General features: G+C 60.7%; 53 protein-coding genes (1 of these 53 cut by a window edge). 23 read left to right on the top strand and 30 right to left on the bottom strand.

Features of this window, described 5'->3' with window-relative positions; all coding sequences use genetic code 11:
• Nucleotides 1-10: 10 nt before the first annotated feature.
• From HYN24_RS02515 to HYN24_RS02500, 4 genes are all read right to left on the bottom strand, one after another.
• Nucleotides 11-2239 (bottom strand): arginine/lysine/ornithine decarboxylase, encoded by a 2229-nt coding sequence (locus tag HYN24_RS02515; RefSeq protein WP_117607810.1) that lies wholly within the window; start codon nucleotides 2237-2239, stop codon nucleotides 11-13.
• Nucleotides 2240-2310: 71 nt separating this feature from the next.
• Nucleotides 2311-2877: a dCTP deaminase gene (gene dcd / locus HYN24_RS02510; protein ID WP_117607809.1), complete on the bottom strand. Its 567-nt coding sequence runs from the start codon at nucleotides 2875-2877 to the stop codon at nucleotides 2311-2313.
• Nucleotides 2878-2948: 71 nt separating this feature from the next.
• The gene (apbC, locus tag HYN24_RS02505) at nucleotides 2949-4040 is read right to left on the bottom strand and encodes an iron-sulfur cluster carrier protein ApbC (protein WP_117607808.1); all 1092 of its coding nucleotides are present in this window, start codon (nucleotides 4038-4040) and stop codon (nucleotides 2949-2951) included.
• A gap of 105 nt (nucleotides 4041-4145) precedes the next feature.
• Nucleotides 4146-4829 (bottom strand): response regulator transcription factor, encoded by a 684-nt coding sequence (locus HYN24_RS02500; protein WP_117607807.1) that lies wholly within the window; start codon nucleotides 4827-4829, stop codon nucleotides 4146-4148.
• 195 nt (nucleotides 4830-5024) lie between these two features.
• On the opposite strand from HYN24_RS02500, the gene metG reads away from it, so the two are divergent.
• Nucleotides 5025-7115, top strand: a complete 2091-nt coding sequence (gene metG, locus HYN24_RS02495; RefSeq protein ID WP_117607806.1) for a methionine--tRNA ligase — start codon at nucleotides 5025-5027, stop codon at nucleotides 7113-7115.
• Between the two features lie 415 nt (nucleotides 7116-7530).
• Nucleotides 7531-7863 (top strand): hypothetical protein, encoded by a 333-nt coding sequence (locus tag HYN24_RS02490; protein ID WP_117607805.1) that lies wholly within the window; start codon nucleotides 7531-7533, stop codon nucleotides 7861-7863.
• Here the strand turns inward: HYN24_RS02490 and HYN24_RS02485 are convergent.
• Nucleotides 7860-8054: a CopG family transcriptional regulator gene (locus tag HYN24_RS02485; protein ID WP_117607804.1), complete on the bottom strand. Its 195-nt coding sequence runs from the start codon at nucleotides 8052-8054 to the stop codon at nucleotides 7860-7862. The genes HYN24_RS02490 and HYN24_RS02485 overlap by 4 nt on opposite strands.
• Before the next feature lie 105 nt (nucleotides 8055-8159).
• Between HYN24_RS02485 and HYN24_RS02480 the strand changes: the two genes are divergently transcribed.
• Nucleotides 8160-9851 (top strand): SulP family inorganic anion transporter, encoded by a 1692-nt coding sequence (locus HYN24_RS02480; protein ID WP_117607803.1) that lies wholly within the window; start codon nucleotides 8160-8162, stop codon nucleotides 9849-9851.
• A 12-nt stretch (nucleotides 9852-9863) separates the two neighbouring features.
• The gene (locus HYN24_RS02475; protein WP_117607802.1) at nucleotides 9864-10202 is read left to right on the top strand and encodes a zinc ribbon domain-containing protein YjdM; all 339 of its coding nucleotides are present in this window, start codon (nucleotides 9864-9866) and stop codon (nucleotides 10200-10202) included.
• Between the two features lie 12 nt (nucleotides 10203-10214).
• On the opposite strand, the gene HYN24_RS02470 is transcribed toward HYN24_RS02475, so the two are convergent.
• From HYN24_RS02470 to HYN24_RS02450, 5 genes are read right to left on the bottom strand one after another with little or no spacing between them, the layout of a single operon-like run.
• The gene (locus HYN24_RS02470; protein WP_117607801.1) at nucleotides 10215-11669 is read right to left on the bottom strand and encodes a NuoM family protein; all 1455 of its coding nucleotides are present in this window, start codon (nucleotides 11667-11669) and stop codon (nucleotides 10215-10217) included.
• The gene (locus HYN24_RS02465) at nucleotides 11666-13165 is read right to left on the bottom strand and encodes a NuoM family protein (protein ID WP_240327710.1); all 1500 of its coding nucleotides are present in this window, start codon (nucleotides 13163-13165) and stop codon (nucleotides 11666-11668) included. The genes HYN24_RS02470 and HYN24_RS02465 overlap by 4 nt, the downstream gene beginning before the upstream one ends.
• 11 nt (nucleotides 13166-13176) lie before the next feature.
• The gene (locus tag HYN24_RS02460) at nucleotides 13177-14703 is read right to left on the bottom strand and encodes a proton-conducting transporter membrane subunit (protein ID WP_117607799.1); all 1527 of its coding nucleotides are present in this window, start codon (nucleotides 14701-14703) and stop codon (nucleotides 13177-13179) included.
• A complete protein-coding gene (locus HYN24_RS02455; RefSeq protein WP_205421427.1) occupies nucleotides 14700-17738 on the bottom strand; it encodes a DUF2309 domain-containing protein in 3039 nt (1012 codons plus the stop codon). The genes HYN24_RS02460 and HYN24_RS02455 overlap by 4 nt, the downstream gene beginning before the upstream one ends.
• Nucleotide 17739: 1 nt before the next feature.
• Nucleotides 17740-19185: a NuoM family protein gene (locus HYN24_RS02450; protein WP_117607798.1), complete on the bottom strand. Its 1446-nt coding sequence runs from the start codon at nucleotides 19183-19185 to the stop codon at nucleotides 17740-17742.
• Nucleotides 19186-19384: 199 nt separating this feature from the next.
• Here HYN24_RS02450 and HYN24_RS02445 point away from each other — a divergent pair, with 199 nt between their 5' ends.
• From HYN24_RS02445 to HYN24_RS02435, 3 genes are all read left to right on the top strand, one after another.
• On the top strand, nucleotides 19385-19984 hold the full coding sequence (locus HYN24_RS02445; RefSeq protein WP_117607797.1) for a peroxiredoxin: 600 nt from the start codon (nucleotides 19385-19387) through the stop codon (nucleotides 19982-19984).
• A gap of 136 nt (nucleotides 19985-20120) precedes the next feature.
• On the top strand, nucleotides 20121-20708 hold the full coding sequence (locus HYN24_RS02440; protein ID WP_117607796.1) for a response regulator: 588 nt from the start codon (nucleotides 20121-20123) through the stop codon (nucleotides 20706-20708).
• Between the two features lie 90 nt (nucleotides 20709-20798).
• Entirely contained in the window at nucleotides 20799-22316 is a 1518-nt protein-coding gene (locus tag HYN24_RS02435) for a methyl-accepting chemotaxis protein (RefSeq protein WP_117607795.1), read from the top strand.
• 56 nt (nucleotides 22317-22372) lie between these two features.
• Here the strand turns inward: HYN24_RS02435 and dnaE are convergent, their stop codons facing one another.
• Both dnaE and HYN24_RS02425 read right to left on the bottom strand, forming a co-directional pair.
• A complete protein-coding gene (gene dnaE, locus HYN24_RS02430) occupies nucleotides 22373-25840 on the bottom strand; it encodes a DNA polymerase III subunit alpha (protein WP_205421426.1) in 3468 nt (1155 codons plus the stop codon).
• Between the two features lie 55 nt (nucleotides 25841-25895).
• Nucleotides 25896-26624 carry an MgtC/SapB family protein gene (locus HYN24_RS02425; RefSeq protein ID WP_205421425.1) on the bottom strand — a complete coding sequence of 243 codons (729 nt, stop codon included), beginning with the start codon at nucleotides 26622-26624 and terminating at the stop codon, nucleotides 25896-25898.
• An 86-nt stretch (nucleotides 26625-26710) separates the two neighbouring features.
• On the opposite strand from HYN24_RS02425, the gene HYN24_RS02420 reads away from it, so the two are divergent.
• From HYN24_RS02420 to HYN24_RS02410, 3 genes are read left to right on the top strand one after another with little or no spacing between them, the layout of a single operon-like run.
• Nucleotides 26711-27499, top strand: coding sequence for an enoyl-CoA hydratase (locus HYN24_RS02420; RefSeq protein ID WP_117607792.1), 789 nt, complete (start codon nucleotides 26711-26713; stop codon nucleotides 27497-27499).
• A 31-nt stretch (nucleotides 27500-27530) separates the two neighbouring features.
• A complete protein-coding gene (locus tag HYN24_RS02415; protein WP_162888573.1) occupies nucleotides 27531-28622 on the top strand; it encodes an exo-alpha-sialidase in 1092 nt (363 codons plus the stop codon).
• Nucleotides 28619-29167 (top strand): hypothetical protein, encoded by a 549-nt coding sequence (locus HYN24_RS02410; RefSeq protein ID WP_117607790.1) that lies wholly within the window; start codon nucleotides 28619-28621, stop codon nucleotides 29165-29167. The genes HYN24_RS02415 and HYN24_RS02410 overlap by 4 nt, the downstream gene beginning before the upstream one ends.
• Here the strand turns inward: HYN24_RS02410 and HYN24_RS02405 are convergent.
• From HYN24_RS02405 to HYN24_RS02395, 3 genes are all read right to left on the bottom strand, one after another.
• Nucleotides 29145-29945 (bottom strand): response regulator, encoded by an 801-nt coding sequence (locus tag HYN24_RS02405; protein ID WP_117607789.1) that lies wholly within the window; start codon nucleotides 29943-29945, stop codon nucleotides 29145-29147. The two genes, HYN24_RS02410 and HYN24_RS02405, sit on opposite strands and share 23 nt — an antisense overlap.
• Before the next feature lie 76 nt (nucleotides 29946-30021).
• Nucleotides 30022-30576 carry a flavodoxin family protein gene (locus tag HYN24_RS02400; protein WP_117607788.1) on the bottom strand — a complete coding sequence of 185 codons (555 nt, stop codon included), beginning with the start codon at nucleotides 30574-30576 and terminating at the stop codon, nucleotides 30022-30024.
• Nucleotides 30577-30609: 33 nt separating this feature from the next.
• Entirely contained in the window at nucleotides 30610-31317 is a 708-nt protein-coding gene (locus tag HYN24_RS02395) for a pirin family protein (RefSeq protein ID WP_117607787.1), read from the bottom strand.
• Between the two features lie 105 nt (nucleotides 31318-31422).
• Between HYN24_RS02395 and HYN24_RS02390 the strand changes: the two genes are divergently transcribed.
• Nucleotides 31423-32334, top strand: a complete 912-nt coding sequence (locus HYN24_RS02390; protein WP_117607786.1) for a LysR family transcriptional regulator — start codon at nucleotides 31423-31425, stop codon at nucleotides 32332-32334.
• Nucleotides 32335-32630: 296 nt separating this feature from the next.
• On the opposite strand, the gene HYN24_RS02385 is transcribed toward HYN24_RS02390, so the two are convergent.
• From HYN24_RS02385 to HYN24_RS02350, 8 genes are all read right to left on the bottom strand, one after another.
• The gene (locus tag HYN24_RS02385) at nucleotides 32631-33770 is read right to left on the bottom strand and encodes a 5-(carboxyamino)imidazole ribonucleotide synthase (RefSeq protein ID WP_117607785.1); all 1140 of its coding nucleotides are present in this window, start codon (nucleotides 33768-33770) and stop codon (nucleotides 32631-32633) included.
• A complete protein-coding gene (gene purE / locus HYN24_RS02380) occupies nucleotides 33767-34282 on the bottom strand; it encodes a 5-(carboxyamino)imidazole ribonucleotide mutase (protein WP_117607784.1) in 516 nt (171 codons plus the stop codon). Before purE ends, HYN24_RS02385 begins: the two co-directional genes overlap by 4 nt.
• Before the next feature lie 35 nt (nucleotides 34283-34317).
• Complete coding sequence (locus tag HYN24_RS02375; RefSeq protein WP_117607783.1) at nucleotides 34318-34626, bottom strand: P-II family nitrogen regulator; 309 nt, start codon at nucleotides 34624-34626, stop codon at nucleotides 34318-34320.
• A complete protein-coding gene (locus HYN24_RS02370; RefSeq protein ID WP_117607782.1) occupies nucleotides 34626-35567 on the bottom strand; it encodes a sodium-dependent bicarbonate transport family permease in 942 nt (313 codons plus the stop codon). Before HYN24_RS02370 ends, HYN24_RS02375 begins: the two co-directional genes overlap by 1 nt.
• Nucleotides 35568-35660: 93 nt before the next feature.
• A complete protein-coding gene (locus HYN24_RS02365) occupies nucleotides 35661-36647 on the bottom strand; it encodes a TerC family protein (protein ID WP_117607781.1) in 987 nt (328 codons plus the stop codon).
• 226 nt (nucleotides 36648-36873) lie between these two features.
• Entirely contained in the window at nucleotides 36874-37335 is a 462-nt protein-coding gene (locus HYN24_RS02360; protein WP_162888572.1) for a hypothetical protein, read from the bottom strand.
• Nucleotides 37336-37485: 150 nt separating this feature from the next.
• Nucleotides 37486-37761, bottom strand: a complete 276-nt coding sequence (locus tag HYN24_RS02355) for a hypothetical protein (protein ID WP_162888571.1) — start codon at nucleotides 37759-37761, stop codon at nucleotides 37486-37488.
• Nucleotides 37745-38245 (bottom strand): TerB family tellurite resistance protein, encoded by a 501-nt coding sequence (locus HYN24_RS02350; RefSeq protein WP_117607778.1) that lies wholly within the window; start codon nucleotides 38243-38245, stop codon nucleotides 37745-37747. Before HYN24_RS02350 ends, HYN24_RS02355 begins: the two co-directional genes overlap by 17 nt.
• A 120-nt stretch (nucleotides 38246-38365) precedes the next feature.
• Here HYN24_RS02350 and HYN24_RS02345 point away from each other — a divergent pair, with 120 nt between their 5' ends.
• Nucleotides 38366-39268, top strand: a complete 903-nt coding sequence (locus tag HYN24_RS02345; RefSeq protein WP_117607777.1) for a LysR family transcriptional regulator — start codon at nucleotides 38366-38368, stop codon at nucleotides 39266-39268.
• 195 nt (nucleotides 39269-39463) lie between these two features.
• On the opposite strand, the gene HYN24_RS02340 is transcribed toward HYN24_RS02345, so the two are convergent.
• The 4 genes from HYN24_RS02340 to HYN24_RS02325 all read right to left on the bottom strand — a co-directional run bounded on the left by HYN24_RS02340 (nucleotide 39464) and on the right by HYN24_RS02325 (nucleotide 44650).
• Nucleotides 39464-40090 carry a ParA family protein gene (locus tag HYN24_RS02340; protein WP_117607776.1) on the bottom strand — a complete coding sequence of 209 codons (627 nt, stop codon included), beginning with the start codon at nucleotides 40088-40090 and terminating at the stop codon, nucleotides 39464-39466.
• The gene (locus HYN24_RS02335; RefSeq protein ID WP_117607775.1) at nucleotides 40087-41412 is read right to left on the bottom strand and encodes a TAXI family TRAP transporter solute-binding subunit; all 1326 of its coding nucleotides are present in this window, start codon (nucleotides 41410-41412) and stop codon (nucleotides 40087-40089) included. The genes HYN24_RS02340 and HYN24_RS02335 overlap by 4 nt, the downstream gene beginning before the upstream one ends.
• Nucleotides 41409-42383 (bottom strand): quinone oxidoreductase, encoded by a 975-nt coding sequence (locus HYN24_RS02330; RefSeq protein WP_117607774.1) that lies wholly within the window; start codon nucleotides 42381-42383, stop codon nucleotides 41409-41411. Before HYN24_RS02330 ends, HYN24_RS02335 begins: the two co-directional genes overlap by 4 nt.
• A 122-nt stretch (nucleotides 42384-42505) precedes the next feature.
• A complete protein-coding gene (locus tag HYN24_RS02325) occupies nucleotides 42506-44650 on the bottom strand; it encodes a UvrD-helicase domain-containing protein (protein WP_117607773.1) in 2145 nt (714 codons plus the stop codon).
• Nucleotides 44651-44866: 216 nt separating this feature from the next.
• Between HYN24_RS02325 and HYN24_RS02320 the strand changes: the two genes are divergently transcribed.
• The 4 genes from HYN24_RS02320 (at nucleotide 44867) to holA (ending at nucleotide 49730) form a co-directional block, all read left to right on the top strand.
• Nucleotides 44867-45217, top strand: a complete 351-nt coding sequence (locus HYN24_RS02320) for a hypothetical protein (protein WP_117607772.1) — start codon at nucleotides 44867-44869, stop codon at nucleotides 45215-45217.
• 357 nt (nucleotides 45218-45574) lie between these two features.
• Nucleotides 45575-48187 carry a leucine--tRNA ligase gene (leuS, locus tag HYN24_RS02315; protein ID WP_117610171.1) on the top strand — a complete coding sequence of 871 codons (2613 nt, stop codon included), beginning with the start codon at nucleotides 45575-45577 and terminating at the stop codon, nucleotides 48185-48187.
• Between the two features lie 11 nt (nucleotides 48188-48198).
• On the top strand, nucleotides 48199-48723 hold the full coding sequence (gene lptE, locus HYN24_RS02310) for an LPS assembly lipoprotein LptE (RefSeq protein ID WP_117607771.1): 525 nt from the start codon (nucleotides 48199-48201) through the stop codon (nucleotides 48721-48723).
• Entirely contained in the window at nucleotides 48723-49730 is a 1008-nt protein-coding gene (gene holA / locus HYN24_RS02305; RefSeq protein WP_117607770.1) for a DNA polymerase III subunit delta, read from the top strand. The genes lptE and holA overlap by 1 nt, the downstream gene beginning before the upstream one ends.
• On the opposite strand, the gene HYN24_RS02300 is transcribed toward holA, so the two are convergent.
• Nucleotides 49731-49970, bottom strand: a complete 240-nt coding sequence (locus tag HYN24_RS02300) for a hypothetical protein (RefSeq protein ID WP_117607769.1) — start codon at nucleotides 49968-49970, stop codon at nucleotides 49731-49733.
• A 113-nt stretch (nucleotides 49971-50083) separates the two neighbouring features.
• On the opposite strand from HYN24_RS02300, the gene HYN24_RS02295 reads away from it, so the two are divergent.
• From HYN24_RS02295 to ybaK, 5 genes are read left to right on the top strand one after another with little or no spacing between them, the layout of a single operon-like run.
• The gene (locus HYN24_RS02295) at nucleotides 50084-51340 is read left to right on the top strand and encodes a glutamate-5-semialdehyde dehydrogenase (RefSeq protein WP_117607768.1); all 1257 of its coding nucleotides are present in this window, start codon (nucleotides 50084-50086) and stop codon (nucleotides 51338-51340) included.
• Nucleotides 51333-52508: an acyl-CoA dehydrogenase gene (locus tag HYN24_RS02290; protein WP_371413223.1), complete on the top strand. Its 1176-nt coding sequence runs from the start codon at nucleotides 51333-51335 to the stop codon at nucleotides 52506-52508. Before HYN24_RS02295 ends, HYN24_RS02290 begins: the two co-directional genes overlap by 8 nt.
• Nucleotides 52509-52557: 49 nt before the next feature.
• Nucleotides 52558-53037, top strand: coding sequence for a methylated-DNA--[protein]-cysteine S-methyltransferase (locus HYN24_RS02285; RefSeq protein WP_117610170.1), 480 nt, complete (start codon nucleotides 52558-52560; stop codon nucleotides 53035-53037).
• Entirely contained in the window at nucleotides 53015-53923 is a 909-nt protein-coding gene (xerD, locus tag HYN24_RS02280; RefSeq protein ID WP_117607766.1) for a site-specific tyrosine recombinase XerD, read from the top strand. Before HYN24_RS02285 ends, xerD begins: the two co-directional genes overlap by 23 nt.
• Before the next feature lie 9 nt (nucleotides 53924-53932).
• Complete coding sequence (ybaK, locus tag HYN24_RS02275; protein ID WP_117607765.1) at nucleotides 53933-54424, top strand: Cys-tRNA(Pro) deacylase; 492 nt, start codon at nucleotides 53933-53935, stop codon at nucleotides 54422-54424.
• Here the strand turns inward: ybaK and HYN24_RS02270 are convergent.
• A complete protein-coding gene (locus HYN24_RS02270; protein ID WP_117607764.1) occupies nucleotides 54421-54771 on the bottom strand; it encodes a dihydroneopterin aldolase in 351 nt (116 codons plus the stop codon). The genes ybaK and HYN24_RS02270 overlap by 4 nt on opposite strands.
• A 75-nt stretch (nucleotides 54772-54846) precedes the next feature.
• Here HYN24_RS02270 and plsY point away from each other — a divergent pair, with 75 nt between their 5' ends.
• Nucleotides 54847-55443 carry a glycerol-3-phosphate 1-O-acyltransferase PlsY gene (gene plsY / locus HYN24_RS02265; protein ID WP_117607763.1) on the top strand — a complete coding sequence of 199 codons (597 nt, stop codon included), beginning with the start codon at nucleotides 54847-54849 and terminating at the stop codon, nucleotides 55441-55443.
• A gap of 102 nt (nucleotides 55444-55545) precedes the next feature.
• On the top strand, nucleotides 55546-56313 hold the full coding sequence (locus HYN24_RS02260; protein WP_117607762.1) for an MgtC/SapB family protein: 768 nt from the start codon (nucleotides 55546-55548) through the stop codon (nucleotides 56311-56313).
• A 3-nt stretch (nucleotides 56314-56316) separates the two neighbouring features.
• Here HYN24_RS02260 and tsaD read toward each other — a convergent pair whose 3' ends face one another.
• On the bottom strand, nucleotides 56317-56555 hold the 3' portion of the coding sequence (gene tsaD, locus HYN24_RS02255) for a tRNA (adenosine(37)-N6)-threonylcarbamoyltransferase complex transferase subunit TsaD (RefSeq protein ID WP_117607761.1). It continues 784 nt past the right edge of the window; 239 of the gene's 1023 nt are visible here — the last part of the coding sequence; its start codon lies beyond the right edge, outside the window; it ends in the stop codon at nucleotides 56317-56319.

Genomic DNA, 56555 nt, shown 5'->3' with positions numbered 1-56555 from the left:
CCGGTCGGGATCAGCGCACGCAATCGACGAAATAGCGACCGTCGGCACCCTTGACGAGGCCATGCACGTCGGTCTCGAAGCCAGGGAAGGTGGCATTGAATTCGCGGGCGAATTTCAGGTAGTTGCAGATCTTGGCATTGAAACGCTCACCCGGAATGAGGAGCGGAATACCCGGCGGGTACGGCGTCAGGAGCACTGCCGTGACGCGGCCTTCAAGTTCGTCCACCGGCACGCGCTCGATGTCCCGGTGCGCCATCTTGGCGAAGGCATCAGCCGGACGCATGGCCGGCACCATGTCCGAAAGGTACATTTCAGTGGTCAGGCGGGCCACGTCGTTCTGCTTGTAAACGCTGTGAATCTCGGTACACAGGTCGCGCAGGCCGACGCGCTCGTAGCGCGGGTTCTTCTGCACGAACTCGGGCAGCACCTTCCACAGCGGATGATTCTTGTCGTAATCGTCCTTGAACTGTTGCAGGGCAGTCACCAGGGTGTTCCAGCGGCCCTTGGTGATGCCGATGGTGAACATGATGAAGAAGCTGTAGAGTCCACACTTCTCGACGATGACGCCATGCTCGGCGAGGTACTTGGTGACGATAGCGGCCGGGATACCGAATTCGTCGGCAAAATCACCGTCGACATCGAGGCCCGGGGTGATGATGGTCGCCTTAATCGGGTCGAGCATGTTGAAGCCGTCGGCCAGATTGTTGAAGCCGTGCCAGCGTTCGCCCGGCTTGAGCATCCAGGCTTCGCGTTCCTCGATGCCTTCTTCCGACAGGTCGTCCGGCCCCCAGACCTTGAACCACCAGTCGGCGCCCCATTCCTCGTCCACCTTGCGCATGGCGCGACGGAAATCGAGCGCTTCGGTGATCGACTCTTCAACCAGCGCTGTACCAGCCGGCTCCTCCATCATCGCCGCTGCGACATCGCAGGAGGCGATGATCGAGTACTGGGGCGAAGTCGAGGTGTGCATCAGATAGGCTTCGTTGAAGATGTCGCGGTCGAGCTTCTGGTTCTCGGCATCCTGAACGAGAATCTGCGAGGCCTGGCTCAGACCGGCCAGCAGCTTGTGCGTCGATTGCGTCGAGAAGACCATCGACTCCTTGCAGCGCGGGCGGTCGGCGCCGATGGCGTGGTAGTCGCCATAAAAATCGTGGAAGGCGGCATGCGGCAGCCAGGCTTCATCGAAATGCAGGGTGTCGATTTTGCCGTCGAGTTCGGCCTTGATGTCCTCGACGTTGTAGAGAATGCCATCGTAGGTCGACTGGGTGATGGTCAGGACGCGCGGCTTGGCCGTCTTGTCGGTGATGAAAGGATTGGCGGCAATCTTCTTCTGGATGTTCTCCCAGAGGAATTCCGATTTCGGGATCGGCCCGATGATGCCGAAATTGTTGCGCGTCGGCATCAGGAAAACGGGGATCGCCCCGGTCATCATGATGGCGTGCAGGATGGACTTGTGACAGTTGCGGTCGACAACGACGATGTCACCCGGCGCGACGGTCGAGTGCCAGACGATCTTGTTCGAGGTCGACGTGCCGTTGGTGACAAAATAGAGATGATCGGAGTTGAAAATGCGCGCCGCGTTGCGCTCGGAGGCGGCAACCGGCCCGGTATGATCGAGCAACTGGCCGAGTTCCTCGACGGCATTGCAGACGTCGGCGCGCAGCATGTTCTCGCCGAAGAACTGGTGGAACATCTGGCCCACCGGCGACTTCAGGAACGCAACACCGCCCGAGTGGCCCGGGCAATGCCAGGAATATGAGCCGTCTGCCGCGTAATGGACCAGCGCCCGGAAGAACGGCGGCGGCAGCGAAGCGAGGTAGGCCTTGGCCTCGCGCTTGACGTTGCGGGCGATGAATTCCGGCGTGTCCTCGAACATATGGATGAAACCATGCAGTTCGCGCAGCACATCATTCGGGATGTGGCGCGAGGTGCGCGTCTCACCATGCAGGAAGATGGGAATTTCGGCGTTCCGGTTGCGAATCTCGCCAACAAAGGCGCGCAGTTCGGCCAGCGTCTCCTCCGGCTCGAGTGCCAGCTCCTCGTCATCAATCGACAGGATAAAGGCCGAGGCGCGACTCTGCTGCTGGGCAAATGAGGTCAGATCGCCGTAGCTGGTAACGCCAAGTACTTCCAGACCTTCCTTTTCAATGGCTTCGGCCAGCGCCCGGATACCGAGGCCGGAGGTATTTTCCGAGCGAAAGTCTTCGTCGATGATGATGACGGGAAAGTGGAAGCGCATGTTCGATCCTTGAAAAGCGGCGACCCGCCGCAGCGGGTCACAGAATAAGACGTTTTCGTTACGGGTAAGCGTCAGATTTTCGGCAAGGTCACACCAACCTGGCCCTGATATTTGCCGCCTCTATCCTTATACGACGTTTCACACACTTCATCGGATTCGAAGAACAGCACCTGGGCGCAACCTTCGCCAGCGTAGATCTTGGCCGGCAGCGGCGTCGTATTGGAAAACTCGAGGGTGACGTAGCCTTCCCATTCCGGCTCGAAGGGCGTCACATTGACGATAATGCCGCAGCGGGCATAGGTGCTCTTGCCCAGACACACCGTCAGTACTGAACGCGGAATGCGGAAGTATTCCATGGTGCGGGCCAGGGCGAACGAATTCGGCGGAATGATGCAGACATCGGACTCAATCTCGACGAAGGATTTCGGATCGAAATTCTTGGGATCGACGACCGTCGAGTTGATGTTGGTAAATACCTTGAATTCACGGGCGCAACGAATATCGTAGCCGTAGCTGGAGGTGCCGTAGGAAACAATCTTCTGGCCATTCACTTCGCGCACGAGTTCTGGCGCGAACGGCTCGATCATGCCGTGCTCTGCCGCCATGCGGCGAATCCATTTGTCTGATTTGATGGCCATTTTTTATCTTCCGCGCTACAAAAAGCAAAGGCGGGATTTTACCCGCCTTTGTGTGGGGTTTTGGCAAAAACTTATGTGTTCTGCACCACGATATTGGGGAATTTCGAGCTCATGTCCTTGGCCTTTTCACCAATCTTGATCGCCACACGACGGGCGATGCCGCGATAAATCTCGGCCGTGCGCGACTCCGGCGCCCCGACCACGGTCGGCTTGCCACCATCGGCCATTTCACGAATGGCCAGTTCGAGCGGCAAGCTGCCGAGGAATTCCACGTCGTAATCAGCGCACATCTTCTCGCCGCCGCCCGTCCCGAAGATATGCTCTTCATGGCCGCACTTCGAGCAAATATGAATGCTCATGTTCTCGACGATACCGATGATCGGAATATTGACCTTTTCGAACATCTTCAAACCCTTGCGAGCATCGATCAAGGCAATGTCCTGGGGCGTCGTGACGATCACCGCGCCGGTCACCGGCACTTTCTGCGCCAGCGACAACTGAATGTCACCGGTACCCGGCGGCATGTCGACAATCAGGTAGTCAACATCGTTCCAGTTGGTCTGGCCCAGCATCTGATCAAGTGCCTGGGCGACCATCGGACCGCGCCAGACCATCGGCGTCTCGACATCGACCATGAAACCAATGGACATGGCCTGCACGCCATAAGCCTCGAGCGGCTCCATGTTCTGACCGTCCTTCGATTCCGGCTGCTGCCCTGCCAGGCCCAGCATTTGGGGCTGCGAGGGGCCGTAGATGTCGGCGTCGAGAATACCGACCCGCGCGCCCTCTTGAGCTAATGCCAGGGCGAGGTTGACCGCCGTCGTACTCTTGCCGACACCGCCCTTGCCGGAAGCCACGGCAATGATGTTCTTGACGCCCGGCAAGAGCTTGACGCCGAGCTGCACCGAGTGGGCAACGATCTTGCTGAACACATTGGCCGAGACATTGCCGACGCCGGGCAGAGTGCGAACCGCCGCAATCACCTGTTTGCGGATCGCGTCAATCTGGCTCTTGGCGGGATAAGCAAGCTCGATGTCGAATGAAACATCGTCGCCATCAACCTTCACGTTCTTGACTGCCTTGCCGGCCACGAAATCCTTGCCGGTATTGGGATCGACTGCAGCAGATAGCGCAGCCTTGATTTGCTGTTCTGTAAAGCTCATGGAAACTCCGGTTTCAGGGATGTATCGAATATTACCCGGAGGACATGGCCGGCGCAGCAAATACCCGAGTAATTTTGTCCAGCATACCCGAAACGGCGCCCGAACTCAGCCCGACTGAACGGTATCCAGACGATAGCCCTGACCATAGACGGACGACAGCATCAGACCGCTCTCCCCGGCCAGCCCGAGCCTCTTGCGCAGGCGGCTGGCATGGGTATCGACGGTACGGGTATCACCCCCACCATCCAGCGCCCAAACGGTGCTCAGCAATTCATCCCGCGACAGCAAGCGACCGACATTGCGCAACAAAATAAGCGCCAGTTCGAATTCGCGCTGCGTCAGGTCGACATCGACCCCGGCCAGCATGATCCGGCGCCCCCCCAGGTCGATTTCGATGCTGCCGACCTGCTGCATGGCCGGGCGCGGCTGACAGCGGCGGAGCAGGACATGAATCCGGGCCATGAACTCCATGTAGCGAATCGGCTTCGGGATGAAGTCATCGGCCCCGAGGCGAAGGATGTCGGATGCCGCAGCCTCGTCGGTGCGCCCCGTGCAGAAAATTACCGGAACCTCCCAGCCGCATTTTCCGCGCACCGCCCGAAGCACTTCGTCGCCCCCGATATCGGGCAGGGACCAGTCAATAATGAAGAAATCGAAGCGCCGATCCCGAAGCGCCTCGACGCATGAGTTCCCATCCAGAAACACTTCGGCCTGATGACCCTCGCTCTTGAGAAGCGCCCTGAGCACCTCGGCCTGGTTCCTGCTGTCTTCGACTACTGCAAAAATCATAAATCCTCCCGTGTCACTCGGATTCTGGGCGTTTCCGCCGGGATCGACAATAACTTATTTGGCATATTTTACCAAAACAGCATGTTGTTTTACCTTTGCCAACAATGCGCCAAAGGCGGCTCCCGAGGATTTGTGAATCCTCTCGCTGCTTCCTCGCGGTAAAATTGCCCTTTACCTTTCCCGCACCCGCCAGCCATGTCGCGCAAAATTCTCGTCACCTCCGCCCTGCCCTATGCCAACGGCGCCATTCACCTTGGCCATCTGGTCGAGTACATCCAGACCGACATCTGGGTACGTTTCCAGAAAATGGCCGGCAACGAGTGCTGGTATGTTTGCGCCGACGACACGCATGGCACGCCCATCATGTTGCGGGCGGAGAAGGAAGGCATCACCCCGGAACAACTGATCGCCCGTGTGCACGGCGAGCATTCGCGCGACTTCGCTGGCTTCGGAGTCGGCTTCGACAATTACTACAGCACCCACTCCGACGAAACCCGCGACTGCGCCAACGACATCTATCTCAAGCTGCGCGCCGCCGGCCTGATCGAAACACGGACCATCGAGCAGTATTACGACCCGGTCAAACAGTTGTTCCTGCCTGACCGCTTCATCAAGGGCGAATGCCCGAAATGCGGTGCCAAGGACCAGTATGGTGACAACTGCGAATCCTGCGGCGCCGCCTATGCGCCGACCGATCTCAAGGACCCGTACTCGGCCATTTCCGGCGCCAAGCCCGAACTGCGCACCTCCGAACATTACTTCTTCAAGCTCTCCGACCCACGCTGTGAATCCTTCCTGCGCCAGTACACCAGTCGCGACAATGGCGTCCTGCAGAACGAAGCCGCCAACAAAATGCAGGAATGGCTGGGAGCCCCTGGCGAGAACAAGCTGACCGACTGGGACATTTCGCGCGACGCCCCCTACTTCGGCTTTGAAATCCCCGACGCCCCGGGCAAGTATTTCTACGTCTGGCTTGATGCACCGATTGGCTACATGGGCTCCTTCAAGAACCTGTGCGCCAAGAACGGCCTTGATTTCAACGAATACTTCAAACCCGATTCGACGACCGAGCTGTACCACTTCATCGGCAAGGATATTCTCTACTTCCATGCCCTGTTCTGGCCGGCCGAACTGGCCCATGCCGGTTTCCGCACGCCGACCAAGATTTTCGCGCACGGTTTCCTGACCGTTGATGGCGCCAAGATGTCGAAGTCACGCGGCACCTTCATCACCGCCCAGAGCTATCTCGACACCGGCCTCAACCCGGAATGGCTGCGTTATTACTACGCCGCCAAGCTGTCGGCGAGCATGGAAGACATCGACCTCAACCTCGAGGACTTCGGTGCCCGCGTCAATTCCGATCTGGTCGGTAAGTACGTCAACATCGCCAGCCGCTCGGCCGGCTTCATCACCAAGCGCTTCGCCGGCCAACTCGCGCCAGCAGCTGCCGACCTGCCAGCCATCAAGGGCATCCAGGAAGCCGCGGGACGCATCGCCGAACTTTATGAAGCACGTGAATTCGGCAAGGCCATGCGCGAAATCATGGCCCTAACCGACGCCGCCAACCAGTACGTAGACAGCGTCAAGCCGTGGGAACTGGCCAAGCAGGAGGGCCGCGAAGTCGAGCTGCACGCCGCCTGCAGCAACGCGCTCAACCTGTTCCGCCTGCTCACCGTGCTGCTCAAGCCCATCCTCCCGGTGGTCGCCGGCAAGGTTGAAAAATTCCTCAATATCGCCCCCCTCGCCTGGACGGATGCGCAAAGCCTGCTCGCCGCCGGCCACGGCATCAATCCCTACGAGCACCTGATGACCCGGGTCGATGCCAAGCTCATCGAAAAGCTGGTCGAAGCCAACAAGGAATCCCTGGCGCCGACCCAGGAGCAACAGTCGCAGCAGCGCCATGCCGAACATCAACAGAACGAAGTGAAAGCCGAATCCCCCTGGGAGCCGTTCTGCAACATCGATGATTTCATGAGGGTGGATCTGCGTATCGCCCGCATCGCCAACGCCGAACACGTCGAGGGGGCCGATAAGCTGGTTCGCCTGACACTCGATGTCGGCAACAACGAAACACGCAATGTTTTCGCCGGCATCAAGGCGGCCTACGATCCGGCCCAGCTGATAGGCCGCCTGACCGTCATGGTAGCCAACCTGGCCCCGCGCAAGATGAAATTCGGCCTGTCCGAAGGCATGGTGCTGGCTGCTTCGGATACTGCGGGCAATACGCCTGGCATCTTCCTGCTGTCACCGGATACCGGTGCCCAGCCGGGTATGCGCGTAAAGTAAGTCGGGATGGTCAAAAGGCTTGGCGCAGCGAGGAATCCCTTGTTGCGCCGCAGCAAAATCATGACACAACCTAAAGTATCACTTTAACTTAACCCCGCAATCTAGCTACACCGTTTGGGCTTTTGAAACTATCCACAAAAACTGTGGATAAGTCTGTGAATGAATCAAGGGGTTAGTCGCTAAGTCACCGTTCCACAAGGGTTTTTCTTACCCTGCCCGAAACTTGAGCTTGATCATAACCCATTGATTTTATTTGCGTAATGAACAAACCGATGCAATCTGTCAAATTCGCCAGCACAACGATAGACGGTGTCCGTAAAGCGCCCCATTACTGTGCATAAGTCAAGCCTTCACTTTGCCTTTGTCAAGACATTTTGAAGAAAACCCGGAAACCTGATCAAGGTCGGAAAAACGCATGCTCAACTCATCGAATCGCCCCCCGCGCCCGAACCTGACCGGCCCGATCTTTCTCTATGCGCTGATCGACATGTTCGGTCTGGCCTGCGTCGGCATTGGCGCGAGCTGGTTTGCTGCCGGCAAAGGCGCACTACTGGCCGGCTTCCCGTCATCGGTGGCAGAGGCCGTGGCATGCACGGCAGGAGGCGTTGTCGTCATGCTGTGGGCAGTAGCGCGCATCCTTCGCGAGCTGGCCAAGCAGGGACCGGCCATGCAGGCAAAATTCGATGCCTATGTCGGCGCCCAGCACCCCGACCGGGCTAACCAATCAACAGACAGCCGGGACAACTAGTCGGCAACCTTGCCACTTGGCTTCAACCACGCCGGCAACTCGCGATCACCCGCATTGTCGATAATGTATTCGCGGACCAGACGGCGAACGACCTGAGACGAGGTCAGATCCTTGGAAGCACAAATTTCCTCGAAAATTTTCTTTTTCTGTGGATCGATGAGAATGGTCAAGCGGGCGGTGCGATTCTCCATGATTGGCTCTTATTCTGTCCTAATTACATCATATTAACATGTGATTAACATTGACGATAAATTAGGCGCTCATATAATGCTTCGCTCATCTACTGAGTGCGCCGCATGAAAATCGCCTTCCACCCAAAGCTGCTCGATTGCCTGCCCACTTATACGCGCGCGCAACTCGGCAAGGATATCGCGGCCGGCATTACCGTCGGCGTTCTCGCCCTGCCACTGGCCATGGCTTTCGCTATCGCTTCCGGCTGCTCGCCGACCGCCGGCATCTGGACGGCCATCGTCGCCGGCCTGATCATTTCGGCCCTGGGCGGCTCGCGGGTACAGATTGGCGGACCGACCGGCGCCTTCATCCCTATCATCTATGGCATCGTTGCCATCCATGGCTTCGCCAACCTGATGGGTGCCACCATCCTCGCCGGCATCTTCCTGCTCGCCATGGGCCTGGCCCGCATGGGTCAACTGATCCGCTTCATTCCGGTTACCGTCGTCATCGGCTTCACCAACGGCATCGCCGTCGTCATCTTCCTCGCCCAGATCAAGGATTTCTTTGGGCTGCAAATCGACAATCTGCCGGCTGAATTTTTCCATCGCATCAAAACCTTGGCAGCGTATGCCGACACCGTCGACCTGCCGACCCTCGGTCTGGCTTCCGTCTGTTTCGTCTTTCTGCTCTCCTACAACCGACTGGCCCAGCGTTTTGCGTTGATGCGCCGCGCACCGGGGCCACTCGTCGTACTCATTGTCGGCACGCTGGTATCCTTCCTGTTCGACCTGCCGGTTGAAACCATCGGCAGCCGCTTCCACGGCATCCCTCAGGAGCTGCCTGATTTCGGCCTGCCCAATCTCTCGATCCACGATTTCGGCAAGCTGATCTCGCCCGCCATTACCATCGCCCTGCTGGGTGCCATTGAGTCGCTGCTCTCGGCCCGCGTAGCCGACAGCCAGATTGACGACCGTCACGACCCCAACCAGGAACTCATCGCCCAGGGCCTCGCCAATATCGCTGCGCCTCTGTTCGGCGGCTTCGCGGCGACCGGGGCCATCGCCCGCACCACCACCAACGTAAAAACCGGCGGGCGGACGCCGATTTCCGGCATCATCCACGCTTTCGTCCTGCTCGGCGTCGTCCTCATCGCCGCCCCACTCGCCTCCTACGTGCCACTGGCTACGCTGTCGGCGATCGTCATGGTGGTCGCCATCAATATGGGTGAATGGCACCAGTTTCTCGAACTGCGGCGCTACTCCTACAACTATCGGGTCATTCTGCTCGCCACCTTTTTTGTCACCGTCGTCTTCGACCTGACCATCGCCGTTGAACTCGGCATGGTGCTGGCCAGCCTGTTCTTCATCTACCGGATGTCGGAACTGACCAGGATCGAGCGCCTGCCGCTGACGGAGGAGGCCGACGAACCGCAGTTTCTCTATCCGGATGGCACCATGCGCGTCGCTGCCTGGCAACTATTCGGCTCACTGTTCTTCGGTGCAGTCAATAAACTCGAAGAACTGCTCGATCCCCGCGAAGGGCACCCGGAAGTCGTCGTCCTCGACATGAGCCGCCTCATTCAACTCGACACCACCGGACTCGAAGGCCTCGAGAATCTCCGCGACAAGCTCTTGAAACGCGGCTGCACACTGATCGTCAGCGGCCTTAATTCGCAACCTGGCTCGCTGCTGTATCGTTCGGGCTTCATCGACCACCTGGGCGATGACAATGTTTGCCCCGATCTATCGGACGCCCTCAAACGCGCCACTATCCTGCTGCCCAACCTGATGGGCGGCTTTGAAGAAGACTATTAATAAGGAAAACCCATGAGCGGCTTGCCGAACTGTCCGAAGTGCAAATCGGAATACACCTACGAAGACGGCAGCAACTATGTCTGCCCGGAATGCGCCCACGAGTGGAGCAAGGAGGCCGGCGAAAGCGCCGAGCAGGTCCGCGTCTGGAAGGATGCCAACGGCAACGTACTGCAAGATGGCGACTCGGTCACCGTCATCAAAGACCTAAAAATCAAGGGCTCGTCGTCGGTCGTCAAGGTCGGCACAAAGGTCAAGAACATCCGCCTGATCGACGGCGACCACGACATCGACTGCAAGATCGACGGCATCGGTGCCATGCAGCTCAAGTCGGAGTTCGTCAAGAAGGCCTGAAACCTGGCCGCCTCAGCGCAGTAACCCGGCCGCCCAGAGCTCGGCGGCGGGCCTGACAATTTCAATCCATGGCCCGGGGTACACCCCGATGCCAACGATCATCACGATCAATGCCACCAGCACGGCCCATTCGCGGGGCCGAAGATCGCTGGCATCAGCAACACCCGGCCGGGTAACCGGGCCAAAAAAGGCCTTTCGGTAAAGCGACAAAAAGCCGCCAGCAGCGATCGACAACCCGAACAATGCCGCCATGCCGGCCCCGGTGTGACTTTGCAGAGCGGCAATGATGAGCATGAATTCGCCAGGGAAACTACTCGTTCCCGGCATGCCAACCCCGGCCAGTCCGCAGATCAGGAATCCGCTGGCGAGCAGGGGCATGGTTCTGGCCGCCCCGCCCAGGGCATGAATATCGGTCGAACCGGTGCGCTGGCGCAAAAATTCGAGCAGGATGAAAGCCCCACCCGAAGCCACTGAAAAACTGAGCAGCAGGGACACCGCCCCCTGCACCGCCTGCGCCGAGAACGAGGCCAGCCCGAGGACCGCCAGGCCAACGTGACAGATACTCGCATAAGCCAGACCAACGCGCAGGTTGCTCTGGGCCAGCATGCCGACCGCACCATAGAGAATGGCCACCGTACCCAGACCAGCGAGGAGCCAGTGCAGATCAATGGCCGCCTCGGGTGCCAGCGGGACGGCAAAACGAATCAGCCCGAAGACCCCCAGCTTGACCCCGACAAGAAGCGCCGTCAGTGAGCCGGGTGCCGCCAGGGCAAATTGCGGCAACCAGGTATGCAGTGGCACCAGCGGCACCTTGACGCCAAAACCAAGCAGGCAGAGGAGGAAAACTGCGGTCTGGGTAGGCCGGGGGAGCGGCATGCCGAAGAGGGCAAGCAGGTCAAAGCTTGGCACCGGCTGGCTGGCGGCAAGCATGACAAAGGCAATGAGCAAGGGAATGCCACCGGCCAGCATAATAAGAAAATAGCGTGCCGCCGCGCCGCCCCCAGAGCAGCCCCCCCAACGACCGAGGAGGAAGTAAAGGGGGACCAGCGTCAGCTCCCAGAAGACAAAGAACAAGGCTGTATCCAGGGCACAGAAAACGCCCAGCGTCGCCGACTGAAGCAGCAACAACAGGCTGTAATGCAGGCGCGGGGCGTCCTCAACCGCATTCCAGCCAGCCACCAGCGAAGCCAGAAAAAGGAGCGCCGTGGCCGGCAGAAAGAGCACCGAAATGCCATCAATCCCGACCTGGTAATGAATATTCAGACTGCTCACCCAGGACGCTCGTTCAATCAACTGGAAACGCGCCCCTGCCGGGTCGTAGGCGAACAACACGGCGGTTGCCAGAAGGAGCGTCGTCAGCATGCTGACGGCGACCAGATGGCGCGTCACCCTGGCCGGCAGCAGCCAGAGCATGAGCCCGCTAACGAGCGGCAGAAAAATGAGCAGGGAAAGGAGCGCCGGGGTCATTTTACAAACCTCGCGGCAGCCGTCTGACTGGCCGTTTCGGTCAGATACAGCCAGGGCTCGGTAAAAAATCCAATCGCCAGCATGGCTACCAGAGCAATGCCGCAGACCAGATATTCCATGATCTGCGTCCGGTCCACATCGTGCCCGCCCGCTTTGGCCTGTGACAGAAAGGCCTTCTGGAAAGCCCAGAGCAGGAAGCCGGCAGCGGCGACATTGCCGAGGGCGGTTGCGACAGTAGACAGTGCCCCGAAGGTATCGATCGACGCCTCAAGTATGAGGTGTGCCGCATCGAAACCCGGCGTCCCCGGCATACCAACGATGGCCAGACCAAAACTCAGGAAAGCGATGGCGAGGAAAGGAATGCGCTCGAACAGGCCGGACAGTTCGTGTAGTTCGGTCGTCCCGGTGCGCCGGAAGACAAAGCCGACGATGAACCACATGCCGGTCACCGCCAGCCCGAAGTTGGCGGCCAGCAGCATGGCCCCCTGAATCCCCGACTCATGCAGGCTGAACAGGCCGATAACCAGCAGACTGGTGTGACTGACCACGGCGAAAGCCAGCAGGCGGCGCAAATTGCTCTGCTGGAAAGCGAGCGCCGCCGTGAAAAAGACCCCGGCCATGGCGAAGCCGACGACATACGGCTGCCAATACTGGACCGCCGCCGGCGTCAGCGGTAGGACAAAACGCATCATCCCGTAAATGCCGACCTTGACGCCGACCATGAGCGCAGGGGCGACGGCGATCAACCCGTGCTGCGCCATGTTGGGCAACCAGCCATGCAGCGGAAAGAGCGGTGTACGAACGGCCAGTCCGTAGAACAGCAAGTAGAAGGCCGCCGTCTGGAACTTGCCGACCGGAACGGCGCCGACCAGATCGAAGAGATCGAAACTCCAGTATCCGCCCGTCGCCTCGGCATGGCCCCAGCCGAGCACGACGCAACCGGCGGCAAAGAGTACCCAACCAAACGACTGGTACTGGACAAAGCGGGCCAGTGCATGAATTTCGGCCCGCGACGAAGCCCAGCGCCGCAACAGGTAGACCACCGACCACAGCTCAAGCGCCGAAAAAGCAGAAAACCACGCCACGTTCACCGTCACCAGCATCCCGACCAGTCCAGCTTCGGCCAGCAAGAGGACAGCAAACAGTCGCCCCGGCGAGATCATGCCGCGACTCATGCCATACAGGGTCATGAGAAAGGTAAGCAGGGCAGCGAGCAGCAAAAAGAGCAGGCTCAGGCCATCTACCGCCACATGGTAGGCCAGGGGCGCGAAGCGTTCGGCCAGTTGCAGGGCCGGCCGCAAGGGATCGAGATGACTGACGACGACGATGCAGAGCAGCAGTTCAGCCAGCGCAAAGACCTTGCCAAGGGTGACCGCCGTGCGCCGCTCGTTGAAGGCATAGACCACAGCCGCGCCAAACAGGGGAAGAAGTTGCAGGAAGAGGAGTAGTGGCAGTTCGGCCTGCTCGTTCCAGAAAATTTCGCTTAGTGAACCCATTCCGCTGCCCATCAGAGAATCACCACGAAAGTCGCCATGACCGCCATCATCAGATAGCGCGGCTGTTCAAGAAGGTTTTCCAGTGTCCGCAGGTAGGCGCCAGCCCGGTGCATCAGTTTCTCGGCCGTACCGCCCTTGCCGCGCAGCAGCAGGCGATATTCGATATGCTGCAGGACATCGGATAGCGCCGCCAGGAGGCGCCCCGGCAAACCGTCGGCAAGGACCAGCGGCCGCTCGGCATGGATCGGCTTGCCGCACCCGGGCTGACCGATGGCGTGATCGATGAATTGCTCCTCGAGGGCCCGCACATCACGGGCAAAGGACTGGGTCGGCTCGACTAGCAGCGTCTGCGACAGCTTGTCGAGCCAGAAACGTTGCAGGGCGATGGTATACAACAGCTGATTCTGGCGCAGCCAAGCCGGCGGCGGAGGCGGCCGCTGGCGGGTAATGACCAGCCATGAGGGGGCGACGAGGAACTGCCAGACCCGCCAGCCGGCGTGCAGACAGAGGTGGACCAGGGCCAGCGTCGTCCAGCCGAGGCCGATGGACACAAACATCAGCGAAACCTGAAAAACGGTTGCGAAAATCAGCGCCGACTTGACGTCAGTCTGCACCAGTCCACAGAGCCAGGCATAGATCGCCGTCAGCGCACCGGCCACGACCAGCCCGAACATGACGTCGGGCACCTGAATGAGCAGGGGCTCCAGGCGCAGCATCAGATAGACCCCGGCATGCACCATTACCGCGCCGTAGAAAATTGCCGAAGATGGGGTCGGCCCCTCCAGCGCCTTGGTGATCCACGCCGAGAAGGGCAGCTGGGCCGACTTGGCAAGGGCCGCGATGACAAAGCCAATGACCAGCAAGCGGTCGTTGACGACACTGATCTGCGAAGCCTTTGCCAGCAGGGTCCATTCGAACCCGCCGAGCCAGGTTGCCGCCAGCCCGAGCGCCAGCAGGAAGCCGGCATCGCCGCCGCGATTGGTGACGAAGGCGAACAGCGCGTTGCCGGTCGCCACCGGCCGCTGCCAGGCGTAGCCAATGAGCAGGAACGATGAAACGCCGCACATTTCCCAGCCGACAAAGGCGAGCAGCCCGTTACCGGCAAGGAGGACGAGCTGGATGCCGGCGAGGAAGAAACTGAGGGCAAGGAAGAAACGGTGAAAGCCGGCTTCGCGATGCAGGTAATTGGCCGAGAAACGCATGACCAGCCAGCCGATCAGCGCGGTCAGCGTACCCAACGTCAGGGAGAGCGGGTCAAGCATGAACGAGAAGCTGGCCTCCCAATTGCCGTTACCAAACCAGTGAGCCAGGCGACGATGCCCGGGGGCCCCGTAAACAAGGGCCATGCCATCAATGGCCAAAAGGAGAACCAACCCACCAAAGGCCGCCAGCGAGGACAGGCGGGCCGTCAGCGGCTCGGCGGCATCGCCCGTCGCCCGGCCGAGCAGAACACGGATACCATTGATGACCACCGCCATCAGCGGCAGCACCGGGACCAGCCAGATCCATTCAGGAAGCCGGGCGAGCATTGGGTTCATCGGACAGCTCCAAGAATGATCGCCGGCGTCATCGCCTCCGACTCCCCGGCAAACCAGTCAGCCGAGCGCGCCACCTGGGGCAGGACCGCCTTGCCCGACCACGGCAACCAGCCGCGGCGCGGGCAATATTGGGCGATGGCATCGGTCAATGGCGACTTCGACGCCAGAATGATCCATTCGTTATTGATCAGTTCCTGCAGCGGTGGCTGACGACTCAGGATGGCCGTCAGAACATCCGGTGTCTGTTCGACGACGACCAGCAAACGCATCGGCTCGTGGATTTCGACCATCTGCCAGGGCAGGCCGGTACGCAAGTCTGAATCGGCCCCCTCCATGACCCCGAACAAGCCAGTGATATTGTGGGTAATCTTCGAACCGCAGCCGAAATGCGCGTTATCGACCGTCGAGAAATAGTACTCAAGGGCGATGCCGGCACCGACGGGCCCCGCCGCGAGCAGGATGCCTTCGACGATCCGGCCGTCATCGTCGGTGGTCGGATCGTACGAAATCAGGAAGACCCGGCGGTCAAGGAAGAGTCCACGACTCATCTCGCGCCGGCCGACAAAGGCGGCGGCATTGGTGGCATGACCGAGTTCCGGCCGGGCCTGGGAAATGTCGCTGGCCCGGCCAAGCACGTGCTGACGAGCCCGCCAGGGCGTCGGCCGAACAGGGGCCGAGGCCAATCGGCGGCAGCGCTCGGCGGCATGGGCACGACAGGCCTCGGATACCTGATGCACCAGGGTATCGAGCGCTGGCTGGTGCGTTTCCGGCACCGTATCAAGGTCGTACCACTCGACCCCGTCGTCACAGGTATTGTGCTCGGCCGCAACGAACCAGCAGCTCTCGGGAATCAGCATGCCGCGTTGAGCCAGCCCGACGCGCACCTCGGGCCGATTGGCCATGGCCGCAAAGACCCGGGCACTTGGACCGCCGTGCCGGCCGGAGCAAGCCCCGCAGTCATAGGCGGAAAGGTGCGGATTGTTCTGGCTGCCCGAGCCGTGCCCAAAAATCAGGACCAGCGGAGCGAAATCGGTGGTCAGGCCGATCATGCGCAGAAAAGCGTCAACCCGGCCGACCTGCTCGGCGTCGGTGAGTCCTGCCTGGGGCTGCTCGGGGGTGGCCGCCACCGCCTGCTCGGCGGTCATCGCCAGCCGGGTCGGCAGTCGGCCATCATATTGCTCGCGCCAGCGCCGTACCGTTTCACCAAACCAGCCGGGCGCCAGCGTGACCGCCGCCAGCGATGCCACAGCCGGCAGACTGCCCAACGCGGTCAGCAATGGCCCGGCCACCGCCCGGCGGCGCGTCGCCTGATAGAAACTTTCACGCCAGAGCAGGCGTCGCTCGCGACGGGCGGCACGCTGACCCTGCACAATTTCAGTCCCAGCCTCCCCTTGTTCCCGTACCAGTTGAGTAGGTCGCACGACGATCGGACAGAGTGCCGTCGGCACCGCATCGTCGAGCCCCTGCCAGTAGATCGGCACGCCAAAAAAGCCGGCGGCGCCATAGGTGGCAATATCCGGCGCGATCTCCTCGAGATGCCGGCGGGTCCCCTCCTCACGATCATCCATGCACATGACGACCTGGGCCGACGGTCTGGCTACGGCGTCCTGGCGACCATGATTGGCGGTGAGTGCAGCAAAAAGTTGCTGGCGGTAGTGGCGCTCGTAGGCAAGCAGCCATATCTGACCTCGCTGCATCGGCGTCAAACTGTCGGCACAGGACCGCAGTGTGGCTGCCGCAGCGCTGCCGAGCGCCTCAAGGTCTACCAGCGTCAAGCCCAGCTGGCGACTCAGGGCGGCCATTCGCCAGGCCGAATCACCGGCCTGCGCCTGGCGCATGACCGGAGCGATCACCTCGGCCAGTTCCTGCCAGGCATCACGCGCCACGTGGCCGCTGCGGGACAGATCGACGAGGTAGGCAGCCTGCCCCTGCATGGCTTCGGGGAGCCAGGACTGGTGCCGGGCGGCGCGGACGACAAACTCTTCCGGACGCGCCGCATAGTAGTCAGGCAAGTCAGCCAGCGCCAGCGGTCCACCGGTCAGTCGACGCAGCAAATCCTCACAGAGCAGGCGTTCGAGGAGGACGCGCACGGCGAGAAAGTCGAGCATCGCCACCGGAACACCTTCCGCGAATCCGGGGTTGCGGTCACGCCAGAGAAACATCCCGGACCAGCCCGGCAGCTCGAGCGCCAGACGTTCGAGATAGCCATACCACTGGCCTGCATCGGGTAGCAGCCGGGGCAGCTCTTCCAGCAGGACATCGATGGGACTGTCGGGCAGATGCAGGATCTCGTCGCGAACGTTAGGCAATTCGTCCATTTCCCAGCCCAGATCAAAACCGGCGCTGGCCCGCCAGGCAGCAAAGAACCCCTGCCCCTGTGCCGGGTTGGACCAGGCCGCGACGCCAAGATCGAGGTGAGCGGCAAGATGTTGTTGCAGGATACTGCGTACCCGTTCGAGCACATCCTCGCCGGTCAGATGTTCGAGCAGGCGGCGCCAGGTCCAGGTTTTACCGACGCGGGCGCAAAGTTCGGCCCAGCCGGCCTCAGCCAGTTCCTGCCACGATCCGCTGGCGAGACGGCGATCCGCATCCGGGCCCACTGCCGAAAAGTAAGCCAGCAGCGGATCACCGCCCCCGCCATATTCACGCTGCAACCAGGCCTGGCGACTGCCATCGGGGGTCTCCTGGATACCAGCCAGGCTGGCCAGAAGTATGTCCCGCCGAGTCAGTGTACCCAGCAGGCGATCATCCAGATCGGCGATGCCGGCATCGTCAAGTGCCGCGTTCAGGTCGTCAATCGTGATCCGCCCGCTGTCCAGACAGGCGCGGAACCGCGACTCCGGCCAATAGGCTTGCGCCCCGGTCTGGGCCGACGCTGTCGCCAGCGCCTCGGCGAAGGGCAGATGCTGAAGACCATGCAGGGTGTTGTGATGGACAAAATCGCGAATCGGGGCCTGAGCCGGCAGGACATGCGTCAGATGCTCGACCCAGTGGGCCAGGCGCTGGCGGATAGGCAGTTCCTGATCGGTGCTCATCTCATGCTCCGAACCACCGAGCGACAGAACCAACACTACCGGCTACCAGATCGAGCAAGGGGGCCGGCCAGATGCCGAGCAACACGATGCTTACCGACAACAGCCCGGCGGCCAGCGCCTCGGTCCGCGTCATGTCGGGAATGTCCATGGCAGGGCCGGGCAGGCACAATCGACCGATGACGCGCAAGCTGTAGGCGGCACCGATCAGCATGGCCAGACAGAGAATGAGGACCCAGCCGCCCCAGCGTTGATAGCCACCGACCAGCGCATGCAGTTCGGCAATGAAGCCGGCACTGCCGGGCAGCCCGATCGCGGCCAGCAGCCCGAAAGCCGTGAACAAGGCAAAGCGCGGCGCCGTGCCGAGCAGCGAACCGTAATCGGCCAGATCGCGACTGTGCGTGCGCTGGTATAGCAGGCCGACGATCAGAAAGAGCAGGCCCGCCGTCAGGCCGTGCGCCACCATCTGCATCACGGCACCGGTCAGGCCGGTCACATTGAGTGTGGCAATACCGAGCAGTACGACGCCCATGTGCGATATGGATGAATAGGCCACCATCGCCTTCAGGTCCTGCTGCCGCCAGGCGAGGACGCCACCATACAAGAGGCTGATGAAGGCCAGGATGACCAGCCAGTCCTGCGTTGCCAGAAGGGCAGCGGGCAAGGTCTCGGCCGCACGGATCAGACCGTAGGCCCCCATTTTTAGGAGGACGCCGGAGAGCAGGATGGAAACCGGGCTGGGGGCCTCGACGTGGGCTAGCGGCAGCCAGCCATGCAGGGGGAAAACCGGCATCTTGACGCCAAAGCCGATGAACAGGCCGGCGAAGATCAGGAGTTGGGTATTCAGCGGCAGGCCACGCCCGCCTTCGGCCATGTCGGCCATGGCAAAGCTGTGACCAGGGGCAGCATCGTATAGGAACAACAGGGCGACCAGCATGAACACGGAACCGCCCAGCGTATAGAGAAAGAAATTGAGCGCCGCCCGTTGCCGGTTGGGGCCGCCCAGCCGGTCGATCAGAAAGAACAGCGGGAGCAGGGTGGCTTCCCAGAAAACATAGAACAGCGACCAGTCGCGGGCCGTGAACACCCCGAACATTGCTGATTCGAGGAGCAGGACCAAGATGAAATAGAGTCTGGCGCCCTCTTCCATGCGGCGCGAGACGAGTACGGCGATGAGCGAAAGCAGCGCCGTAAGCAGCACCATGGCCAGGGAAATACCATCGACGCCAAGGGCAAAGGAGGACCCGAGCCGGCGATTCCAGGCCTGACTCTCGAACATCTGTATGGCCGGTCCGACCGTATCGAACTGCCCGGCCAGCCACAGGGCATAACCCAGCGCCGCCAGCGCAAAAGCCATCGCCACCTGCCACAACGGCAGGGCGCGACGCACCGGCAGAACGGCGAGCAGAGCCGCGCCAGCCACCGGCAGAAAAACCAGCACCTTCAGCATGACCCGGCCCCTCCGCCAGTCTGCTCGGCTATCTTTATTTTCATACCCGGATTATGCCAGCGCCTCGCCCCTTCCGGGCAAGCAGGCCACGCCGACCCTGACTTGCCGGCCGCCAATGGCGGTTTGACACGACATGCGGGCTTCGTTAAATTGCATCTTTCCCCCCAACCTACAAATTAATCAATATAAGGAGTTCCCCATGGCCGTTCTCGTTGGCAAGCAAGCCCCGGATTTCACCGCCACCGCCGTATATGGCAACAACGAAATCAAGGACCTCAAGCTGTCCTCCTTCAAGGGCAAGCCGGTTGTTCTGTTCTTCTACCCGCTCGACTTCACCTTCGTCTGCCCGTCCGAGCTGATCGCCTTCGATCACCGCCTCGACGAGTTCAAACAGCGTGGCGTTGAAGTCATTGGCGTCTCCATCGACTCCCAGTTCACCCATCTGGCCTGGAAAAACACCGCCATCAAGGACGGCGGCATCGGTCAGGTCGGCTATCCGCTGGTCGCTGACATCAAGCACGACATCTGCCGTGCCTACGACGTTGAACTTGAAGGCGCCGGCGTTGCCCTGCGCGGCTCTTTCCTGATCGACAAGAACGGTGTGGTCATGCATCAGGTCGTCAACATGCTGCCGCTCGGCCGCAACATCGACGAAATGCTGCGCATGGTCGACGCCCTGCAATTCTTTGAAGAGCATGGCGAAGTTTGCCCGGCCGGCTGGAGCAAGGGCAAACCCGGCATGACCGCATCGACGGAAGGCGTTGCCGCCTACCTGGCGAAGAACGCCAAGAAGCTGTAAGACCCGTCCCGGCCGGACGGCCGGGCATTTACAAAAAATTACCCGAACGCCACGGCGTATCGGGTTTTTTTTATTGTCGTTTAGGAAGATTACAGGATAAAATTTGCTGAATTTGTAATTTCCTAAAGGCGACTCCATGGCCAATACCGAATACCTCAGCACCCGGCAAGCTGCGCTCCGCCTCGGCGTCTCTCTGGGCACCGTGCAGAACATGGTCGAAAGCGGCGCCCTCGAAGCATGGAAGACCGCTGGTGGCCATCGCCGGATTCCCGTAGCCTCGGTCGACGCCCTGCTCGCCCGCCGCCGCAACCTGACGCCGAGTGCCCAGGAGTATGGCGGCCAGATCGACATCCTCATTGCCGAAGATGACTCGACCCTGCAAATGCTTTACCAGATGACCATCGACACCTGGAATCTCCCGGTCAAGCTGCGCATTGTGGCCGATGGCTTCGATGCACTGCTGCAAGTAGGCCAGTGTGTTCCCGATATCCTGATCGCCGACCTCATGATGCCGGGCATGGACGGTTTTGAACTGATCCGCCGCCTGCGTGCCAACAACGACCTGATGCGCATGGACATCATCGTGGTCAGCGCCATCGACCGCGAGGAGGTTCTCGAACGGGGACTGCCGGCGGATGTCACCATCTTCAACAAACCAATTCCTTTTTCCGAAATCAAAGGGTTCATCCTCGGCCGCCTGTCGGCGCGCCAACGCAGCAGCTGATTACCGGCATGACCGCCTGCAGGCAAGGGGCGGTCGGCAAAGTCGCAGCACAATCCCGTCCGAACATCAAAAAGCTTCAGGAGACAAACCGTGGGATTTTTTGGCAACAGTGCCGCACTCGACAAGATTGACCGCGACATCGCAGCCATTGCCGATGGCAATGCTGATCTTTCGCACACCGTAGGCACTGCCGGTAGCGACGCGACTGGCCGCATTTCCGGCAATCTCAACCGTTTTTTCAGCCGTGTCCGCGGCCTCATTTCGCACGCCCGCGAGCGCAGTGTCAGCATCGCTGCCGATGCCGCCCGGATGAACAGCCTGGTGCAGCAGACCGACGATGCCGTACGCCGCCAGGAGGCACTGGCCGCCAACGTCTTTGAATCGAGCAACCTGGTCAATCAGGCCGTCAGCGAAGTGGCAAAAAATTCGGATGCCATCCAGGCATCAACCCGGAACAATCTCGATCTCGCCCAGCGCTCGCTCGAACAGATGGAAACAGTGGCGTCGACAATGCGCTCGACCAATGCCCACATCGAGCATTTCTCGGCGACGGTGAGCGAACTGCACACCAATTCGATGAAGATCGACCAGATCGTCTCGCTGATCAACGACATCTCTGACCAGACCAACCTGCTCGCCCTCAACGCCGCCATCGAAGCCGCCCGGGCTGGCGAAGCCGGCCGCGGCTTCGCGGTGGTCGCCGACGAGGTGCGCAAGCTGGCCGAAAAGGTCAAGACCGCAACCCAGGTCATCGGCCAGAATACCCAGTCAATGATCAACCTGGTTTCCGACACCTCGGCCAAGACACAAACCATCGTCGGCGAAGTAACCCGCGCCAACACCTACATCGAAACATCGGCAGCCGACCTGACCACCATGGTCAGTGACTTCAAGCAGACCACCGAGCAGTTATCGACCATCTCGATGGCCATCTACAACCTGCGCGAGAGCAACCAGACCATTCACAGTGAAGTCGAAGGTATCCGCGACCACTCGCGCGATATCTCCGGACGCATGAAGCAGTGCCTCGACAACGCCAAAACGCTACGCGAGTCGACCGAAGACCTGCAATGCACGCTGGCTGATTTTCGTACCGGCAACAGCATGTTCGACACGCTGCACGACAAGTGTGCCGGCTTTCGCGATGGCGTGGCGGCCGTACTGCTTGCCACGGCCGGGCGCGGCGTGAACGTTTTTGACCAGTCCTACAAGGAAATCCCCGGCTCCAATCCGAAACGCTACACGACCGCTTACGACAGTCTGTGCGATGGCGAATTGACCCGAATGTACGACAACCTGCTGCGCGACGTACCCGGTCTCACCTATTCGCTGGCCGTCGACAGCAATGGCTATGCCCCGGCCCATAACGGTGTCTTTTCCAATGCACCGAGCGGTGACCCGGTGGTCGACCTGGCCAAATGTCGGCACAAGCGGATCTTCAACGACCCGGTCGGCCTCAAGCTGGCGAGGAATCAGAAATCGTCGTTGCTCCAGACCTATGTCCGCGACACCGGCGAAATCCTTGCCGACCTCTCAATGCCGATCACCGTTGACGGGCGCCACTGGGGCTCTGTGCGTATCGGGTTCAAGACCGAACTGGTGATGTAGTTCTTGGTTGTCAGTTGCGAGTCTGTAGCTGAAAACCCAAGACTGGCAACTCCGGACTAATAGACGATTTCGACGTTTTCCGGCTGTAGCCAGCCGTGCAAGGCTTCGAGCAAGGGATCGTCGAGGCGGACGCGCAGCGCATTACCAAGCACCAGTTCGCACTCGGCATCGGCATTGCGATAGCGCACCCGTACAGCAGCCGGCCCCGGCGCAAAGGGCGTCAGCAGAGACTTCAGCTTGCGGGCATCCGAATTGCCGTTCATCTTGAGCAGCAGATGCTTGGCGAAGCGGGCACGGGCTTCGCCCAGCGTCATCAACTTCTCGGCAGTCACGCTGTTGCCACCGGAAAAATCGTCGTAGCGGACCTTGCCTTCAATGATCAGCACTTCATCAGTGACAATCTTGGCCCGCTCGGCCTCGAACAACTCGTTGAAGACGGTCACCTCGATCATGCCGGTGCCATCGTCAAGCTGCACGAAAAGCATCTTGCCGCGCCGGGTCATCTGGGTCCGCACGCCAACCACGACACCGGCCAGCGTCGTAAGTTCCTTGGCCGGCTCGAGTCGGTTGAGTGGCCGCCGAACAAAGCGCGACAGTTCTTTCTTGCAGGTATTGTAGGGGTGCCCTGAAAAGAAAAACCCGAGCGCCGTCTTCTCCTCCATGAGCCGGGTCTTTTCGTCCCAGGGCCGAACAGCAATGTATTCCGGCGCATGCTCCTCGGCCACGTCGGGCATGTCGAACAGGCTGGTCTGCATGGCATTGCGTTCGGTCTGCTCGGCAAAGTCCATGGCAATGCCCACCGTCGCCAGCAGCTTGCAGCGGTCGGCTCCCTGACCGGGTGCGATCTCGGGTGCGATGGCGTCGAAGGCGCCGGCCTTGATCAGGGCCTCGATGGTGCGGCGATTGACCATGCGCTTGTCGCACCGCTGGCAAAAATCGAAGAGGTCCTTGAACGGCCCGTCCGTCTCGCGGGCCTTGAGGATCACATTGACGGCCTGCTCGCCGGTGCCCTTGACCGCCCCCAGACCGTAGCGGATGGTGCTGCGATCGACCGGCTCGAAACGGTAATTCGAGACATTGACGTCCGGCCCGAGCACCTTGATCTTGTTGGCGATGGTGTCTTCGTAAAAGATCTTCACCGAATCGGTGTTATCGAGGTCGGAGGACATCGTCGCCGCCATGAAGGCGGCGCAGTGGTGGGCCTTGAGCCAGGCGGTGTGATAGGTGACAACGGCGTAGGCGGCGGTGTGCGACTTGTTGAAGCCGTATTCCGCGAACTTGGTCATCAGGTCGAACAACTGCTCGGCGAGTTTGGGGTCGTAACCCTTTTCCTTGGCCCCGGCCGCGATGGTCTCGCGGTGCAGGGCCATTTCCTCGGCCTTCTTCTTGCCCATCGCCCGCCGCAGCATGTCGGCACCACCCAGCGTGTAGCCGCCGATGATCTGCGAGATCTGCATCACCTGTTCCTGGTACACGATGACGCCGTAGGTCGGCGACAGGCAAGCGGTCAGGTCGGGGTGGAAATAGTCGATTTTCTGCTGGCCCTTCTTTCGCAGGATGAAGTCGTCGACCATGCCGGAACCGAGCGGGCCGGGACGATAGAGCGCGAGCACAGCGATGATGTCTTCGAAACGGTCGGGCGCCAGCTTCTTCAGGAGCTTCTTCATGCCCTCCGATTCAACCTGGAAGATCGCCGTCGTATTGGCGTCCTTGAGAATCTGGTAAGCCGCCGGGTCGGTGAAGCCGAGCGACATGAGGTCGAGCTTCTCGCCGGTCATCCGGCGAATGTATTCGACCGCCAGCTCGATAATCGTCAGGTTGCGCAGGCCCAGGAAGTCGAATTTGACGAGGCCGGCCTTTTCAACGTCATCCTTGTCGAACTGCGAGACGGGCGAGGCATCGCTGCCGGTGGCCTGATAAATCGGGCAAAAGTCGGTGATCTTGCCGGGCGCAATAAGTACGCCGCCGGCGTGCATGCCGACATTGCGCGTCAAGTCCTCAAGGCGGCTGGCCAGGTCGAACAGTTCGCGGATGGTTTCGCCGTCGCCGTCGCCCTGCATCATCTCCTTGAGCTGCGGCTCCTGTTCGAGCGCCTCGGCGAGCGAAACGGGCTTGTTCTGGACGATCGGGATGAGCTTCGAAATCCGGTCGCACATCGAATAGGGCATGCCGAAAACGCGCCCGACGTCGCGGATCACCGCCTTCGAGGACATGGTGCCGAAGGTGGCGATCTGGCTCACCGCATCGGCGCCGTAATGGCCGCGCACGTATTCAATGACGCGCCAGCGGTTGTCCTGACAGAAGTCGATGTCGAAGTCGGGCATCGACACCCGTTCCGGGTTGAGGAAGCGCTCAAAAAGGAGCGCGTAGGCGAGCGGATCGAGGTCGGTAATGCGCAGACTGTAGGCGACCAGCGAGCCCGCGCCTGAACCCCGGCCGGGACCAACCGGGACGCCGTTGTTCTTGGCCCAGTTGATAAAGTCGGCCACGATCAGGAAGTAGCCGGGGAAGCCCATCTGGACAATGGTATTGCACTCGAAAACCAGGCGGTCGTCGTATTCCGGCCGGCGCTTCAGGCGCTCTTCGGGATCGGGATACAACTCCGCGAGGCGGACCTCCAGCCCCTTCTTCGCCTCGTCGACGAGAAATTCGTCGATGGTCATGCCCGGCGGAATCGGGAAATCAGGCAGGAAGTTCTTGCCCAGCGTCATTTCGATATTGCACCGACGGGCAATTTCCAGCGAATTTTCCAGCGCCTCGGGCAGATCGGCAAACAGCTCGGCCATCTCGGCCTGCGTCTTGAAATACTGCTCCTCGGTATAGGTTTTTGGCCGCCGCGTATCACCCAGCACGTAGCCCTCGGCGATGCAGACCCGTGCTTCGTGGGCGCGGAAGTCGTCGCGGTTCATGAACTGGATCGGGTGCGTGGCAACCAGCGGAATCCCCGTCTCGCCAGCCAGATCGGCGGTCTGCTGGACAATCGCCTCCTGCTGGGCTTGCCCGTAACGCTGCACTTCGAGATAGAAAGCACCGGGGAACATCGCTTCCCAGGACTTCGCCCGCTCACCGGCCAGATCGAAATTGCCGTTGAGCAAGGCTTCGCCGACATCACCCAAATGCGCGCCGGAGAGGGCAATCAAACCATCGCTCCCAACCTCGCCAAACCAGTCGCGGTGAATTTCCGCCCGGTCGCGCCGGCCTTCGACCAGATAGGCGCGGGTCAGCAATTCGCACAGCTGCTGATAGCCACGCCGATTGCGGGCCAGCAGGAGAAGGCGATAGGCATCTTCCGGCGACTCCGGGTTGGCAATCCACACATCCGCCCCGGCAATCGGCTTGACCCCCTTGCCGCGCGCCCCGGTGTAGAACTTGACCAGCCCGAACAGATTGCCGAGATCAGTCAGCGCCATCGCCGGCATGCCATCCCCGGCCGCCCGCTTGACGGCATCGCCAATGCGCACGATGCCATCGGTGACGGAGTATTCGGAATGGAGGCGGAGGTGGACGTAGCGGGGGGAATTCATGGGCGCAATTTTACCCCGGGGCTCGCCCCCCTGCAGAACTCCCGGTCGCTACGGCTTAGTCGCCGCGCGGGGCGATGCCGAACTCGATCACGTAGGGATTGGCCGACAGCCTGTCGGCCAGCTTATTGAGGTTTTCCTTGCCGAGGGTCTTGATCAGCGACTGGTATTCAAACCAGCGCCCTTCGCCCACCAACCCGTAGCTGATGCCCGAGGGTTCGCAGCCGCAATCGGCAAGAATGACGCGCAAATCACGTTCAGACGGTGCCTCGCCACGCGCAAACCGGACATGAAAGTGGGCATAGGACTCAAGGTTCATGCGCCCCTCGATCAGCCGGAACACGTAATTGATGTTGAAGGTGGCAAAGGTGGCGGCACCAGCCGCCACGTAATAGCCCATGCCGATCATGATGCCGATGGCGGCAATCATCCAGATTGAAGCCGCCGTGGTCAGGCCGCGGATGGCAAAGCCTTCCTTGACGATGGCGCCGGCCCCGAGAAAGCCAATACCGGTCATGATGCCCTGGGCCATCCGGGTCGGATCAAGAAAAGCATCGGAATGTCCTGCGGCAGCGGCGCGAAGCACATGGTAGTCGGCCAGCAGCATGAGCATGCAGGCCGAAATACAAACCAGCGTATGTTCGCGAAAACCCGCCGGGCGTCCATGGAAACTGCGTTCCAGGCCGACCAGACCGCCGGCCGCCAGGGCCAGGGTCAGACGCAGGATGGTACTGAAAAGTTCACTCTCCACCATGTTCGCCCCCTCTTTTTGAACACAGTATTTCACGGTGAAACATTCCTGGCGACAATTACATTTTGTCCAGCCATCAGCTAGATTAGCGGCTTCGAATAAAAACCATCTGGAGACAATGCATGAGCCAAGAAGAACCTCTCGTCCTGCGCAGCGACCGTGCCGACGGCCTGACCACCCTGACCCTCAACCGTCCCGGCCAGTTCAACTCGCTGTCAAAAGACATGCTGACCGCCATCCAGAGCGAACTCGACGCCATCGCTGCCTCGGACAGCGTCCGTGTCGTCGTCATCGCCGGAGCCGGCAAGGCTTTTTGCGCCGGCCACGATCTCAAGGAAATGCGTGGCAATCACAGCAAGGCGTTCATGCAGGCGCTGTTCAAGCAGTGCGGCGAATTGATGCTCAGCATTACCCGCATGCCACAGCCGGTTATCGCCCGTGTTCATGGCATTGCCACCGCCGCCGGTTGCCAGCTCGTCTCGATGTGTGACCTTGCCGTTGCCGCCGATGTCGCCAAGTTCGCCGTTTCCGGCATCAACGTCGGTCTTTTCTGCTCGACCCCGGCCGTTGGCCTGGCCCGCAACCTTGGCCGCAAGGCGGCGCTCGAAATGCTGCTCACCGGGGAGTTCATTGATGCCATGGAAGCCCGCGCCAAGGGGCTGGTCAATCGCGTCGTCCCGACCGATGCGCTGGATGCCGAAATCGAACGACTGGCCGGCAGTATCCTTGGCAAGAGCGCCGTCGCCATTCGCATGGGCAAGGGCATGTTCTACAAGCAGCTGGAAATGGGTCTGGGCGAAGCCTATGACTACGCGGGCGAGGTGATGGCCTGCAACATGATGAGCGAAGATGCCGGCGAAGGTATCGACGCCTTCATGCAGAAGCGCAAGCCCGAGTACAAGGGCTGCTGACCTGGGCGGGTTAGAATCCCGGCCGATGCCCATGCCGATTTCCACCCGCCCCCTTCTCCTGCTGCTCTTCATGGGCGCCCTCGCTGGCGCTTACTGGCGGGCGCCGAATACTGGCGCAACGGTTTTTCTGCCACCGGCAGCTGCCATGCCATCAACGCTGCCGGCCCTCTTCGTCAATGAAATGTTGTGGCGCGACAACGAATCGGCCGCCACCCCCCATCTAACCGCCTTGCCCGATGGCCGCCTGGCTGCGGTCTGGCTGGCCGGCCCCGCCGATGCGATGAGTGTGCGCTTCACTATCCGCGAGCGCGCTGGCTGGCGCCCCCCGGTGATCATCGCCAGCCAGGCCAGTACGGCGGGCGGCACCTTCGCCCAGGTCGGCGAGCTTGGTGCCCCGGTGCTGCATGCCGAAGGCAGCTGGCTACACCTGTGGTATGCCAGCAGGACGCTGGGCAGCTCGATCAATCACAGCGTTTCGACCGATGGCGGCAAGACCTGGACCAAACCCACCCGTTTGCAAACGTCGCCGCTTGCCAACTTTGGCGGTGCCGTACGCAGCGGCCCTCTGCCGCTGGCCGACGGCGGGCTGGGGCTGCCGATCAGACATGACCTGATCGGCCAACCGGGCGAATGGCTGCGCCTGTCGTCGACCGGCCAGATAGTCGACAAGACTCGCCTGCCTGGCCGGCAACAGCCGGCCATTGCCATCCTCGACGATCAACAGGCCATGGCGATATTACGCGATGCCGGATCGACCCCCGACAGCCTCCGGATTGCAAGAACAGGGGATGGCGGCCAGCACTGGCAGGCCGGCGAAGCCCTGACCATGACTCATCCCAGCGCCCCGATCGCCCTCCTTCGCCTGAAAAGTGGCCGCCTGCTCCTGGCCGGCAATCCGCCGACCGGTCGTCAGGCCATCATGCTCTGGCTATCGGCCGATCAAGGCAGAACCTGGCAGGAAAAGCGCACGGTCGAAACGGCCCCGGACGGCGGTGCTGACTACGGCAACCCGTCCCTGTTCCTGGGCAGCGACGGCCGCATCCATCTGGCTTACGACTGGCGGCAGCAGGGCATCAAGCATGCCGTGTTCAGCGAAGCCTGGATCGATGGAGGCCAGCCATGAACGCCCTCGCCGCCTACGGCCTCCTCGCCCATAGCGTACTGTTCGGTGCCCTGGCGGTACTGATACCGTTTGGCGACCTGCGCGCCCGGGTAGCACTGGCGGCGACCACGCTCTCCCTGCTGGTCGGCATTGCGCCGGGCATGCACGCACTGTTCGGGACTCCATCGCTGACGCTGCTGGCCCTCGCCGTGCTGCACCTGGCCGACCGCGGCCCATCGCCCCTGAGCCAGCGCCAGGCCATCGGCCTGCTCGCCTTTGCCCTGCCCTTTTACGCGCTGTCGCTCGGCCTGGGAACGTTCGATCCTTATGCCATCGGCTACCAGCCAGGACTGCTCCTTGCGGCGCTGCTGCCACTGGGTGTCGCCTTGTGGTGGCAGCGGCAGGATGTCTGGCTGGCGATACTCGCCGTCGACCTGGCCGGCTACGCCAGCGGCGTTTTTACCAATCTATGGGATGTCCTGCTCGACCCGCTCCTCGTCCTGCTGGCCCTGATCATCGTCGTCCGCCAGCAGGCCATCCGCCTTATCGCGTCAAGGCGTCGCTGATCAGGCGGCGAATGCTGCCGGCCTCGAAGGGCTTGTCGCAGATCGCCGAAACGCCGGCCCGCTCGACTGCAGCCAGACGCCCCATATTCTGCTCGCTGGTCACCATCAGCACCGGCACCTCGGCCTGCCAGCTTTGCGTACGGATATATTCGGTCAGTTCGCGACCGTCCATTTCCGGCATGTTGTAGTCGGTAATGACCAGATCGACCATGGCCTGCTCGAGGTAGGTTACCGCGTCCTTACCATTGACCGCCTCGGTGATGCGCTCAATGCCTAACTCGGTCAGCAGCCGGTGCAGATGGCGGCGCGAGGCCAGACTGTCGTCGACCACAAGGACGCGCAGGTTTTCGATTTCCGAGACGTCGAGATCTTCCGGGGGGTTCAGGTAATCAGCCGCAGCATAGAGCGCACGAGACAACTGCTGTTCGTTGAAGGGCTTGGCCACAATGCTGCAGGCACCGGACTGGCGCACCGGCTCAAGTACCTGCGGACGGGTCTCGCTGGACACGAGAATGAAGGGTACCGTTTCAAAATCCGGCTCGGCGCGCATGGCCGCGACCAGTTCGGTCCCCGGCATATCGGGCAGGTAGAGGCTGCTGATGACGATGACGCCAGCACTTGTCGACTTCAGCGAAGCCAGTGCCGCACTGGCCGTTTCCACCGTCGTGACTTTCCTGACACCCTGGTGCTCAAGCATGCGGCCGACCAGAAGCGCCTGCATATGGGACGGCTCGACAAGGAGAATGGACAGGTCGGCCAGGGAGGTAGTCAGCGCCATGCGATCACTCCGGAGCGAAGGGGAATAATCGCACTATAGCAGTGGGCGACCCGGGCCGGGCCGCCCGGATCAGCCTTTAAGCTTTCAGACGGCGCGCAATATCAGCGACGCGCTGACCGTAGCGCTTGGCAGTATCGAGATCACCGGACGGAATTTCATCAACACTGGCATCGGATGGCGAGCGGACGAGCAGGCCGACGGAACCGCCCAGATGGTTCACATCGGCATGCGTGGCCGCCTTGCTATTGGCCGGCAACAGGCCGAGGCTGACCCACAGGCCGCCATGCTGTGAGGCCAGCGTCTGCAACTGGATCATCGTCGCCCCTTTGTCACCAACCGGGCTGGCGCTGTTCGTGAAACCGCCGAATACCTTGTCCTGCCAGGCGCGGCCGTACCAGGGCTTGGACGAAGCATCGGCAAATTTCTTGAACTGCCAGCTCGGACCGCCCATGTAGGTTGGCGTGCCAAAAATGATGGCATCGGCGGCGGCCAGCTTTTCCCAGCCGCCGTCGGGCAGATTTCCTTCGGCATCGATGACGAGCAGTTCGCCGGCAGCACCTTCGGCGACCGCTTCGGCAACACGTTTGGTATGGCCGTAGCCGGAGTGATAAACGACAACTGTCTTGGTCATGGTGTTTTCCTTTTGGAGTCTATTGGGGTGGGGTCAGGCAACGGGCGGCAGGTCAAAAAGCAGAAATTCCGCCTCTTCACTCGCCAAAAATTTCAGCGTCGATTCATCGACAATCTTGGCGCCGTCACCGGCTGCCAGGGCTTCGCCATTCAATGTCAGTTGACCATAAATGACCTGCACGTAGGCCAGCCGGCCCGTCGGCAGGGCATATTCAATGCCCTCACCCGGTGCCACGACGGTCGCCCAGAGGCGGGCATCCTGACCGATGGTAGTACTGCCATCAGCCCCATCCGGCGAGGCGACCAGCCGCCAGCGACCGCGCAACTCGTCGAGCGGCAGCGCCTGTTGCTCATAGCTGGCCGGCGTACCGCGCTGCGCCGGCTCGATCCAGATTTGCAGCAGATGCGTTTCCTCATCCGGCGACGGGTTGAATTCGCTGTGCAGGATGCCCTTGCCAGCCGTCATGCGCTGCACTTCGCCGCGCCGGATGATGCCACCATGCCCCAGACTGTCCTGATGCTCGAGCGCACCCGACAGAATGTAGGTGACGATTTCCATGTCGCGATGGCCGTGGCGACCAAAACCAGTGCCGGGCGCAACGCGATCCTCATTGATCACGCGCAGCGCGCCCCAGCCCATTTCGTCGGCGTCGTAATAATCGGCAAAGGAAAAACTGTGGCGGGCGCGCAACCAGCCATGATCGGCATAGCCGCGCGCGGCAGAAGGTCGAACCTGGATCATTTGAGTTTCCTTGTGAATGAATCGTACTGATTAGTCGCCATACTAATCATTGAGTTCATCAATAAATAGCGAATAATTGCGACACTATCGTTTAATATTTTTCACATGAAAATATCGCTCGATCTGCTGCTCATTCTCGACGCCATTGAACGCCACGGCAGTTTCACCGCCGCGGCTGCTTCGCTGCACCGCGTCCCCTCGGCGCTATCACATGCCATCGCCAAACTGGAAGGCGATCTCGGCATCACGCTTTTCCAGCGCGAAGGTCGCCGCGCTACGCTCAACGAGGCCGGGCGCACCCTGCTCGATGATGGCCGCCACCTGCTGCGCGCCGCCAGCGAACTGGAACGCCGCGTCCAACGGATCGCCGACGGCTGGGAGGCCGAACTACGCATCGCCATCGACGCGGTCATTCCGATTGACCGCTTCTTTCCCTTGCTCAAGCGTTTCTATGCTGCTGGTTGCGGCACCCAGATCAAACTCTCCGGCGAGGTGCTTGGCGGCACCTGGGATGCGCTCGCCACCGGCCGCGCCGACCTGGCCATCGGGGCGCCGGGCGACCCGCCCTCGCGCAGCGGCATCGCCACCCGCCCACTTTGCCCGCGCACCCATTTCGTTTTCGCCATTGCCCCGGACCACCCGCTGACCGCCTGGGAAGGCATCATCCCGGCCAGCCAACTGCTCCGCCACCGCGCCGTCGTCGTTGCCGACACCTCGCAGGAACTAGATGCCCGCACCATCGGCCTGCTTGAGGGACAGGACACCCTGCGCGTCCCCGACATCCGCGCCAAGGTAGCCGCTCAGGTAGCCGGACTCGGCATCGGCCACCTTCCCTGCTGGCTGGCCGAACCGGAAATCGCCGCCGGGCGACTGGTTGAACGACAACTGGCCAATCCCCGCCCGGCCATCCCCTTACACACGGCATGGCGAACCCGACAGGATGGCAGGGCGCTTCAATGGTTCGTCGATGAACTGAATAGGCCGGAAGTCAGCGGCACACTTACGGAAGGGCTGTAAGACTGCAGATACCGGTGACATAAAGCTGGATTCGGCCACAACCGGCCTGTCGATGTAGTCATCCAATTTCAATATCGAAGAATTGCTCGGACCATGCTCAACGTCCGTTATTCGGCGAGCAAATGGATGCCATCACCGCCTCGACCCCGCCACAACCGGTCTGTCGAGGCGGGTACCGGAGTTGCTTCCTAATGAAGATAGAGTAGTCAGGCTAACGATATTCTTTCCCAATTGTGATGAGAAGCTGTGGTCTGCAGACTCGAATATTTACACTCAGCAAGCAAACCAGAAAAATATCATCTTATGAATGAACGAGATTCAGCCGCGAGTTCGACGAGTTTCTGGGGGTCGTCACCAGTCACCGTAAAGTGCCCCATTTTTCGTCCGCATCGCGCTTCCCGCTTGCCATAGTTATACAGCCTCAGCATTGGTAACTGAAGAAGTCGGCTCCAGTCTGGCTCGCTGGCTTGCGTGGAGGAAGAATCCAGCCAGAGGTCGCCCAGCAGGTTGACCATGATTGCCGCTGAATGCATGGCGATGCTGCCCAAAGGCAACCCACAAAGAGCCCGGACCTGTTGCTCGAACTGATTGGTAACGCAGGCATCCATTGTGTAATGGCCCGAATTGTGGGGTCTGGGCGCCAACTCGTTGACGTAAAGCTGGCCGTCGACCACAAAGAACTCGACGGCAAGGGTGCCCACATAGTTCATTCTGGCCGCAATCCCCCGAGCAATGCTTTCTGCCCGAAGCGACAGATCGGCGCTTGCATGGGGTGCTGGTGCTACTGAAAAGTCGAGAATTCCCTGCCGATGATGGTTCTCCGCCAAGGGATAGCAGGCAATCTGGCCGGCCGGGTTACGGGCCAGGATAACCGAGACCTCGCAATCGAGGCGCATTTGGCGCTCAAGCACACATGGGACTTCCCCCAAGCAACGAAAAGCGGCCAGCGCCTCCGCTGTGGTCTGCACACGTACCTGCCCCTTGCCGTCGTAGCCACACCGGGAGCGCTTAAGAATGCCGGGAAAAAGGGCGGGATCGGCAAGTTCGATATCGAATTCTGAAGCTATCGCTGCGTAGGGCACGTGCGGGAAACCCATGTCTTGCAAAAACAGCTTTTCAGCCAGGCGATCCTGACAGATCGCAACCGCCTCCGGCCCCGGGCGCACCGGCAAAAAGTTGGCCAGATAAGCCAGACTCGATGCCGGGACACTTTCAAACTCCGTCGTTACTGCGGCACATGTTTGAGCCATATGCGCCAATGCCTGTTTGTCGTCATAGGCAGCAACGATATGTTGATCGGCAATGCGTCCGGCAACGGAGTCCGGGTCACTATCCAGAACGATGACCCGATAGCCCATGTCATGGGCGGCCCGAACAAAATAGCGGCCGAGCTGACCGCCTCCCAGAATTCCCAGTGTGGCGGGCGGCAATATCATTGTGATCTCTCCAGGCTCATGGACAGCACATTGCGCTCCTGTTCGCGCCGGAAATCGGCCAGTTTCTCGAGTAATCCGACTTCCTTGCCAATCTGCGTCATGGCCAGCGAAGCAATGGCGAACAGTGCCGCATTGGCCGCACCGGCTTCGCCAATGGCGAAGGTCGCAACGGGTACCCCTTTGGGCATTTGAACAATTGAAAGCAACGAGTCCACACCTTTCAGATGCTTTGACGGTACCGGCACGCCGAGTACCGGCACCAGCGATTTTGCCGCCAGCATGCCGGGGAGGTGAGCCGCTCCGCCGGCCCCGGCGATAATGGCATGGAGGCCCCGACTACTCGCTTTCTCGGCGTAGTCAAACAACAAATCGGGGGTGCGGTGGGCCGATACCACTTTTGCCTCGTAGGGCACCGCAAAATCGTCACAGATCTGCGCGGCGGCCTGCATGACCGGCCAGTCGGATTGTGAACCCATAACAATGCCGATCACCGGCCCGCGTGTACTTTCCATACTCATTGCTACTCCATCGATTGATATAGGAATTTCTAGAACTTCTCAGGCCGCATCACCAGAACATCCGACAGAAAGGTCACCATGCCAAAATTGGCGTAGTAGTTCTCTTGCAAGTGATCGAGGATGGTCAGGGCTGTTTTCTCGGCACACAAAACCTCGATCCGTATGTTTGCGCTGGGCGGCCATGCTGCGTCACGACGACCATGGGCACCGCTGCCCCGGGCGTCCGAAATGGTGTAGCCATGGACATCAAGGGCAAGCAGGTCGGCCACCACGGCCGGCTCAAGGCTGGCCTCGCAAACGACGGTCAGCAACTTGCAGGGCGACAGTTGGGCGACCATCACAGCACACCTTCAATATGGACTGCCATCCCGTGATAGAGCGGAATGCCGATGAGCAGATTGAATGGAAAGGTAATTCCCAGCGAGGCACCAATCGACAGGGCGGGATTGGCCTCCGGAATGGCAATCCGCATGGCAGCCGGGGCGGCAATGTAGGAAGCGCTGGCATAAAGAGTCGCCAGCATTGCCGCCCCTCCTACCGACAAGCCGATAACATTTGCCGTGATCACACCGAGCCCTCCGGCCAGGACTGGCATGGCAATGGCAAAGGCAATCAGGAAGGCCCCGGCGCGCCGCAAGTCAGGGAGGCGGCTTGCCACGACCAAGCCCATCTCGAGCAGAAAAAAGGCCAGCATGCCCTTGAAGAGGTCAAGAAAAAGGCGGTCGAGTGGCTTGATCCCGTCGCTGCCGGCAATCCAGCCGATCAGCAGGCCACCGATCAAGAGCACAATGCTCTTGCCGGAAAACACTTCGTGCAACAAGTGCCCCCAGCGCGTAGCGCCGCTACTGCGTCGGGCCAGGATGACGCCCAGGACCAGAGCGGGAAATTCAAGCAGGACAAGAAACACCACCATATATCCCTCGACCGGCTCTTCCTGCCTGAGCAGGTAGCTGGCAGCGACGGCAAAGGTCACCACGCTGACCGACCCGTAATGTGCAGCTATTGACGCAGCATCAGCTCGTGCCAGTCGGCCGATGTGGTGCAACACAGGGAAGGCCAGCAAAGGGATCAGCGCCGCTACGGCAACCACGGTCAATGCCGGGACGGCAATAGTGGCCAAAGGCACCTTGGCCAGTTCGATGCCGCCTTTGAGTCCGATCGCCAGCAGCAGGAAAATACTGATCGATTCATAAAGCACGCCGGGGATTTTCAGATCTGAGCGGACGATACCGGCCATCAAGCCAAGTATGAAAAACAGGATAACCGGCTCGTTAGGCATAAACCATTTTCCGACAGTGTTTTGAAAAAGCGGGGCCGGCTGCCTGCGTGCCAGGCCTCAGCTCAGGGATGCGCATGCAGGCAGTGGCTGTCCTCACAGGACCCCCGTTGTCGATACCGCCTTGGAGCGGGCATCCTTTTTTAAGGAAAGAATGATCGATGTGGCGATGATCGCGGCGACCACGCCGAGCGAGACGGCCACCGGGATCTTGAAGAGGTCGATGAGGAGCATCTTGACGCCGATGAACATGAGCACGATGGCCAGGCCGTACTTGAGCAGGGAGAAGCGGTCGGCCATATCGGCGAGCAGGAAGTACATGGCGCGCAGGCCGAGGATGGCGAAGATGTTCGAGGTCAGCACGATGAATGGGTCGGTGGTGATCGCGAAGATGGCCGGGATCGAGTCGACCGCGAAGATCAGGTCAGTGAATTCGACGAGGAGTAACACGAGGAAGAGTGGCGTGGCGTAGCGCGCGAGTTTGCCGGCCTCTTCCTTCAGAATGAAGAAGCGTTCGCCGTGCAGTTCTTCGCTCACTTTCATGTGGCGACGCATCCACAGGATTACGGGGTTGTTGGCGAGGTCCGGGGTGGCCTCGGCGAACCACCACATCTTGATGCCGGTGACCAGCAAAAAGGCACCGAATACGTAGAGCAGCCAATGAAACTGGGTGATGAGCCAGACGCCGGCAAAGATCATTACCGTGCGCATGATGATGGCGCCGAGCACGCCAAGGATGAGTACGCGTTTTTGGAGTTCGAGCGGAATGGCAAAGAAGCTAAACAACATGAGCCAGACAAAAACGTTGTCGATGGCCAGCGATTTTTCGATGAGGTAGCCGGTGATGTATTCCAGCGCTTTCTGGTTGGCCAGTTCCCGCCCGGCAGTGCCGTCGAGGTACCACCAGAGAGCGCCGGCAAAAATGAGCGAGACGCCGACCCAGATTCCCGACCAGGTGGCTGCTTCCTTGAGCGTGACTCGGTGTTGCTTGCTGCCGCCGACGACGAAGAGGTCGATGGCCAGCATAATGAGGACGATGACAAAAAAGCCGGACCACATCCACCAGGTGCCAATCGTTTCCATGAGTATTCTCTCCCGCTCAGTAAAACCTTGAGACAGCGCCTGGCCAGTGCACTTTTGAGTGTCGTCTGCGCTTGAGGTGCTGCAAAGGTCTTGCTCGCGGCCCTGTTGCCAGAACCACCCGTGACGCCGGGAACCAGTGAATCATTCCGTGCTGACGACGCCGCGACGAAGAGCTACTCCCCTTTGTGCTCGCTCCGGATTACAACGATCCGGAAGCATTCAACAGTCAGGCATGCGCGTGCTCATAGTGACGCCGGGTCCGCGTGCTCAGGGAGGGAACCGAGCTGTCAGCGACTTCATGCAGGTTGATTTCCCAGAGCTTCATGGCCTCGGCCACCAGCACAGCCTCTCCACCGGAGAGCTCCCTGTCGGCATTGACGACATCCAGCATCATGCGCAACACCTGTTTTTGCAACAAGGGGTGTTGAACTTCGGCGAGCAGAAGGTCAATGCTCTTCACGTCAAGTTCCAGGTGTCCGCTCAGAGTGCGGTGGGCGCTGGTCAGCATGTCGTCACACAGTTCGTGAATCACCTTGTCGAAGCTCTCTTCGTTGAGGCCCAGACGATGAATGCTGTCCGTGTGATCGAGAAGTTTCAGTTCACTCGCATCGATGGCGCCGTCAGCCATCAGGGTCAGGGCAACGAGGCGGCCCATGGCTTGGGGGCTGTCGGTAGGGTAGTTACGCATTTTGAATCTCCTTGAAAGTCGGATTAGTGTTTCGGTTTCGTCCCATTTCGGTGGGCACGGGGACACTATGCGTGTGTTAATTTATTAAATCCAATTAAACAAATTTCTATAATACATTTGGTGTAACTTATGAGTTGTTTGTGCGGCATTTCATAAGTTGGCAATCGCCAGATAGGCCTGCAACTGGCGCTCGGTCGTGCTCCGCTCATCGGTCGGCCGGGCGTTTTGCAGGACAGTTCGTATATCGTCAGCGGATGCTGCCACCGCGGCATCGCTGAAACTGACGCGAAAGGATTCCTGAATCTCCGGCAAATCAACCCGTTGATCACGGGCCGGCCTGTCCTGGCGCATGACGAACTCACGGAGGATGCTGCTGCGCAACGGCGTTGCGGCGGCACTGGTCGGTAGTCTATCCAGTGGCAACATGATGACTTGCTCCGGTACTGCTGACCGTTGAGCCGTGACGGATTGGCGTATCTGAAGACAGGCAATGGCGCGGGACGGATGAATCGGTCATGCCGCACAAGTTCATGTCCCAGCGCTCGAGGGCCAGTGCAATCAATGAGGCTTCGCCGGCAGTCAGGCGATGGTCGGCATGGACGATATCAAGCAAGATGCGCAGTATTTTTTTCTGCAGCACGGGATCGCTGATTTCGTCGAGCAGCGCTTTGATGGCCAGTTTATCCAGTTCGAGTCGCCCGGAAGCATGGCGTTGTGCACTGGCCAGCATGTCCGTGCAGTATTCGTAATAGATCGCGTCGAACTGCTCGTTGTCCAGGCCGAGTCGAGCCATCACGTTCTGCCGCTCAAGCAACAGGATTTCACTGCGATCAATGGCCCCGTCGGCCATCAATGCCAGTGCCACAAGGCGGGCACCAGCTTCCGGGCTGTTGTTGGTGTATTTACGCACTTCGGGTCTCCTTGAAAAGGTCGGGTCGATATTTGCAGTGCTTGCAATGCCACTATCGTTGCTGAAACATATAAAATCCAATTAAACAATTGATGACCAATAATTTGTTGAGGCTTATATATGCCACGTCGTCGCATTACCTTTCGCCAGCTGGAAACCTTTGCTGCTGTCTCCCGGCTGAATAGTTTTACCAAAGCGGCGGACGCACTCCACCTGACTCAGCCGGCTGTTTCCATACAGATAAAGCAAATTTCGGAGACTATCGGCCTACCTCTTTTCGAACAGACCGGGCGCGATATTGCATTAACGCCCGCTGGTGAGGAATTGCTCAAAACGGTGCGCAGCCTCGATGACATCTGGAATCGATTCGAGTCGGCAGTCGACGAGCTGAAAGGGCTGAGACGTGGCAAATTGCGTGTCGCCTTGGTCACCACCGCCAAGTATTTTCTTCCCCGCATGCTGGGCGCCTTTTGCCAGCGTTATCCGGATATTGATATCGAACTGGAGATCGCCAACCGCGCAAAAATTGTCGAGCGCCTGCGCAACAATCAGGACGATCTCTACGTAATGTCCTATCCACCTGATGATCTGGATATCGTCAGTCTGCCCTTTCTTGACAATGAGTATGTCGTGATTGCCCCGGCTACCCATTGGGCCGTCGGCAAACCTGTTTCGATCCAGGACCTGGCCAGCGAAGCGTTCCTTTTGCGCGAACTGGGTTCCGGGTCACGTCACGTTATCGATCAGCACATGCAGGCGCTCGGTACGCAACTCAAAGTGCGTCTCGCGCTCGCCAGCAATGAGGCGATTCGTGATCTGGTCGCTAGCGGCATGGGCTTGTCCGTTCTCTCGCGCCATGCGCTGGGTAACGGTTTCGCGCGGGATGGTCTGGCTATCCTCGAAGTTGAAGGATTCCCGCTCAAGCAGGCATGGAATGTCGTGCACCTGAGCAGCAAGATTCTCTCGTTACCAGCTCAAGCTTTTCTTGATGAACTGCTTAAGGAAGGACTTGGTAGAGTGTGAAAAACTGACTACGCAAGAGCGTTGAAGGCAACTAAGTTGGGGTGTCACAATTAGGGGACTATGGCCGACTGGGTGAGGTCACCAACGGCAGCTTCGGAGCAGTCCAGTTCGCTGAGTCAGGGTTTGGCTGACTGACTGTTCTGGAGAAAGTTGGATGGCCGGAATGGGCACTTAACTGCCACCCCCACAACCCACCTACCCCGCCTCAACCCACTGAATGATCGACTGCCACTGCTCCAGATCGCGTTCGGCACGCGACGGGGGGAGGTCGAAGAGGGTCATGCCGGCTGCTGTCGCCTGAACATAGACTTGGGTATCACGCAGATAGGCGAGCACCGGCAGATCGAAGGTGGCGAAGAAGCGCTCCAATTCTCCGGCAGCCCGGGTCCGGGCGTCGACGCGCATGCCGATCACGGCGACATCAGCCTTGCCTTTGCGGATGGCTTTTTCGGAAAGCAGTTCGGTGAGGAAATGACGCGTTGCCAGCATGTCGAACATTGATGGCTGGACCGGCACAATAACCCGCGTCGACAGCTTGAGAACCCGCTCCAGCAGTTTGCCGTGCAAGCCGGCCGGGGTATCGAGTACAACGTGCGAGGTGCCCTTCGGCGGCCGGGAGACCTTGTCGACGCCAACCTCCCAGCTGTCGATGGTGGGCAGCGCGAAGGGCCGGATGCCGAGCCATTCACGCGATGATTGCTGCCGATCAATGTCACCGAGCATGACGTCGCGCCCCCGGCTGGCGAAATAGCCGGCCAGATTGGTGGCTAGCGTACTTTTCCCGGAACCGCCCTTGGGGTTGGCGACCAAAAAGGCTTTCATGCCGATGCTTCCTTCTTGTCGATGATGTTGCGAACCAGATTGACGTGTTCGCGCAGTGTGTAGACGAGGTCAGTGAAGCCGAGCGGGATGTGCAGGGCACTGGCTTCATCCTCGATGGCATCCAGACGATTCCGGTAGTCCCTCAGCTTGGTCGGCTCAAAGCGGTTCTTAAGGTCGTCTTCAAGAAATTTCAGTTCGCCGTAGCAGCGGAAAACCTTGGATCGAACGCGCCAGTTATAAATGGCCGGGGCCACCTTGAGCAGCGGAATGAGGAGCATGAAGACCGGGACCAGCATGACGATCAGCCGGTCGACCAGCACGGCCAGCCAGAAAGGCAGGTAGCGCTGCAGGAAGGATGGCCCGGACTTGAAGTAGCGAGCGGCCTCTGGCGACAGGGGCAGCATCTGGTCCTTGTAGGACGGAAACTCACCAGCATCCTGAAAGAAGCCGGATTTGCCATGCACTTCACTGGCGGCCTGAAGGAGCAGCGCCTGCAGGGCCGGATGCAGGTCATCTCGGACGATCAGGTTGGCAGTCGGGGCCAGCACCTTGATGTCCTCGGGCGGAAAGTCGCGGACCAGATCGGCGACGCCGTGCGGGAAAGTCAGCTTGGTAAGGAAGGGGAAACGGCGCTGATAAGCCCCCGCCTGGGAAAAACTCATGATGTGGACGCCCGGAGAGCGGAGCAGCAGTTGCACCACCGGGGCTTTCTCGGCGGCAATGATAAAAGCGGCATCGATCCGCCCCTGCTGGAGTTCTTCAGCTGCTTTCAAGCCGGCCAGCGGGACAAGGTGATCGCCCGCAGGAATTTCGTTGGCTTCGAGCAGTTGCTGCGCCAACTGACGCACTCCCGAGCCTTCCTGACCAATGGCGATACGCTTGCCCTTCAATTCGGTCAGGCGGGTCAGCACCTTATCGCCACGATAGAAAACCCATACCGGCTCGTAAAAGACGCTGCCGAGCGAGAGCAGACCGGATTCATCCTCGGCATCCGGATCGGCCTTGGGTGGCATGACGCCGCCCTGAACGAAGCCGATCTGCGCCTCGTTATTGCTCAGCCGCGCCAGGTTATCGAGCGCCCCGGCCGAGGCTTTGACTTCAAGCGTGACGCCATTTTTGGCCAGGATAGCGGCGTAGCGCTGGGCGAACTGGTAATAGGCACCACTCTCGCTGCCGGTGCTGATGACAATTTTCTTTGGCGGCGCCGGCTCGACAAACTGATAGGCCACCGCAAAACCGATACCGGCCAGCAGGATGACCCACCAGGCCGTGGCGAACAGGTCGCGCAGCGAGAGAAGCCCTGCCTTGAACCGGGCCATCATGGCAGCAGAATCGTCGAGCCGGTAGTCTTGCGCGCCTCAAGGTCACGATGGGCCTGGGCGGCATCCTTCAGCGCATAAGACTGGTTAACCTCGATCTTGACCTGCCCGGCAACCACGACATCGAACAACTCGCTGCCCAGCGCCACGAGATCCTCGCGCTTGGCCGTGTAGTTCATGAGGGTCGGCCGGGTGATGAACAATGAACCCTTCTGCGACAACAGGATGAGGTCGAGTGGCGGCACCGGGCCGGAAGCATTGCCAAACGACACCATCATGCCCATCGGGCGCAAGCTGTCGAGTGACCCGGCAAAGGTGTCCTTGCCAACCCCGTCATAGACGACGGCAACGCCTTCGCCGTTGGTGATTTCACGAACCCGCTGGGCGAAGTTTTCAGTGCTGTAGTTGATCACATGATGGCAGCCGTGCGCCCTGGCCAGTTCGGCCTTGGCTGGCGAACCGACGGTGCCGATCACCGTCGCCCCGAGGGCCCGCGCCCACTGACAGGCAATCAGGCCGACCCCGCCTGCCGCCGCCTGAATCAGTACGGCGTCGCCGGGCTGGACGCGATAGGTCTTGCGCAGCAGATAGGCGGCCGTCAGCCCTTGCAACATCATCGCCGCACCGGTTTCAAAGGGAATCGAATCGGGCAGTTTCAGCAGGCGATGCGCCGGAATATTGCGCACATCTGCGTAGGCACCGAGCGGCCCACCGGCATAGGCGACACGGTCACCCACCCTGAGCTCGCTGACCCCCTCGCCCACCGCCTCGACGACACCGGCGCCTTCCATGCCGATACCGGAGGGCAAGGCCAGTGGATACAGGCCGGTACGGTGGTAGACATCAATGTAATTGAGGCCGACCGCGCCGTGGCGGACGGTAGCCTCGCCGGGAGCTGGCGCCGGCAGATCGATCGTTTCCCAGGACAGCACTTCCGGGCCGCCGTGCTGGTGAAGTCGAATGGCGTGGGGCATGGTGGTCTCCTCATTATTGGGTCGCTATTGCGAGATAACGAGGTTATCACCCTGCCGGCCTTCGATCTAGCGCAGAGCCGGGTAAAAATTGCGCCAGCCATGCGGCGGCGCACCGCACCGGGTCAGACCGGCGTCAGCTTGGCATACTCCAGCGCCAGCCATTTCATGCCGCTGCCGCCGAAATTGATCTGGACACGGGCATCGGCGCCACGCCCTTCGGTCGATACGATGACGCCGATGCCGAACTTGGCATGCTCGACAGTCTGCCCGATGCGCAGGCCACCAGCAGCGACCGGCTCGGCATAGCCGCCACCGAAGGAGCCGAAAGCCGGAAAGGCGGCAGCCGGTTCGGCCTTCTTGTTCAGCTTGAGCAGCAATTGTTCGGGAATTTCGTCCAGAAAGCCGGAAGGTACGCAATATCGTGTCTGACCATGCAGCATGCGGGTCTGCGCACAGGATACGTAGAGACGCTGGCGGGCACGGGTGACCGCGACGTACATCAGCCGTCGCTCCTCCTCCAGGCCATCCTTGCCCTGGTTGATCGAGTTTTCATGGGGGAACAAGCCCTGTTCCAGGCCGGTGATGAATACGACGTCGAACTCCAGCCCCTTGGCGGCATGAACGGACATCAACTGGACCGCCTCCTGCCCTTCGCCAGCCTGATGTTCGCCGGCCTCCAGCGAGGCCAGGGTGAGGAAGGAAACCAGCGCCCCGCCTTCGCCGATGGCGCCTTCGTCATCGATGAAGGTGGCGGCGGCGTTGATCAGTTCGTCCAGATTCTCCAGCCGGTCCTGACCTTCCTTGTCAGTGCGGTAATGCTGCGCCAGCCCGGACTTTTCGATGACGTGCTCGACCATCTCGGGCAGCGGCAGACCTTCGGTTTCCTGCCGTAGCGCCTCGATCAGGCGTATGAAAGCACCGACCGTCTGGCCGGCCTTGCCGCTCAACGAGGCGGCTGCGTTGTAAAGACTGGAATTGGTCTGGTGGGCCGTCGCCTGGAGGTTTTCCAGCGACCGCGCACCGATGCCGCGCGTCGGGAAATTGACGACGCGCAGGAAAGCCGTGTCGTCGTCGGGATTGCCGAGCAGGCGCAGGTAGGCCAGGGCGTGCTTGATTTCCTGTCGCTCGAAGAAGCGCAGACCACCATAGACCTTGTACGGCACATTTTTGGTGAACAACTCGTTTTCGAGCACGCGCGACTGGGCATTGGAACGATAGAGCAACGCAATCTGCGTCGGCGAAATGCCATCGCGGACCAGTTCGCGGATTTCCTCGACGACAAAGCGCGCCTCGTCGAGATCGGAATAAGCCTCAAAGGCGCGGATCGGTTCGCCGTCGCCGGCATCGGTCCACAAATTCTTGCCCAGGCGCTCACGGTTATTTTTGATGATGGCATTGGCTGCCGTCAGGATATTGCCGTGCGAGCGGTAGTTCTGTTCAAGACGGATGACATTGTCGCCAGCGTAGTCGCGTTCGAAATCACGCATGTTGCCGACCTCGGCACCGCGAAAAGCGTAGATGCTCTGATCGTCGTCACCCACGGCAAAGACTTTCGCACCGCCCCCGGCCAGCAATTTGAGCCAGGCGTATTGCAGTTTATTGGTGTCTTGCACCTCGTCGACGAGGATGTAACGGAAGCGTTCCTGATAGTGTTTTCGCAAAGGTTCGTTGCGCTGCAGCAATTCATAACAACGCAAGAGCAGCTCGGCAAAATCGACCACGCCTTCACGATTGCACTGGTTTTCGTACTCGGCATACAAATCAACACGTTTTTGCGTGTAATTGTCATATACCTCGGCCTGCGCCGCCCGCACGCCCTGCTCTTTATGGGCATTGATGAAATGACAGAGTTCGCGCGGTGGATACTTCTCGTCATCGACGTTCAAGTTCTTGAGCAGACGCTTGACCATCGCCAACTGGTCCGCCGAATCAAGGATCTGGAAGGTTTGCGGCAACCCGGCCTCGCGGTAATGAGCGCGCAACAGACGGTTGCAGAGACCGTGAAAAGTTCCGATCCACATCCCCCGCGTATTGATCGGCACCAGGGTCGACAGTCGCGCCGTCATTTCTTTGGCGGCCTTGTTGGTAAAGGTCACCGCGAGCACGCCATGCGGTCCGACCTGACCGACCGACATCAGCCAGGCAATGCGCGTCGTGAGCACCCGGGTCTTGCCACTCCCCGCCCCGGCGAGGATCAAGGCATGCACGGGTGGCAACGTAACCGCTTGAAGTTGCGGCGAATTAAGATTTGCGAGGAGATCGGACATTGCGTCTCTAGGTAAGCCGAAGGAACGGCGGTTAATTGGTATGACCAATAAGTTGTATTTGTACAACGAATCCTACAATTACGCGCATTTTTTCACAGTCAGATGCCGAGTGCACCCTTATACTCAACTAAAAAATATTGCAGTGCACAAAACTATTTGCCCAAAGGGCAGTCTGATCTACAAGTAGCGAATGCTACCTAGAAAAGGAGAAACAGCATGAACAGCATGAATGCACCGAAGATCCTGCCATGGATCGCCCGCAAGGCCGGCATCAGCGACGAGCTAGCGCTCAAGCTGTGGCGCCGCGCCGTCAGCGAAGCCGAGTATCTCACCGGCAAAACCGAAGGCTCAGCCTACTACGGCCTGGCCGTCGATCGCTTTCTGACGATCGTCGAAGACGAAGTTGGCAAGGCGCCATCCTACAACCTGACGCCGGCTCCGCAACTATCATGGATGTGGCGCCACCAGACCCGGATGTCCCTGCTGTCACTGGCCGCCACCCAGAACGCCTACCGTTACTGGCAGAACACTTGGGAAGGCATCTACCCGCAAAAAAAAGCGGCGTGACCGGGCGGCGTTAAGCTGACCCCTGCTGATGCAGCGCGTGCAGGCGCTGCATCAGTTCCCCCCGGTCACTGATTCATCCCGGCCAGAATTCCTGCGGCACCGTTACGAGCCTATTCGCGGACCCGCCGTCATGGCCGCTGCCTGTCGTGCCCATTCCCCATGAAATGGGCTTGGTGTGCCGCCTTGCGGAAGGCGGCACACCAAGCCCGTGACCATGCGCGCCCGACAAAAAGTAAACGTTACACCGCAAGCACATCAACGCACGTCCGCCGCCACCCTCATCGCCGACTACCTGGCATCAACCGGTATAATTCGCGGTTACTTCACGATTTTCAGCGAATGAACTCCGCCATGCCCATGCAGGACAAATACACCCCGGCCGACATCGAGCGCGCCGCCCAGCAACACTGGGACACGACCGGTGCCGCCCGCGCCGTCGAAGACACCACCAAGCCGAAATACTACTGCCTGTCGATGTTCCCGTACCCCTCGGGCAAACTGCACATGGGCCACGTTCGCAACTACACCATCGGCGACGTTCTTTCCCGTTTCCACAAGATGCAGGGTTTCAATGTCATGCAGCCGATGGGCTGGGACGCCTTCGGCATGCCGGCGGAAAACGCCGCGCTGCAGAACAATGTACCGCCGGCCGGGTGGACGTATTCCAACATCGATTACATGCGCCAGCAGTTGAAGTCGCTGGGTTTTGCCATCGACTGGGAACGCGAATTCGCCACCTGCACCCCCGAGTACTACCGCTGGGAACAGTGGCTGTTTACCCGCCTCTACGAAAAGGGCCTGGTTTACAAGAAACTCGGCACCGTTAACTGGGACCCGGTGGACCACACCGTGCTCGCCAACGAACAGGTCATCGACGGCCGCGGCTGGCGCTCTGGCGCACTCATCGAGAAGCGCGAGATCCCCATGTATTACATGAAGATCACCGCCTACGCCGAAGAACTGCTGAGCGAACTCGACAACCTGCCGGGCTGGCCGGAACAGGTCCGGCTGATGCAGAAAAACTGGATCGGCAAGAGCACCGGCGTGCGCTTCGCCTTCCCGCTGGCTGACAATGCCGACGAAAAGCTGTGGGTGTTCACCACCCGCGCCGACACCATCATGGGCGTCACTTTCGTCGCCGTGGCGGCCGAACACCCGCTGGCCACGCGCGCCGCCGCCGACAAGCCGCAACTCGCTGCCTTCATCGAGGAATGCAAGAAGGGCGGCGTCGCCGAAGCCGACATCGCCACGATGGAAAAGAAGGGCATGCCGACCGGCATCTATGTCACCCATCCGCTGACCGGCCAGCAGGTCGAAGTCTGGGTCGGCAACTACGTGCTGATGAGCTACGGCGACGGTGCCGTGATGGCCGTACCGGCCCACGACGAACGCGATTTCGCCTTTGCCCTGAAATACAACCTGCCGATCAAGCAGGTCGTCGCCGTGGACGGTGAAACCTCCTTCAGCCATGAAGCCTGGGCCGAGTGGTACGCCGACAAGCAACGCGGCATCCTGGTCAATTCCGGCAAGTATGATGGCCTCGCTTACGAAGCCGCCGTCGATGCCATCGCCGCCGACCTCGCCGCCCAGAACCTGGGCGACAAGAAGGTGCAGTTCCGCCTGCGCGACTGGGGGATTTCCCGCCAGCGTTATTGGGGCTGCCCGATTCCCATCATCCACTGCAAAACCTGCGGCGACGTAGCGGTCCCGGATGACCAGTTGCCGGTTGTCCTGCCCGAGAATGTCGAGATCACGGGCGCCGGTTCGCCGCTCGCCAAAATGCCCGAGTTCTACGAATGCGCCTGCCCGAAATGCGGCGGCGCAGCGCGGCGCGAAACCGACACGATGGACACTTTCTTCGAGTCGTCCTGGTACTTCCTGCGCTATGCCTGCCCCGACAACACCACTGCCATGGTCGACGAGCGCGTCCAGTACTGGTGCAAGGGCGGCATCGACCAGTACATCGGCGGCATCGAACACGCCATCCTGCATCTACTCTATTCGCGCTTCTTCACCAAGCTGATGCGTGACGTCGGTCTTATCGGCAATCTTGGCGAACCGTTTGCCAACTTGCTGACGCAAGGCATGGTCGTGGCGCCCACCTTCTACCGCGATCTCGATGGCGGCAAGAAGCTGTGGATCAATCCGGCCGACGTGGACGTCGTCACCGACGAACGGGGTCGCCCGACCGGCGCCACGCTGAAGACCGACGGCCTGCCGGTGGTCATCGGCGGTACTGAAAAGATGTCGAAGTCGAAGAACAACGGCGTCGACCCGCAGGCCCTGATTGACCAGTACGGCGCCGATACGGCCCGCCTGTTCATCATGTTCGCCTCGCCGCCCGACCAGTCGCTGGAATGGTCCGACGCCGGCGTTGAAGGCGCTTACCGCTTCCTTCGCCGCCTGTGGAAGACGACCTACGACCACGTTCAGGGCGGCCTTGTCGCCGCCTGCACGAGCAATGACGGGTTGAGCCCGACCCAGGCTGACCTGCGGCGCAAGCTGCACCAGACGATGGGCAAGGTGGCCGACGATTACGGCCGGCGCAAGCAGTTCAACACGGCCATCGCTGCGGTCATGGAACTGCTCAACGCCTACGACAAATGCGACCTGAACACCCCAGCCGGCCGCGCCCTGTCACAGGAAGCACTGGAAAGTATCGCCCTGCTTCTCTTCCCCATCGTCCCGCATATCGGTCAGGCGCTTTACGCCGAGCTAAAGCCGGGTCAGGATGCCGGCGTCCAGGCTTTCCCCAAAGCTGATCCGGCCGCCCTCAAGCAAGACGAAATCGAGCTGATGATCCAGGTTAACGGCAAGCTGCGCGGCGCCATCCGCGTCCCCGCCGAGGCCGACAAGGCAAGCATCGAGGCGGCCGCACTGGCCAACCCCGATGCGCAGAAGTTCATGGAAGGCAAGCCGGCAAAGAAAGTGGTCGTGGTGCCGGGCCGACTGGTCAATATCGTCGTTTAAGGAAAGCTGCCATGCGCTTGCCGCTCCGCCTGCTGTTCGCATTGATCCTCGCTGCTGCCATTGCCGGCTGCGGTTTTCATCTGCGCGGCGTCGGCAGCGGCAACCTGCCCTACAAGACGATGTATATCGCCCTGCCCGACACCGCCGACGTCAATATCTGGCTGCAGCGCTACATCCGGTCCAGTGGCAGCACCGAGATCGTCGACGATGCCAAATCGGCCGAGGCCATCTTCCAGCAACTGGGCGACATTCGTCAAAAGGGCATTCTCAGCGTCAATGCCCAGGGCCGAGTGCGCGAATACCGACTGCAGCTGACCTATACCTTCCAGGTGGTCAACCAAAAGGGGCAGGTGCTGGTACCGATCAATGAAGTGGCACTGACCCGCGACATTTCCTTCGACGATTCCAACGTCCTCGCCAAGGATCTTGAAGAAGGACTGCTCTGGCGCGACATGAACAATGACCTGGTCAATCAGATCATGCGCCGCCTGAGCGTCGTCAAGCCGAAAAACCCCGATCTCGAAGACGACGAATAATGCTCCTCAAGGGCGAACAGCTGGCGGCGCATCTCGAACGCGAGTTGCGCCCGCTCTACGTCCTCTACGGTGACGACCCGTTACTGGTCATCGAGGCGGCTGACGCCATCCGCGCCAAGTCCCGCCAGCAAGGCTACAGCGAGCGCGAAGTACTGACCGTGCTGCCGCAGTTCGACTGGGGCCAGTTACTAGCGGCCGGCGGCAACATGTCCCTGTTCGGCGATAAAAAACTGATCGACCTGCGCATCCCCACCGGTAAGCCGGGCAAGGAAGGCAGCGCCGCCCTGCAGCAGTGGTGCCAGAACCTGTCGATGGACAATCTTCTGCTGATTACCCTGCCCGAACTCGACTGGCGCGAGGAAAAGGCCGTCTGGTTCACCGCTCTGGTCAACGCCGGCGTCGCCATCAAACTGATTGCCCCGCCACTGACCGAACTGCCGGGCTGGATCGTCGGCCGCCTGCGCCGCCAGCAGCAAAGCGCCGATCTGGAAAGCCTAAAATTCATCGCCGAGCGTGTCGAAGGCAATCTGCTTGCCGCGCACCAGGAAATCCAGAAACTCGGCCTGCTTTACCCGGCCGGCCAGTTGAGCCTGGCGCAGATTCGCGACGCCGTACTCAACGTCGCCCGCTATGACATCGATGGTCTGCGCGAAGCACTGCTTTCGGGCGACATCGCCCGCCTGACGCGGACACTGGACGGCCTGATGCAGGAGGGCGAAGCACCGCCTCTGGTGCTCTGGGCCATGAGCGAGGAAATCCGGGCATTGACCATGATTCGGGCTGGCCTGGATGCCGGCAAACCGGTCGATATGCTGCTCAAGGATGCGAAAGTCTGGGGACCGCGGGCCAATCCGGTTAAAAAGGCGCTACAACGTCTGAGCACCAGCACCCTCGAAGCAGCGCTGCAACATGCCGGAAAGATCGACCGTCTGGCCAAGGGCATCGGTCACGGCAATGTCTGGGAAGAATTCCTGCGGCTCGGCCTGCGCCTGGCCGCGGCGAAGTAATCAGGCTGGTTTGTTGTCGTCAGCCGGAACGTCCGGCTCCAGGTCTTCCCAGATGCAACTGCACTCGGCGCGGACGTCATGCAGCCCTGGCTTGGATTTCTCCTGCACCAGACATTCGCCCTCGCACTCCTCGGAAACCACCACAAGCTTCATCTCGGCGTCCACATGCCGTTCGCCATCCCAGAAGCTGCACGTAGCGCAGACCTTGACCTCGGTCGGCAATATCAATTTTTCTGCCATCTTGTCCTCGACGGAAAGCCCTGTTGTCGTTGCGGATAAGAGTTTACCCGGTTACGGAAGTTCCCCCTAAATTTGCTGGCTATAATGTTCCTTTGCCCCGCACGAAGAACATCATGGACATCAAAGAATATATGCAGACGGTCGGTCGCCAGGCCCGCGCTGCCTCGCGCCGCCTTGCCTCGGCCTCGACGGCCGAGAAAAATGCCGCGCTGCTCGCCATTGCCACCGCCATCCGCCGCGAAAAAGCCGCGCTGGTCGCTGCCAACCAGGAAGATCTGGCTGCCGCCCGCGCCGCCGGGCTTGAAAGCGCCATGCTCGACCGCCTGACCCTCTCCGAAAAAGGCGTGGACAGCATGGCCGACGGCGTTGAACAAGTTGCCAAGCTGGCCGACCCGATCGGCGAAATGGGTGACTTCAAATACCAGCCGTCCGGTATCCAGGTCGGCAAGATGCGCGTCCCGCTTGGCGTCATCGGCATCATCTACGAGGCCCGTCCGAACGTCACGGCCGACGCTGCCGCCCTCTGCCTGAAATCCGGCAACGCCGCCATCCTGCGCGGTGGCTCGGAAGCCATTCGCTCGAATCGCGCCATTGCCGCACTGGTCCAGGAAGGCCTGCAAGCCGCCGGGCTGCCGGCCGATGCCGTGCAGGTCATCAATACCACCGACCGCGCCGCCGTCGGCGAGCTGATCACCATGCGCGAATTTGTCGACGTCATCGTACCGCGTGGCGGCAAGGGCCTGATCGCCCGGCTGCTGGCCGAATGCCGCGTGCCGATGATCCAGCACCTCGACGGCAACTGCCATGTCTACCTCGAAGAGGAAGCCGATCCGAACAAGGCCCTGAAAATCGTCGAGAACGCCAAGACCCAGCGTTACGGCACCTGCAACACCGCCGAGTCGCTGCTCGTCGACCGCTCGGTCGCCGCCATGCTGCTGCCGCCGATTGCCGCCATGCTGACCGCCAAGGGGGTCGAAATCCGTGGCTGTGCCGAAACCTGCGCCATCGTGCCGAAGGCCATCGCGGCGACGGAAGAGGACCACTACACCGAATTCCTCGCGCCGATCATTTCGGTCAAGGTCGTCGCCGGCATTGACGAGGCCATCGCCCACATCAACCAGTACTCATCACACCACAGCGAAGCCATCGTCACTGACAACCATCCGAAAGCCATGCGCTTCCTGCGCGAAGTTGATTCGGCCTCGGTCATGATCAACGCGTCGACGCGCTTTGCCGATGGATTCGAGTACGGCCTGGGGGCCGAAATCGGCATTTCCACCGACAAGATCCACGCCCGTGGCCCGGTCGGTCTGGAAGGACTGACCAGCCAGAAATGGATCGTCCTCGGCGATGGTCACGTCCGTGGCTAAGGCCGCCTTCGACTGGGCCGACCCTTTCCGGCTCGACAGCCAGCTGGCCGCCGATGAACGGCTAGTCCGTGACGCGGCCCGGCAATTCGCCCAGAAAGCATTGCAGCCGCGCATTCGCGATGCCTTCCGCAACGAGCACACCGACCCGGCCATTTTCCGCGAGATGGGTGCCATGGGCCTGCTCGGTGCCACCCTGCCGCCACAATACGGTGGCGCCGGGCTCAACTATGTCTCGTATGGCCTGATCGCCCGCGAGGTCGAGTACGTCGACTCGGGCTACCGTTCGATGCTCAGTGTGCAGTCCTCGCTGGTCATGCTGCCGATCTTTGCTTTCGGCTCCGAGGCACAAAAAGAGAAATACCTCCCCGGCCTCGGCCAGGGCAAGCTGATCGGCTGTTTCGGTCTGACCGAACCGGACTCCGGCTCCGACCCCGGCAGCCTGAGCACCCGCGCCCGCGCCGTACCCGGTGGCTGGAAGCTGTCCGGCAGCAAGATGTGGATCACCAACGCGCCGATTGCCGATGTCTTTGTCGTCTGGGCCAAGGATGATGAAAGCATCATTCGCGGCTTCATTCTCGACCGCGGCATGGCCGGGTTAAGCGCGCCGGTCATCCACGGCAAGGTCGGCCTGCGCGCCTCGATTACCGGCGAGATCGTCATGGACGAGGTTTTCGTCCCGGCGGAAAACCTGCTGCCCGGCGTGACCGGCCTGAAAGGCCCGTTCACCTGTCTGAACGCGGCCCGCTACGGCATTTCATGGGGCGCTTTGGGTGCCGCCGAGGCCTGCTGGCACACGGCCCGCCAATACACTCTGGAGCGCAAGCAGTTCGACCGCCCGCTGGCCGCCAACCAGCTGATCCAGAAAAAGCTGGTCGACATGCAGACCGAAATCACCCTCGGCCTCCAGAGCGTGCTACGTCTCGGCCGCATGATGGACGACGGCAGCGCCTGTCCGGAAAACGTCTCGATGCTCAAGCGCAACTCCTGCGGCAAGGCCCTCGACATCGCCCGAACCGCCCGCGACATGCTCGGCGGTAACGGCATTTCCGACGACTTCGGCGTCATCCGCCATGTCGTCAATCTGGAAGTGGTCAACACCTACGAAGGCACGCACGACATCCACGCGCTGATTCTTGGCCGGGCTCAGACCGGGATTGCGGCATTCTGAATTTTCGCCGCTCTCGCCAGTCCACCCTGGCAACGACCTCGGAGGCCTCATGAAGACCAACGCCTATCAAGCCATCGTCGCCGCCCCCGGCTTTGCCCTCGGCATTCAGTGCAGCGATGACGAAATTACCCACATCGACTTTCTTGAGCCACGCCCGGCGTTAGCCCCCGCTTCGCCGCTGGCGGCCGAGGCCGTGCGCCAGATCGAGGCCTATCTCGCCGATCCCGACTTCACCTTCGGGCTGCCCCTGCGGCAGGCCGGCACCACTTTCCAGCGCCGCGTCTGGGCGCAGATTTCGGCTATCCCGAATGGCCGTACGAACACCTATGGCGAAGTGGCAAAGTTTCTCAATAACGCGCCACGGGCGGTCGGCCAGGCTTGCGGCGCCAATCCTTACCCGGTCGTGGTGCCCTGCCATCGTGTCGTTGCCACCGGGGGCGGGCTGGGTGGCTTTGCCCGCGAGCGCGGCGGCTTCCTGCTTGATGTCAAACGCTGGCTGCTGACGCATGAATCCCGCTGCACCAGCTGACCTCGCCGAAATCGACCATTTCTGCGACGCCCTCTGGCTGGAAGATGGCCTGGCCAAGGCGACGCTAAACAGCTATCGCTCCGACCTCGGTCGTCTCGCCCTGTGGCTGGCCAACAATGCCCACGAACCTTTGCTCGATCTGCGCGAAACAACGCTGACCGGCTTCATCGCCCATCTGTCGAAGCAGACCCGTGCCAGCTCGCAGGCACGCTACCTGTCCACGCTACGTCGCTTCTACCGCTGGCAGCTTGGCCGTGGCCGCATCGTCACCGACCCGACACTCAAACTGGCCAATCCGAGCCGCCCATCACGCCTACCCAAGGTCATGTCGGAGAAGCAGGTCGAGGCGCTGCTTGATGCGCCCGATCTCGACACCCCGCTCGGCCGGCGCGACCGCGCCATGCTCGAGACCCTCTACGCGACGGGCCTGCGCGTTTCGGAACTGGTCGGACTCCGCCTGCACGAGGTCAGTCTGGCCGACGGGGTGCTGCGCGCCCTCGGCAAGGGCAGCAAGGAAAGGCTGGTGCCGCTCGGCCAGATTGCCATCGATTGGATCCAACGCTACCTCGACGAGACCCGGCCGGAGATCCTCAATGGCCAGCAGAGCGATGACCTGTTCGTCACCGCCCGTGGCGGTGCCATGACCCGTCAGGCCTTCTGGCAACTGATCAAGCGTTATGCCCTGATCGCCGGCATTGCGCCCGACAAACTGTCGCCGCACGTCCTGCGCCACGCCTTCGCCACCCACCTCCTCAACCACGGTGCCGACCTTCGCGTTGTCCAGCTCCTGCTCGGCCACGCCGACATTTCGACCACCCAGATCTACACCCACGTCGCCCGTGAACGCCTCAAGTCCCTGCATGCGCAACATCATCCACGCGGCTAAAATCACCCCATGAGCAAAATCGAGCACGCCCCCGAAACCCAGGCCACCAAGTTCCTCAAGGCGAACAAGGTGGCTTTCTCGACCCATCTCTACGCCTACGAGGAACACGGCGGCACCAAGGTGTCGGCGCGTGAACTCAATGTCGATGAACATGCCGTGGTCAAGACACTGGTCTTCGAGGATGAAAACGCCAAACCGCTGATCGTGCTGATGCACGGCGACTGCAAGGTTTCAACCAAGGAACTGGCACGGCAGATCGGCTGCAAGAAAGTCGAGCCGTGCAAGCCGGAAGTAGCCAACCGCCATACCGGCTTCCTGGTCGGCGGCACCAGCCCCTTCGGCACGAAGAAGGCGATGCCGGTGCATATCGAAAAGACCATCCTCGACCTGCCGCTGATCTACATCAACGGCGGCCGGCGCGGCTTCCTCGTCGGTGTCCATCCGCACGACATCCTGCGCACGCTCAAGCCCAGGGTCGTCGAGGCGGCGCTAAAAGGCTAGAGCGAACGCTCGATGATGACGCCGACGCGCTTGACGCCCGGCATCATGCCGAGTTTGGCCACCGAAACGCGAACCCAATGTACGGCGAAGGTTTCCAGCACATACGTTGCCACATGTTCTGCCAGAGCCTCGATCAGATTGAAGTGAACGGCGGCCAAGTCCGCCCGCAAGCGCTCCACGACCACAGCGTAATCGACGGTATCGCGAATATCGTCGCTGGCCCCGGCCGAGGCCGTCGACACGCCGATCTGCAGTGAGATCTCGACCGTCTGGGGCATGGCTTTCTCGCGCGGATAGATGCCTATCCACGTTTCGGCGCGCAGTTCTTCGAGGAAAATAATGTCCATAGGGCGGTCGACCGCAGTAGCGGTGTAAAATTTGGCGCGATTGTACCTCAGCGACCAAAGTCACCTAAGCGACCCATGCAAATAGCCCTCGCCCTTGTTGCCGCCTACCTGCTCGGCTCTGTTCCCTTCGCCATGATTTCGTCAAAGATTTTCGGCCTGGCAGATCCGCGCAGCTACGGCTCGGGCAACCCCGGCGCCACCAACGTTCTGCGCAGTGGTAACAAGAAGGCCGCGCTGGTCACGTTGATCGGTGATGCGCTCAAAGGCTGGGTCGCTGTTTTTGCCGCTGAGCAGATGGGCTTTTCCAGCACCGTCGTCGGCCTCGTTGCACTGGCCGTATTTCTCGGCCACCTCTACCCGATTTTCCTCAAGTTCAAGGGCGGCAAAGGTGTTGCTACCGCTGCCGGCGTGATCATCGCGCTCGACCCGCTGCTCGGCCTGGCTGTCGCTGGCACCTGGCTGTTCATGGCCTTTGCTTTCCGTTACTCATCGCTGGCTGCTGTCGTTGCCGCGGGTATGGCTCCGGTCTTTTCCGTCCTGATGCATGGCGGCAATGGTCAGGCCCTCATCGTCGGCATCCTCGGCATGGCCCTGATAGGCAAGCATTGGCAGAACATCCAGCGACTCTTGGCCGGCCAGGAGTCGAAGATCGGCGGCAAGAAGAAAGCCTGAGGACCGGACACGGTCGTCACGCAGCCCCGGAAAACCCGCCAACCTTGCAGTAGCGCGGGATTTGGAGAAGACTAGGGGGAATTCTACGTCGGAGCCTTCCCCATGAGCCCGCTCTCTCCCGAAGCACTGGCAAGCTACTGGTCGGCCGAAGGGGTCGCCACCAACATCATCGTCTTCATGAATCTGTTCGGCGCGCTGCTGCTCGGTTTCATCGTCGGCTATGAACGCTCCTACCACGGTCGTGCCGCCGGCATGCGGACCTACGGCCTGGTCTGCGTCGCCTCCTGCGCCGTTACGGTAATCGCCGGCTATCCCGCTGCCTGGTATGGCGGTGCGGCGCTCCTGCAAACCGGGGGAGCCGCCGTACCCATGCCCGACCCGACCCGGGTCATTCAGGGCATCGTCACCGGTGTTGGTTTCCTCGGCGCTGGTGTCATCATGAAGGAAGGGCTGAACATCAGCGGCCTGACCACCGCTGCCTCGATCTGGACGGCATCGGTGATCGGCATACTGGTCGGCATCGGCTTTTACTTCTCGGCCATCCTGCTCACCCTGCTTTCCGCCACCTGCATGATGTACGGCTCAAAGCTCGAAGGAATGCTGCCATCGCGGCATGCGATCACCATCAGCCTGCACTTCCAGCCCGGGTTCATTCCGCAGGAAAACATCATTAACCGCGCCCTGCTTGGACTCGGTTATGAAGTGGCCGGTGGTTCGTTTGCCATCTGCCACAAGAACGACGCGCAGGAATGGCGCTTCGTCGCAGTTGCCTTGGGACGCCGCCTGGGCCACCCGCTATCCGCCATGTCCGGCGAACTGACGACGATTGCTGGCGTTGATAGTTTTACCATCGCCCACGCCCGCAACTGAAACTCAGCGCAACAGATCGCTCAAGGGCCAGCGCGGCTGGATGGCAAAACTGCCCGCCGCCTTGGCCGGGGTGCCGGCCTGCAAGCGCAGGCAGCCGGCCAGGGCAATCATCGCCCCGTTGTCGGTGCAGAATTCAAGTTCCGGATAATAGACACGGAAGTGCTTGCGTCTGGCCTCATCATCGAGAGTCGCCCGCAGTTGGCGGTTGGCCCCGACGCCGCCAGCCACAACCAGTTGTTTGA

The organism is Dechloromonas sp. HYN0024 (assembly GCF_003441615.1).
Taxonomy (GTDB): domain Bacteria; phylum Pseudomonadota; class Gammaproteobacteria; order Burkholderiales; family Rhodocyclaceae; genus Azonexus.
This window is presented reverse-complemented; position numbering and strand designations above follow the sequence as displayed.

Excerpts from the sequence above, each read along its gene's own strand:
- HYN24_RS02390 (WP_117607786.1), top strand. The coding sequence starts at position 31,423 with ATGAAAATATCGCTCGATCTGCTGCTCATTCTCGACGCCATTGAACGC.
- HYN24_RS02355 (WP_162888571.1), bottom strand. The coding sequence starts at position 37,761 with ATGTTGCCACTGGATAGACTACCGACCAGTGCCGCCGCAACGCCGTTG.
- leuS (WP_117610171.1), top strand. The coding sequence starts at position 45,575 with ATGCAGGACAAATACACCCCGGCCGACATCGAGCGCGCCGCCCAGCAA.
- HYN24_RS02455 (WP_205421427.1), bottom strand. The coding sequence starts at position 17,738 with ATGAGCACCGATCAGGAACTGCCTATCCGCCAGCGCCTGGCCCACTGG.
- HYN24_RS02445 (WP_117607797.1), top strand. The coding sequence starts at position 19,385 with ATGGCCGTTCTCGTTGGCAAGCAAGCCCCGGATTTCACCGCCACCGCC.
- HYN24_RS02440 (WP_117607796.1), top strand. The coding sequence starts at position 20,121 with ATGGCCAATACCGAATACCTCAGCACCCGGCAAGCTGCGCTCCGCCTC.
- HYN24_RS02395 (WP_117607787.1), bottom strand. The coding sequence starts at position 31,317 with ATGATCCAGGTTCGACCTTCTGCCGCGCGCGGCTATGCCGATCATGGC.
- HYN24_RS02465 (WP_240327710.1), bottom strand. The coding sequence starts at position 13,165 with ATGGGTTCACTAAGCGAAATTTTCTGGAACGAGCAGGCCGAACTGCCA.
- HYN24_RS02345 (WP_117607777.1), top strand. The coding sequence starts at position 38,366 with ATGCCACGTCGTCGCATTACCTTTCGCCAGCTGGAAACCTTTGCTGCT.
- HYN24_RS02365 (WP_117607781.1), bottom strand. The coding sequence starts at position 36,647 with ATGGAAACGATTGGCACCTGGTGGATGTGGTCCGGCTTTTTTGTCATC.
- xerD (WP_117607766.1), top strand. The coding sequence starts at position 53,015 with ATGAATCCCGCTGCACCAGCTGACCTCGCCGAAATCGACCATTTCTGC.
- HYN24_RS02460 (WP_117607799.1), bottom strand. The coding sequence starts at position 14,703 with ATGAACCCAATGCTCGCCCGGCTTCCTGAATGGATCTGGCTGGTCCCG.
- HYN24_RS02415 (WP_162888573.1), top strand. The coding sequence starts at position 27,531 with ATGCCGATTTCCACCCGCCCCCTTCTCCTGCTGCTCTTCATGGGCGCC.
- HYN24_RS02405 (WP_117607789.1), bottom strand. The coding sequence starts at position 29,945 with ATGGCGCTGACTACCTCCCTGGCCGACCTGTCCATTCTCCTTGTCGAG.
- HYN24_RS02475 (WP_117607802.1), top strand. The coding sequence starts at position 9,864 with ATGAGCGGCTTGCCGAACTGTCCGAAGTGCAAATCGGAATACACCTAC.
- HYN24_RS02300 (WP_117607769.1), bottom strand. The coding sequence starts at position 49,970 with ATGGCAGAAAAATTGATATTGCCGACCGAGGTCAAGGTCTGCGCTACG.
- HYN24_RS02375 (WP_117607783.1), bottom strand. The coding sequence starts at position 34,626 with ATGGTCGCCCAACTGTCGCCCTGCAAGTTGCTGACCGTCGTTTGCGAG.
- HYN24_RS02470 (WP_117607801.1), bottom strand. The coding sequence starts at position 11,669 with ATGACCCCGGCGCTCCTTTCCCTGCTCATTTTTCTGCCGCTCGTTAGC.
- HYN24_RS02260 (WP_117607762.1), top strand. The coding sequence starts at position 55,546 with ATGAGCCCGCTCTCTCCCGAAGCACTGGCAAGCTACTGGTCGGCCGAA.
- HYN24_RS02485 (WP_117607804.1), bottom strand. The coding sequence starts at position 8,054 with ATGGAGAATCGCACCGCCCGCTTGACCATTCTCATCGATCCACAGAAA.
- HYN24_RS02320 (WP_117607772.1), top strand. The coding sequence starts at position 44,867 with ATGAACAGCATGAATGCACCGAAGATCCTGCCATGGATCGCCCGCAAG.
- HYN24_RS02330 (WP_117607774.1), bottom strand. The coding sequence starts at position 42,383 with ATGCCCCACGCCATTCGACTTCACCAGCACGGCGGCCCGGAAGTGCTG.
- dcd (WP_117607809.1), bottom strand. The coding sequence starts at position 2,877 with ATGGCCATCAAATCAGACAAATGGATTCGCCGCATGGCGGCAGAGCAC.
- HYN24_RS02285 (WP_117610170.1), top strand. The coding sequence starts at position 52,558 with ATGAAGACCAACGCCTATCAAGCCATCGTCGCCGCCCCCGGCTTTGCC.
- HYN24_RS02400 (WP_117607788.1), bottom strand. The coding sequence starts at position 30,576 with ATGACCAAGACAGTTGTCGTTTATCACTCCGGCTACGGCCATACCAAA.
- apbC (WP_117607808.1), bottom strand. The coding sequence starts at position 4,040 with ATGAGCTTTACAGAACAGCAAATCAAGGCTGCGCTATCTGCTGCAGTC.
- purE (WP_117607784.1), bottom strand. The coding sequence starts at position 34,282 with ATGGAAAGTACACGCGGGCCGGTGATCGGCATTGTTATGGGTTCACAA.
- HYN24_RS02480 (WP_117607803.1), top strand. The coding sequence starts at position 8,160 with ATGAAAATCGCCTTCCACCCAAAGCTGCTCGATTGCCTGCCCACTTAT.
- HYN24_RS02410 (WP_117607790.1), top strand. The coding sequence starts at position 28,619 with ATGAACGCCCTCGCCGCCTACGGCCTCCTCGCCCATAGCGTACTGTTC.
- HYN24_RS02360 (WP_162888572.1), bottom strand. The coding sequence starts at position 37,335 with ATGCGTAACTACCCTACCGACAGCCCCCAAGCCATGGGCCGCCTCGTT.
- HYN24_RS02335 (WP_117607775.1), bottom strand. The coding sequence starts at position 41,412 with ATGATGGCCCGGTTCAAGGCAGGGCTTCTCTCGCTGCGCGACCTGTTC.
- HYN24_RS02450 (WP_117607798.1), bottom strand. The coding sequence starts at position 19,185 with ATGCTGAAGGTGCTGGTTTTTCTGCCGGTGGCTGGCGCGGCTCTGCTC.
- ybaK (WP_117607765.1), top strand. The coding sequence starts at position 53,933 with ATGAGCAAAATCGAGCACGCCCCCGAAACCCAGGCCACCAAGTTCCTC.
- HYN24_RS02420 (WP_117607792.1), top strand. The coding sequence starts at position 26,711 with ATGAGCCAAGAAGAACCTCTCGTCCTGCGCAGCGACCGTGCCGACGGC.
- lptE (WP_117607771.1), top strand. The coding sequence starts at position 48,199 with ATGCGCTTGCCGCTCCGCCTGCTGTTCGCATTGATCCTCGCTGCTGCC.
- metG (WP_117607806.1), top strand. The coding sequence starts at position 5,025 with ATGTCGCGCAAAATTCTCGTCACCTCCGCCCTGCCCTATGCCAACGGC.
- holA (WP_117607770.1), top strand. The coding sequence starts at position 48,723 with ATGCTCCTCAAGGGCGAACAGCTGGCGGCGCATCTCGAACGCGAGTTG.
- HYN24_RS02370 (WP_117607782.1), bottom strand. The coding sequence starts at position 35,567 with ATGCCTAACGAGCCGGTTATCCTGTTTTTCATACTTGGCTTGATGGCC.
- HYN24_RS02385 (WP_117607785.1), bottom strand. The coding sequence starts at position 33,770 with ATGATATTGCCGCCCGCCACACTGGGAATTCTGGGAGGCGGTCAGCTC.
- HYN24_RS02295 (WP_117607768.1), top strand. The coding sequence starts at position 50,084 with ATGGACATCAAAGAATATATGCAGACGGTCGGTCGCCAGGCCCGCGCT.
- HYN24_RS02325 (WP_117607773.1), bottom strand. The coding sequence starts at position 44,650 with ATGTCCGATCTCCTCGCAAATCTTAATTCGCCGCAACTTCAAGCGGTT.
- HYN24_RS02340 (WP_117607776.1), bottom strand. The coding sequence starts at position 40,090 with ATGAAAGCCTTTTTGGTCGCCAACCCCAAGGGCGGTTCCGGGAAAAGT.
- HYN24_RS02500 (WP_117607807.1), bottom strand. The coding sequence starts at position 4,829 with ATGATTTTTGCAGTAGTCGAAGACAGCAGGAACCAGGCCGAGGTGCTC.
- plsY (WP_117607763.1), top strand. The coding sequence starts at position 54,847 with ATGCAAATAGCCCTCGCCCTTGTTGCCGCCTACCTGCTCGGCTCTGTT.
- HYN24_RS02270 (WP_117607764.1), bottom strand. The coding sequence starts at position 54,771 with ATGGACATTATTTTCCTCGAAGAACTGCGCGCCGAAACGTGGATAGGC.
- dnaE (WP_205421426.1), bottom strand. The coding sequence starts at position 25,840 with ATGAATTCCCCCCGCTACGTCCACCTCCGCCTCCATTCCGAATACTCC.
- HYN24_RS02490 (WP_117607805.1), top strand. The coding sequence starts at position 7,531 with ATGCTCAACTCATCGAATCGCCCCCCGCGCCCGAACCTGACCGGCCCG.
- HYN24_RS02515 (WP_117607810.1), bottom strand. The coding sequence starts at position 2,239 with ATGCGCTTCCACTTTCCCGTCATCATCATCGACGAAGACTTTCGCTCG.